Source organism: Fibrobacter sp. UWB1 (assembly GCF_002210325.1).
Lineage (GTDB): Bacteria > Fibrobacterota > Fibrobacteria > Fibrobacterales > Fibrobacteraceae > Fibrobacter.
In genome coordinates this window covers 1-46,675 of the sequence record NZ_MWQL01000021.1, presented here as the reverse complement: position 1 = coordinate 46,675, position 46,675 = coordinate 1, and the positions used below count along the sequence as shown (strand labels likewise).

Annotated in this window: 42 protein-coding genes; 14 read left to right on the top strand and 28 right to left on the bottom strand. The window is 49.5% G+C overall.

Features of this window, described 5'->3' with window-relative positions; all coding sequences use genetic code 11:
• The 4 genes from B7988_RS13205 to B7988_RS13190 all read left to right on the top strand — a co-directional run.
• A partial coding sequence (locus B7988_RS13205) for a DUF2971 domain-containing protein (RefSeq protein WP_212668324.1) occupies positions 1-654 on the top strand: 654 nt, incomplete at its 5' end.
• A gap of 86 nt (positions 655-740) precedes the next feature.
• The gene (locus B7988_RS15190) at positions 741-2,261 is read left to right on the top strand and encodes a PIN domain-containing protein (RefSeq protein ID WP_212668323.1); all 1,521 of its coding nucleotides are present in this window, start codon (positions 741-743) and stop codon (positions 2,259-2,261) included.
• A gap of 2 nt (positions 2,262-2,263) precedes the next feature.
• The gene (locus B7988_RS13195; RefSeq protein ID WP_088658284.1) at positions 2,264-2,638 is read left to right on the top strand and encodes an ASCH domain-containing protein; all 375 of its coding nucleotides are present in this window, start codon (positions 2,264-2,266) and stop codon (positions 2,636-2,638) included.
• Between the two features lie 59 nt (positions 2,639-2,697).
• Entirely contained in the window at positions 2,698-3,810 is a 1,113-nt protein-coding gene (locus B7988_RS13190) for a DeoR family transcriptional regulator (RefSeq protein WP_088658286.1), read from the top strand.
• A gap of 371 nt (positions 3,811-4,181) precedes the next feature.
• On the opposite strand, the gene B7988_RS15330 is transcribed toward B7988_RS13190, so the two are convergent.
• Positions 4,182-4,919: an AgmX/PglI C-terminal domain-containing protein gene (locus B7988_RS15330; protein WP_249269003.1), complete on the bottom strand. Its 738-nt coding sequence runs from the start codon at positions 4,917-4,919 to the stop codon at positions 4,182-4,184.
• Positions 4,920-5,163: 244 nt separating this feature from the next.
• Between B7988_RS15330 and B7988_RS15100 the strand changes: the two genes are divergently transcribed.
• The 3 genes from B7988_RS15100 to bioB all read left to right on the top strand — a co-directional run bounded on the left by B7988_RS15100 (position 5,164) and on the right by bioB (position 7,479).
• Positions 5,164-5,358 (top strand): hypothetical protein, encoded by a 195-nt coding sequence (locus B7988_RS15100; RefSeq protein WP_170930662.1) that lies wholly within the window; start codon positions 5,164-5,166, stop codon positions 5,356-5,358.
• A gap of 156 nt (positions 5,359-5,514) precedes the next feature.
• Positions 5,515-6,522: a DsrE/DsrF/DrsH-like family protein gene (locus tag B7988_RS13180; RefSeq protein ID WP_088658283.1), complete on the top strand. Its 1,008-nt coding sequence runs from the start codon at positions 5,515-5,517 to the stop codon at positions 6,520-6,522.
• Between the two features lie 9 nt (positions 6,523-6,531).
• Positions 6,532-7,479 carry a biotin synthase BioB gene (bioB, locus tag B7988_RS13175; protein ID WP_088658282.1) on the top strand — a complete coding sequence of 316 codons (948 nt, stop codon included), beginning with the start codon at positions 6,532-6,534 and terminating at the stop codon, positions 7,477-7,479.
• On the opposite strand, the gene pdxT is transcribed toward bioB, so the two are convergent.
• A complete protein-coding gene (gene pdxT, locus B7988_RS13170) occupies positions 7,468-8,070 on the bottom strand; it encodes a pyridoxal 5'-phosphate synthase glutaminase subunit PdxT (RefSeq protein ID WP_088658281.1) in 603 nt (200 codons plus the stop codon). The two genes, bioB and pdxT, sit on opposite strands and share 12 nt — an antisense overlap.
• Positions 8,070-8,948, bottom strand: a complete 879-nt coding sequence (gene pdxS, locus B7988_RS13165; protein WP_073321625.1) for a pyridoxal 5'-phosphate synthase lyase subunit PdxS — start codon at positions 8,946-8,948, stop codon at positions 8,070-8,072. The genes pdxT and pdxS overlap by 1 nt, the downstream gene beginning before the upstream one ends.
• 140 nt (positions 8,949-9,088) lie before the next feature.
• On the opposite strand from pdxS, the gene B7988_RS13160 reads away from it, so the two are divergent.
• Positions 9,089-10,513 (top strand): PLP-dependent aminotransferase family protein, encoded by a 1,425-nt coding sequence (locus tag B7988_RS13160; RefSeq protein ID WP_088658280.1) that lies wholly within the window; start codon positions 9,089-9,091, stop codon positions 10,511-10,513.
• Positions 10,514-10,518: 5 nt separating this feature from the next.
• Here the strand turns inward: B7988_RS13160 and thiF are convergent, their stop codons facing one another.
• From thiF to B7988_RS13145, 3 genes are read right to left on the bottom strand one after another with little or no spacing between them, the layout of a single operon-like run.
• Complete coding sequence (gene thiF / locus B7988_RS13155) at positions 10,519-11,328, bottom strand: thiazole biosynthesis adenylyltransferase ThiF (protein ID WP_088658279.1); 810 nt, start codon at positions 11,326-11,328, stop codon at positions 10,519-10,521.
• A 24-nt stretch (positions 11,329-11,352) separates the two neighbouring features.
• Positions 11,353-11,955: a dimethylsulfonioproprionate lyase family protein gene (locus B7988_RS13150; RefSeq protein ID WP_088658278.1), complete on the bottom strand. Its 603-nt coding sequence runs from the start codon at positions 11,953-11,955 to the stop codon at positions 11,353-11,355.
• A gap of 15 nt (positions 11,956-11,970) precedes the next feature.
• Positions 11,971-12,930, bottom strand: a complete 960-nt coding sequence (locus B7988_RS13145) for a 50S ribosomal protein L11 methyltransferase (protein WP_088658277.1) — start codon at positions 12,928-12,930, stop codon at positions 11,971-11,973.
• A gap of 244 nt (positions 12,931-13,174) precedes the next feature.
• Between B7988_RS13145 and metK the strand changes: the two genes are divergently transcribed.
• The gene (gene metK / locus B7988_RS13140) at positions 13,175-14,365 is read left to right on the top strand and encodes a methionine adenosyltransferase (RefSeq protein WP_088658276.1); all 1,191 of its coding nucleotides are present in this window, start codon (positions 13,175-13,177) and stop codon (positions 14,363-14,365) included.
• 141 nt (positions 14,366-14,506) lie between these two features.
• Here metK and B7988_RS13135 read toward each other — a convergent pair whose 3' ends face one another.
• From B7988_RS13135 to B7988_RS13115, 5 genes are all read right to left on the bottom strand, one after another.
• A complete protein-coding gene (locus B7988_RS13135; RefSeq protein ID WP_088658275.1) occupies positions 14,507-15,535 on the bottom strand; it encodes an ABC transporter substrate-binding protein in 1,029 nt (342 codons plus the stop codon).
• 67 nt (positions 15,536-15,602) lie between these two features.
• Positions 15,603-16,946 (bottom strand): O-acetylhomoserine aminocarboxypropyltransferase/cysteine synthase family protein, encoded by a 1,344-nt coding sequence (locus B7988_RS13130; protein ID WP_088658274.1) that lies wholly within the window; start codon positions 16,944-16,946, stop codon positions 15,603-15,605.
• Positions 16,947-17,098: 152 nt separating this feature from the next.
• Positions 17,099-17,812 (bottom strand): ABC transporter ATP-binding protein, encoded by a 714-nt coding sequence (locus B7988_RS13125; protein WP_088658273.1) that lies wholly within the window; start codon positions 17,810-17,812, stop codon positions 17,099-17,101.
• Positions 17,809-19,029 (bottom strand): ABC transporter permease, encoded by a 1,221-nt coding sequence (locus tag B7988_RS13120; RefSeq protein ID WP_088658272.1) that lies wholly within the window; start codon positions 19,027-19,029, stop codon positions 17,809-17,811. The genes B7988_RS13125 and B7988_RS13120 overlap by 4 nt, the downstream gene beginning before the upstream one ends.
• Complete coding sequence (locus B7988_RS13115; protein WP_088658271.1) at positions 19,016-19,426, bottom strand: DUF4418 family protein; 411 nt, start codon at positions 19,424-19,426, stop codon at positions 19,016-19,018. The genes B7988_RS13120 and B7988_RS13115 overlap by 14 nt, the downstream gene beginning before the upstream one ends.
• A 221-nt stretch (positions 19,427-19,647) precedes the next feature.
• Here B7988_RS13115 and B7988_RS13110 point away from each other — a divergent pair, with 221 nt between their 5' ends.
• On the top strand, positions 19,648-20,952 hold the full coding sequence (locus tag B7988_RS13110) for an aminotransferase class I/II-fold pyridoxal phosphate-dependent enzyme (protein ID WP_088658270.1): 1,305 nt from the start codon (positions 19,648-19,650) through the stop codon (positions 20,950-20,952).
• A gap of 122 nt (positions 20,953-21,074) precedes the next feature.
• Here B7988_RS13110 and B7988_RS13105 read toward each other — a convergent pair whose 3' ends face one another.
• The 11 genes from B7988_RS13105 to B7988_RS13055 form a co-directional block, all read right to left on the bottom strand.
• Positions 21,075-22,439 carry an aminotransferase class III-fold pyridoxal phosphate-dependent enzyme gene (locus B7988_RS13105; protein ID WP_088658269.1) on the bottom strand — a complete coding sequence of 455 codons (1,365 nt, stop codon included), beginning with the start codon at positions 22,437-22,439 and terminating at the stop codon, positions 21,075-21,077.
• A 108-nt stretch (positions 22,440-22,547) separates the two neighbouring features.
• Positions 22,548-23,348 (bottom strand): ABC transporter ATP-binding protein, encoded by an 801-nt coding sequence (locus B7988_RS13100; protein WP_088658268.1) that lies wholly within the window; start codon positions 23,346-23,348, stop codon positions 22,548-22,550.
• Positions 23,349-23,357: 9 nt separating this feature from the next.
• The gene (locus B7988_RS13095) at positions 23,358-24,335 is read right to left on the bottom strand and encodes an ABC transporter permease (protein ID WP_088658267.1); all 978 of its coding nucleotides are present in this window, start codon (positions 24,333-24,335) and stop codon (positions 23,358-23,360) included.
• A gap of 63 nt (positions 24,336-24,398) precedes the next feature.
• Complete coding sequence (locus tag B7988_RS13090) at positions 24,399-25,445, bottom strand: ABC transporter substrate-binding protein (protein WP_073056536.1); 1,047 nt, start codon at positions 25,443-25,445, stop codon at positions 24,399-24,401.
• An 84-nt stretch (positions 25,446-25,529) separates the two neighbouring features.
• Entirely contained in the window at positions 25,530-26,084 is a 555-nt protein-coding gene (locus tag B7988_RS13085; RefSeq protein ID WP_072801392.1) for a hypothetical protein, read from the bottom strand.
• Positions 26,085-26,339: 255 nt separating this feature from the next.
• A complete protein-coding gene (locus tag B7988_RS13080; RefSeq protein ID WP_088658266.1) occupies positions 26,340-27,251 on the bottom strand; it encodes a cysteine synthase family protein in 912 nt (303 codons plus the stop codon).
• 1 nt (position 27,252) lies between these two features.
• Positions 27,253-28,413 (bottom strand): PLP-dependent aspartate aminotransferase family protein, encoded by a 1,161-nt coding sequence (locus B7988_RS13075; protein ID WP_088658265.1) that lies wholly within the window; start codon positions 28,411-28,413, stop codon positions 27,253-27,255.
• 282 nt (positions 28,414-28,695) lie between these two features.
• Positions 28,696-29,364 carry a phosphoglycerate mutase family protein gene (locus tag B7988_RS13070; RefSeq protein WP_088658264.1) on the bottom strand — a complete coding sequence of 223 codons (669 nt, stop codon included), beginning with the start codon at positions 29,362-29,364 and terminating at the stop codon, positions 28,696-28,698.
• A 45-nt stretch (positions 29,365-29,409) separates the two neighbouring features.
• Positions 29,410-29,952, bottom strand: a complete 543-nt coding sequence (locus B7988_RS13065; RefSeq protein ID WP_088658263.1) for a phosphatase PAP2 family protein — start codon at positions 29,950-29,952, stop codon at positions 29,410-29,412.
• 72 nt (positions 29,953-30,024) lie between these two features.
• Positions 30,025-30,357: an FISUMP domain-containing protein gene (locus B7988_RS13060; protein ID WP_141225678.1), complete on the bottom strand. Its 333-nt coding sequence runs from the start codon at positions 30,355-30,357 to the stop codon at positions 30,025-30,027.
• Entirely contained in the window at positions 30,358-31,488 is a 1,131-nt protein-coding gene (locus B7988_RS13055) for an ATP-binding protein (protein WP_088658261.1), read from the bottom strand.
• Positions 31,489-31,652: 164 nt separating this feature from the next.
• Here B7988_RS13055 and B7988_RS13050 point away from each other — a divergent pair, with 164 nt between their 5' ends.
• Positions 31,653-32,825 (top strand): acetate kinase, encoded by a 1,173-nt coding sequence (locus B7988_RS13050; RefSeq protein ID WP_088658260.1) that lies wholly within the window; start codon positions 31,653-31,655, stop codon positions 32,823-32,825.
• A gap of 178 nt (positions 32,826-33,003) precedes the next feature.
• Here B7988_RS13050 and B7988_RS13045 read toward each other — a convergent pair whose 3' ends face one another.
• Both B7988_RS13045 and B7988_RS13040 read right to left on the bottom strand, forming a co-directional pair.
• Positions 33,004-35,685, bottom strand: a complete 2,682-nt coding sequence (locus B7988_RS13045) for an Ig-like domain-containing protein (RefSeq protein WP_088658259.1) — start codon at positions 35,683-35,685, stop codon at positions 33,004-33,006.
• Positions 35,686-35,842: 157 nt separating this feature from the next.
• Positions 35,843-37,672 carry an ATP-binding cassette domain-containing protein gene (locus B7988_RS13040; RefSeq protein ID WP_088658258.1) on the bottom strand — a complete coding sequence of 610 codons (1,830 nt, stop codon included), beginning with the start codon at positions 37,670-37,672 and terminating at the stop codon, positions 35,843-35,845.
• Between the two features lie 61 nt (positions 37,673-37,733).
• Between B7988_RS13040 and B7988_RS13035 the strand changes: the two genes are divergently transcribed.
• Both B7988_RS13035 and B7988_RS13030 read left to right on the top strand, forming a co-directional pair.
• Positions 37,734-38,783 (top strand): outer membrane beta-barrel protein, encoded by a 1,050-nt coding sequence (locus B7988_RS13035; protein ID WP_088658257.1) that lies wholly within the window; start codon positions 37,734-37,736, stop codon positions 38,781-38,783.
• 115 nt (positions 38,784-38,898) lie between these two features.
• Positions 38,899-39,711 (top strand): outer membrane beta-barrel protein, encoded by an 813-nt coding sequence (locus tag B7988_RS13030; RefSeq protein ID WP_139261088.1) that lies wholly within the window; start codon positions 38,899-38,901, stop codon positions 39,709-39,711.
• Positions 39,712-39,760: 49 nt separating this feature from the next.
• On the opposite strand, the gene B7988_RS13025 is transcribed toward B7988_RS13030, so the two are convergent.
• From B7988_RS13025 to B7988_RS13010, 4 genes are all read right to left on the bottom strand, one after another.
• Positions 39,761-42,757: a fused MFS/spermidine synthase gene (locus B7988_RS13025; RefSeq protein WP_088658256.1), complete on the bottom strand. Its 2,997-nt coding sequence runs from the start codon at positions 42,755-42,757 to the stop codon at positions 39,761-39,763.
• A gap of 95 nt (positions 42,758-42,852) precedes the next feature.
• Positions 42,853-43,254 (bottom strand): P-II family nitrogen regulator, encoded by a 402-nt coding sequence (locus tag B7988_RS13020; RefSeq protein ID WP_212668322.1) that lies wholly within the window; start codon positions 43,252-43,254, stop codon positions 42,853-42,855.
• The gene (locus tag B7988_RS13015; RefSeq protein WP_073321709.1) at positions 43,251-43,604 is read right to left on the bottom strand and encodes a hypothetical protein; all 354 of its coding nucleotides are present in this window, start codon (positions 43,602-43,604) and stop codon (positions 43,251-43,253) included. Before B7988_RS13015 ends, B7988_RS13020 begins: the two co-directional genes overlap by 4 nt.
• A 68-nt stretch (positions 43,605-43,672) precedes the next feature.
• Positions 43,673-45,205, bottom strand: a complete 1,533-nt coding sequence (locus B7988_RS13010; RefSeq protein WP_073321712.1) for a DUF1538 domain-containing protein — start codon at positions 45,203-45,205, stop codon at positions 43,673-43,675.
• A 281-nt stretch (positions 45,206-45,486) separates the two neighbouring features.
• Here B7988_RS13010 and B7988_RS13005 point away from each other — a divergent pair, with 281 nt between their 5' ends.
• Positions 45,487-46,437 (top strand): Rpn family recombination-promoting nuclease/putative transposase, encoded by a 951-nt coding sequence (locus B7988_RS13005; protein WP_088658255.1) that lies wholly within the window; start codon positions 45,487-45,489, stop codon positions 46,435-46,437.
• Positions 46,438-46,675 lie beyond the last annotated feature (238 nt).

Below are 46,675 nucleotides of genomic sequence, written 5' to 3'. Positions count from 1 at the left end.
CGGAAGCCCAGTAGGGCAAAAAACAGGTGGCTCCGTCAGGCCGGACTAGTGGCTCACACTTCTCCGGACTGGCGGCTCCGCCGCTCCGGAATAATCACTTGGATTTGCAGCCTCTCTAAAGTCTATGACTCCTTGCTTATGTGGTGCTTTTACAGCAGTTACAGCGGTGTTTGTATCGGTATAGATATGGAAAAAGCAGAGAAGTATCTTTCTCGAGTAATGAACGGAGTCTATTTGGGCGCACAGCAATTAGAAGTGCAGTACAAGGACATTATCGAAAAACCAGATTTCTATCACAAAATCGACATGATTGACTACACCCGTTACCAACTTTCAACAAAAGCCAAGGAATGGGAGCATGAAAAAGAAGTTCGCCTGTTGTTAACAGACCCGTTAACTGGGGAAATTCCTTCGGAATTCTCAGAGAAAGATAAAAAGAAAGACGGTTCGGTTGATTACGAAGATGTCCGCTTTTATCCGCCCATAGGCAGAGAATGTTTTTGCGAACTCTATCTCGGTGTCAATGTGGAAAAAGACAAACAGGATGAAATCCTGAAAGTCGCGCGATGGCTAAATCCTGAAATGAAAATCTACAAGATGACCGTTGATCCCGATGCGTTTCGTTTAAAACCACAAACTTTTGATTTTATTTAATTTTTTACAACAAATAATCAATATGTCATAATATGTCATCGTAAAATTATATATTTAGTGGGATAGGTTTTTACTAGGAGAATACAATGAAAGTCCTTTTAGATACAAATATCGTGATTCATCGCGAAAATGTGAAGGTGACGAATCCGTCAATCGGGCTTTTATTTTATTGGCTTGATAAACTGCATTACGAAAAGTGCATTCATCCGTGGTCTCTTGAAGAGTTAAAGAGCTATAAGGACAAAAATATGCAGGAACTTTACGAAACGAAGTTGCCTGCGTATACAATCTTGAAATCGGTCTCTGTTCCCCAAGAAGTTTTTTTGGCGAAAATGCCGAAAGAAGAATCGGACAATGACCGAATAGACCACCAACTGCTTTGCGAGGTCTTCAATAATCGCGTAGATTTGCTGATTACGGAAGACAAAAAACTTCGAGAAAAGGCCCGCAAACTCGGCATTGGGCAGAAAATCTATTCAATTAATGAATTCGTTTCAGAAAAAACCGAAGAATATCCCGAATTAATCAGCTACAAGATGCTCTCCGTCAAAAAAGAGCTGTTTGGTGACGTTGATTTGAATGACGTATTCTTTGACAGCCTTAAAGGTGCTTATCCTGATTTTGTTCCTTGGTTCAACAAGAAAAGTGAAGAAGAAGCCTACGTTTGCCGTACCGATGAGGGGGTTATAAAGGGGTTTCTGTACATCAAAACGGAAGACCAGTCCGAAAACTACTCTTCCATTGAGCCGAAGTTTTTGCCAAAGAAAAGACTGAAGGTCGGAACATTCAAAGTTGATGTTTCCGGATTCAGACTTGGAGAACGCTTCATAAAGATTATTTTCGACAATGCTCTTTACCGAAAAGTAGATGAGATTTACGTTACTTTTTTTGAGGATAGTCCGAATTTGGAGGCTCTGAAGGGTTTGTTGGAAACATGGGGCTTTGTGCGGCATGGCATAAAACACTCCTATGGGAAAGAAGAAGCTGTATTCGTCAAGAAATTAAACGCGTTTAATCCTGAATTGTCGGCAAAGAATAATTTTCCAAACATTCTGTTCGACAAGCAGAAATTTATTCTTCCGATAATGGCGAAATACCATACTTCATTGTTGCCGGATTCTATCCTGAAAACAGAAAAGCAAATTGACTTTATGGGCAAAGACGCCCAGAAATACGCTTTGCAGAAAGTCTATATTTCGTGGTCGCCGGAGCGGAATATCAATCCCGGTGATTTGGTTCTGTTCTACAGAATGGGTGAAGATGGTTCCAATAAGAAATACACGTCGGTCTTGACAACTTTAGGGATGGTCGACCGAATTCATTATGGATTCAATAGTAAAGAAGACTTCTTGAAGCAATGCCAAAATAGAAGTGTATTTTCAAAAGATGATCTTGATTATTTCTGGAACCGGCATCGGGGCAATTTAATGGTTTTGAAATTTGTTTTTGTAAAAAGCCTGAAGAAACGCCTGACTTTGGATTATTTGCATCAACTTGGCGTGGTCGAACCTCCTAATGGACCGCGTCCATTTATGCGAATATCTGACGAGGTTTTCAAACAGATTCTCTCAGATTCGAATACAAATGTTAAATTTGTGGATGGTTAAACATGTGTACGATTCTTCTTTCCATTAAACCCGAATACACCAACCGGATTCTCGAAGGTTCAAAAAAATTTGAGTTCCGCAGAAGCGTCGCCAAAAGAAAGGTGGACCGCATTCTGATTTATTCAACCGCTCCAGAAATGAAAGTGGTTGCGATGGTCGAAGTTATTGGTGTCATGAAGGATTCCCCAAAGAAACTTTGGGAGAAGACTCGTACTCATGCAGGAATTTCTCGCCCGAAATTCATGGATTACTACGCCAACCGGTCGGTGGCATATGCTTACCAATTGGGCGAACTGCAGAAATTTGATACGCCTAAGACGCTTGCAGAATACGGCATTTCTGCAGCCCCGCAGTCGTTCGTGTATATTGAAGGGTAAACTTTCCTCTCTCAAAAGTAAGATTATGTTTGGCCTTGATTGCTGCACAAGGATCTCCGATGCGAAAGAAACCGTCAGAACTGGATTTTGAAGAATACATTCGCCATGTCGAGCCCGCCAAGCGGGAAAAGTCCTACGCGTGGTCTACGGCTATTGGCTTGCAGCAGGTTGATGGTCTGACGCCTTCGGATTATCTGCTCGAAGTCGCCAAGAAGAACATCGAAGGGAAAATTTCCCTGAACAAGGCGCAGGCACTTATCGATTCTTATTACGAATCGAAGACGGAGCGTTCCGACGACAAAGACGATACTGAAGAAGCTGACAAAGTTTCTGCCCGCATTGCGCAAATATTGAGTGAAAAGTCGTTCAATTTCTCACCCTCTTTTTTGATTGCTATTCACAAGCGGCTTTTCGAGGGGGTGTTCAAACATGCTGGAGAAATTCGCAAGTACGATATTTCCAAAAAAGAATGGGTACTGAACGGAGATTCCGTAATGTACGGGGCATCGTTTGAATTGCGGATGGCTCTGGATTATGATTTTGAGCGCGAACGTGAATTTAGCTATAGCAATTTAAGCATGAATGAAATTGTCCGTCATCTGGCTTTTTTCGTGTCGCGTCTCTGGCAGATTCATGCCTTCGGTGAGGGCAATACGCGTACCACGGCGGTTTTTACCATCAAGTATCTGCGTTCCATGGGCTTTAAAGTCGGGAACGACATTTTCGCCAAAAATTCGTGGTATTTCAGGAATGCCCTTGTCCGTGCGAACTACAAAAATGTGCGAAAAGGAATCCAGCAGGAGCCGGAATATCTTGAGAAATTCTTCCGCAACTTGCTGATGGGCGAACACAATGAACTGAAAAACCGCTATCTGCATGTTGACTACAAGAAAGTCAAAGACAAAGCTGTGATTGAAAAATCGAAACCAAATGTGGCAAAAAAACGCAGTGAAAATGTCCCTATAAATGTCCTGATAAATGTCCCTATAAAAGATAGACAGAAAAAAATTATTGCCGCCATCTCCAAGGACGCTTATGCATCGGCACAAAAGCTCGCCGAAAAATTTGGCGTTACGGAAAAAACAATCCGAAGAGATTTGCAGCTGCTGAAACAGCAAAATATCATTACCCGCGTTGGCGCCAACAAAAACGGCTATTGGAAAGTAAATTAGTTTTTTTGCTTTTTTTGCGGACGAAAATTTTGTCCACAAATTATTCGGCTAAATGTAGGTCTTTGCCTTGAACGTTTTCCCGAAAAATTTAGTATCCTCTTGAATTCGTGAAGTCGCAAATTGCGACTTCACGGGGAACAGGGTTCTTTGCCGGGCAAAATGGAGGGGGACGTGAAATACATCACTTTGGAGCGTCTCTAAAGGACTTGGGGAAGAAAACGTTCTTTTGCAGCAAGGAGGACTTCACCTTGGAAGAGGTGTTGAAAGAAACACAAAAAGACTAGATTTTGTCTGTGGGGCAAGGCGGAAAACAACTTTACAGATGTACAAAACTACTACAAATATGAAAATTTGCAGTAGTTGAATTAAGCCTATTCCGAGAATGTAAACGGTATCGTCACAGTTGTATTACCCGCATTCACTTTGCTAAATTTCCAGCGACTTACTGCGCTTTTTATCTCGTTATCAAATTCGCTGTAGCCTGTCGTGGAAGCAGCGATGGAAATACTGATTATTACGCCGCTCGGATCAATTGTGAACTTCAAAGCCACCTTACCTTGAAAACCAGGCTTTTTCTTTAAAAACTTGTTGTAGACATGACGTAAACCAGGCGTTCGCTGACGCACAACCTTCATGATGTCTGCTGCGGAACGGGAACTTCCTGCACCTATCTCTATATCGCGTTCAGACGGAGTCCTAATGGATCCCTTTGCTTTTGTGGCTATTCCTCCGCCGCCACCGCCAAGCAATCCGGCCAAACCATCACCGCTACCACCATAACTCCCTTCAGCGTATTCCGCGTCGCATTGTTCAACAGACTCTGTCAAGTAGGAAATGTATTCTGGATGATCCACTTTTCTTCTCAGATCATTCTCAAGTCGCCAATAATCGGTCTCACTATACTGTTGTTTTATCTTGCCGAAGACACAACGACATACTCTTTGGTTCGCGCCTTGCGTACATTCATTCATAAAGATTTCTTCCGTTTCATAGGAATACAAGAATCCCTTTGTCTTGCTCTTTTGCGCAACAACGGAAGCCGCTCCGCCCGCATACGTGAAGGCGACGAATCCGAGTAATCCGAATGCGATTTTTTCCATAAAGCTCATGTCGGCCCCTATAATTAAAGAAAGACTTTCTGTCACGTTAAATATAAGCATAAAGGAGTGTCAAAAATTGCCAAAAGAGAAAATTCAAAAAAATTGCAAAAAAAACTCTTGACAACCCACACATATTTTATACACTTGTGCAGTAGCATTTTGTTTTTTCAGCATGTAAGCAGATGAGGCCGATATGAAAACAATAATGGCAAATGCACTAAATATGCAAGATTTCGCAAGCAAATGCTTGTAAATGCAATCAAAAAGCGGTATATTTACGAACATGAGTACCGCAGCCAAAAACCTCCGCATCTATTCCGAATTGAAGTACCCGGAACATTCCGGCGAACTGTTCGAAGCCGTCGAAGAGGCGAAACGGCTCGAAGCCAACCCGAAGACCAAGCGTTATACGGATATGGACGAGATGTGGGCGGACTTGGACAAATAATGTACGAAATTATTTGGAATAGTCTTACGCTATAAAAAGCTATAAAAAAATTGTATATCCCGAAATATTGCGCCGCTTAGGTGCAATTTGTATTTTTGCTTGTCACACTTTTAACTCTGTGAGTCACCACCACTAAACACTTTTCTACACGACAAAATGTCCGAAGTCAAAAAGTTCCTTGCAAAAGATTTCTACAAGATTGATTCCAAAAACTCAACCTTGTTGGATGTTCGCGAACCGAGCGAGTCCATTGTACGTCCCGTAAGTGGGGCTATTCTAATTCCATTTTTTGAGTTGTCCAAGAAGATTGATAGCATCCCGAAAGACAAGCCTGTTTACGTGTTCTGTTCTACGGGAGATCGTTCCGAAGAGGTTGCCGAAATTCTCGCCGATCGCGATTACGATGTGTACAATGTGGAAGGCGGGCTTGACGCCGTCCCGAAAATTCACTTCGTTGACGCCAAGGGCCTCAAATGCCCGGGGCCCATCGTGAAGGTGGACGAAGCGGTCAAAAGCGTGTCCGTCGGCGAAGAAGTCCTGGTGGAAGCGACTGAGAAAGCGTTTTTCTCGGATGTGGATGTCTGGTGCCAGCGTACCGGCAACGAGTTGAAATCGCTCTCCGAAAAAGACGGCGTAATCTATGCGACCATCGTAAAGCGCGATGCACCCAAACCTCTTGAAAATCGTGAATTTGAACACGGCAAGACTTTTGTCGTATTCAGCGGCGATTTGGACAAGGCAATAGCCTCGTTCATCATGGCGAATGGCGCTGCCGCGATGGGCCGCCCGGTTACCATGTTCTTCACCTTCTGGGGTGTAAGCATTTTGCGCAGGCCCGATAAGGTGCGCGTCAAGAAGTCGCTCATTGGGAAAATGTTCGGCTTCATGATGCCCCGCGGCTCCAAGAAACTCGGACTTTCGCGCATGAACTTCGGCGGAATCGGGGCGAAAATGATTCGTGCTGTTATGAAGAAAAACGGAATTTCTTCGCTAGAAGAACTGATTGAAAATGCTCGGCAAAAAGGCGTAAAATTCGTTGCCTGTCAGATGTCGATGGAATTGATGGGAATTACGCCCGAAGAACTCATCGACGGCGTAGAACTCAGCGGAGTTGCGACGATGCTCGGCTCCACCGAAAAATCTGATTTGACGTATTTTATTTAAGGTCCCGTTATGATAAACAGACAAACCGCTCTTGATATTTTGAATGCGAACGCAGATTCGTTACCGAACTTGATTGAACAGGCATATCAGCTGCGTACCAAGTACAAAGGCAACCGCGTAAGCATTCAGTTGCTCACCAATGTCCGCAGCGGAAACTGCACGCAGAACTGCGCCTATTGCGCCCAGTCGCGCGATTCCGAAGCACCGATCGAAAAGTACCGCTATGTAGAAGACAAGAAACTTTACGGTGACAACGACCTCGTTGACGAAATGCATTTGGCGAGGCACTGTATCGGGCTCAGCGGCATCCGTTTTGCAGACGACGATATCGAAAAACTTGCCGAGCGCATCCGCAAGATGAAAAAGAACGACACGCAAATTTGTTGCTCCATCGGGTTCCTGACCGAAAAGCAGGCGTTGATTCTTAAGGATGCGGGCCTCAATCGCATCAATCACAACCTGAACAGCAGCCGTCGTTTTTATCCGAGCATCTGCACCACGCACACTTACCAGGAACGAATTGACAACCTGAAAATGCTGAAGGGCCTCGGCTTCGAAATCTGCTCCGGCGGCATCATCGGCATGGGCGAAACGCCCGAAGATGTCGTCGATATGCTATTCGAATTGCTTGAAATCAATCCGGATTCGGTGCCCATCAACTTCTTGCTGCCAGTAGAAGGCACGCGCCTTGCGAAGCGAGATATTTCGACGCTGACGCCCGAATACTGCATCAAGGTGCTTTGCCTTGCGCGCCTGATGCTCCCGAAATCGGACATCCGCTGCGCCGCCGGCCGCGAGGTGTATTTCAAGGGTCACGAGAAGACACTCTTCAAGGTAGCCGACTCTATTTTTGCGTCGGGCTACCTCACCGAAGGCGGCCAGAGTCTCGAAGAAACATTCCGCACCATCGAGGCGGCTGGCTTCACCTGGCAAGTGGAAAGTGAATCATCCCACTAGCTTCAAAAAATACCGGTGAATGCTTGTGTCGCTATTGAGTTCCGGATGGAACGAAAGCGCAATTTGGTTCTTGTAGCGAACGGCAACGATTTGCTCGGGAGCATCTGCAGTATTCGAACTTGCCGTACGCGAAAGGACTTCGACGCCTTTGCCGACCGATTCAAAGAAGGGCGCGCGAATAAAAGTCTGCGGCACTTTTCCGACGTGCGCGACTTCGTTTTCGGTGAAGAAACTGCCGAGCTGCCTTCCGTAAGCATTCCTGCGGATAATGACGGGGAGTGTCGCGAAATGCGCCTTGTTTTCGCCTGCAATTTTTTCGGCAAGGAGGATTGCACCGGCACATGTTGCGAGTACGGGCAGGCCTTCGACAATCTTTTTACGAAGAGGCTCGAAAAGCCCTAAGTCGTGGAGCAGTTTTCCTTGCACGGTGCTTTCGCCACCGGGGAGCACAAGACCGTCTAAATGGCGGTCAAGGTCGCGCAACTGCCTGATTTCAAAGACTTCGGCGCCCAGCGATTTGAGGATACGTTCATGTTCGATGAACGCCCCCTGCACCGCGAGTACGCCAATTTGCGGTTTGTTAATTCCCATTACTTTCCCCTTTCGGCCATCAGCAGCGCGATTTCCTGTTCGTTGATACCGACCATGGCTTCGCCCAAGTCTTCAGAAAGTTTGGCGATAAGCTTTGCATCGGTGTAATTGGTAACTGCCTGTACAATGGCGGCGGCACGCTTGGCGGGGTTGCCCGACTTGAAGATTCCAGAACCTACGAAAACGCCTTCGGCGCCGAGCTGCATCATGAGGGCGGCATCGGCGGGGGTGGCAACACCACCGGCAGCGAAGTTCACCACGGGGAGTTTCTTGTTGTCGTGAACGAAGCGCACCAGGTCGTACGACACCTGGAGTTCTTTGGCACGGTTAAAGAGTTCGTCTTCGCGCATGCTCGAAATGCGGGCGATTTCCTGGTTCATCAGGCGCATGTGTCGTACGGCCTGGACGATGTCGCCCGTACCCGGCTCGCCCTTGGTACGGATCATCGACGCGCCTTCTTCGATACGGCGCAGCGCTTCGCCCAAATCCTTCGCGCCGCAAACGAACGGCACATCAAATTCTCGCTTATTGATGTGGAAAATGTCGTCGGCAGGAGAGAGCACTTCGCTTTCGTCGATGTAGTCGATCTCGATTGCCTGCAAAATCTGCGCTTCGGCAAAGTGGCCAATACGGCATTTGGCCATGACCGGGATAGAGACGGCGTCCTGAATACCCTTGATCATCTTGGGGTCGCTCATGCGCGATACGCCACCCGCGGCACGGATATCGGCAGGGATGCGTTCCAATGCCATCACGGCGGCAGCGCCTGCGGCTTCGGCAATTTTGGCTTGTTCGGGGGTTGTCACATCCATAATGACACCGCCTTTGAGCATCTGGGCAAGGTTCTTGTTGAGTTCGTAACGATTCTGGTCAGACATGTAAATCTCCTTGGTTATGGAATGGTTTAATTTCAGGCTGTAATTTAAAACATTCGCTTGACCTGCACAATATTCAGTTTTTTACTATTTTTATAATATCAGTTAAATATCAGATTAGCAATACTAATAAGGTCAGTTTCATGTTCACTTACGATATGTCCAAAGCGGGAGCAAACAGCCTCTACCATTACCTTTACCAATGCATCAAAAAAGATATCGTAAGCGGAAACGTCCTTGCCGAAGAACAACTCCCTTCCAAACGAAACCTCGCGCAGAATCTCGGCATTAGCGTCGTGACGGTTGAAAATGCTTACGCCCAGCTCCTCGCCGAAGGCTACATCTACTCGCTCCCTAAAAAAGGCTTCTTTGTCGCAGACATAAATGCCGCGGCTAATGCGCAAGTCCATCGGAACCGCAAGAAACCCCGCACGCGCAGAATCCACGCAGAACTCACCGACGAGTCAGAACATGTCAACCCGAAATATATCGCCGATTTCGCAAGCAACGGTTCCGATATCGAGGCGTTCCCCTTTACCACTTGGGCAAAAATCACTCGCGAGGTCCTTTGCGAAAGGCAGAACGATTTGTTGCAAGTTTCTCCGGGAATGGGCTCACTGGAACTTCGCCGAGCCATCGCTCGTATGCTTCGCGAATTCAGAAATATCCAAGTGTCGCCAGAACAGATTGTCATTGGTGCCGGGACCGATTACCTTTATGGCTTGCTAGTACAATTGCTCGGATTTGACAAGTGCTATGGCGTAGAAGACCCTGGCTGGGGCAAAATTTCAAAACTGTATAGCCAATACGGCGTCAAGGTGAGTCACATTCCCATTGTAGAGGAAAGTTTCGTAGACTCCGTCAAGAAATCTGACGTCGATGTCGTACATATTTCGCCAGCGCACCATTTTCCGACCGGGATGGTGATGCCTGTCGGCGAACGCTATCGTCTGCTCAGTTGGGCTGCCGAATCCCCAAATCGCTACATCGTTGAAGATGACTATGACAGCGAATTCCGCATGACCGGAAAACCCATTCCCGCATTACAGAACATCGATGTCACCGAAAAGGTGATTTACCTGAATACCTTTTCCAAAACGATGACTTCAGCGATTCGCCTCAGTTATATGGTGCTCCCGCCGCACCTTGCCGAGAAGTTTCATAATAAGCTTTCGTTCTATTCGTGTACGGTTTCGAACCTTGATCAGTATGTGATGGCAAAATTCATCGATCTCGGTTACTACGAGACGCACATCAACCGCATGCGCAACCTGTACCGAGCCAAGCGCGACATGCTCCTTTCGGCTATCCGCAAGAGCAAGCTTTCGAACGTTGCCCGAATTTACGAAGAAGATGCCGGGCTCCACTTTATCTTGGAAGTGAATACGAAATGTTCTGATATAGAATTCTGCAACCGCGCCCGATTTCGCGGGGTAAACATCCGCGCCCTTTCGGAGTATTATTTTGAGGCGAAGCCATCGCAGCACAAATTTGTCGTGAACTACTCGTCGGTAGATAAAGCGAACATGCAAAAAGCAGTGCAGATACTCGCGAGCCTTTGCAACTAAAAAGTTTAATGTTTCAAATCACAAACAGCCTGTTCGTAGTCAATGAGCTGCGTAATGGTCGGGTGTGTTCCGCAAACGGCGCAGTCGTCGTTATGACTCGGGAGCTTCACCTTGCGGAATTCTGCTGTGAGTGCGTTGTAGGTGAGTAAGTGGCCTGTAAGTAAATTACCCACTCCAAGAATATACTTGATTGCTTCCATTGCCTGCAAACTTCCGATTACGCCTGCGATTGCCCCAATCACGCCTGCCTCTTTGCAAGTCGGCACGGACCCTTTCGGGGGCGGTTCCTCGAAAATGCAGCGGTAGCAAGGTCCCTGCTCCGGTACGAATGTCATCAGCTGCCCCTGGAATCCGACAATACCCGCATGCGAGAAGGGTTTCTTCGCCATGACGCAGGCGTCATTAATCAAGAACTTCGTCGGAAAATTGTCGGTGCCGTCAACGATAAAATCGTAATCCTTGACGAGGTCGAGAATGTTTTCGCTCGTTACGAAAGTATGGTAAGCAATTACATTCACGTCAGGATTCATCGCTTCCATGGTTTCTTTCGCGGATCGCACCTTGGGCTTACCCACATCTTGCGTGGCGTGTATTATCTGACGTTGTAAATTTGAAAGGTCAACCACATCGGCATCGGCAATGCCAATCGTGCCCACACCGGCGGCGGCAAGATACATAGCCACTGGAGCGCCAAGGCCACCCGCACCAATGACGAGCACCTTCGCGTTCAAGAGCTTCTTTTGGCCTTTTACGCCGACATCTTTAAGAATAATGTGGCGCGAATACCGTTCCAGTTGTTCGTTGGTAAAAACCATTTTTCTATTGGATTTTCGACCTCATCACACGTACTTCGAGAGCGTCACGACATCTTCGCCGCTCCATGTGTAAAGCGCGAGCAAAGGCTCATCCCTTGTTTGCATGGAATGTACGTGGTTCGAGGGGTGCAGAATAAATTCTCCGGGACCGCGGACTTTTGAAACGCCGTCTAAAGTCCACTCGGCATGTCCCGAAAGCACCACGTAAAGTTCCGTGGCAGGGTGATAATGCGCCGGGTACAAGGTATTCTTTCCGAGAAGCGTAAACCCGAAACAAAAATGTTCGTCGTGATACGGCGCTTCGGGCCCGAGGATTTCTCCCCAGCCCATACGGTTTCCTAAATCAGGCATATCGGCGCGCAGTTCGTAATTATACTTCCACGGCAAAAAAGGGAGTGCGGGCTTTAGCGCTTTCAGCAAATTTGCAGTCTCTGAACTTCCGTGTTTTGCGGAATCTTCAATCCAGCGAATCAGCGGAGAATCGCTTTTTTCGAAAGTCCCGCTTGGGGCAGGAATTTCGCGCGCTACAAACTTGGCCGCCTCTTGACCGATATCATCGTCAATTTGGGCGCGTTCATTCAGAAATCGCTTCGATTCTTCAATTAAACGGGCGATAAAATCTTGCATTAAAATACACTCGTTTTACTTCACGCTTGATTTCAGTACGGCAACCGTATGGCCGATCACTTCGCCCTTTAGGAATGCTTCGTAAGCTTCTTTAGCAGTAAGCTTCGAAGATTCCAGCGACTTCTCGATTTCGAAAGCGTTCTTGCCGGATTCCTTCACCGAGATGTTGGCGAATGCTTTTTGCAAGTCGCTTGCGCGGTAGAATCGGAACGGCCCGAGCCCCGCCTTTTCTTGTGCGGCATAACCCGAAATCACGTCTTCGGGTTCCGCCTGCACCTTCCAGGAATACGTGAAAATTTCAGAAGAAAGGCCAGCCAATTCGCCGAGCTTGATAAACGCACTGAGCGGCACGCGGCCACCGAGTGTAGAATAGACGGCACCCTTGTCGGCCAGGTAATCGCGGGCCTGCTTAAGCGCCAGATAATGCAAATCCAGCATTTGCTCATGCACAAATTCAGGAATCACTTCGACGCGCTTTTCCAGGTAATGGCCGCTGTTTCGTTTGTCTTCAATCTTGGTGTTATCTGTTAGCGGAACATTGGGCAGGTTCTCGTAAATCACGTCGTAACGGCGCTTGCCATTTTCAAGAGGTTGTAGAAGATCGCCTGCACCGAATTCCAATTCAATTGAATCTGCATTCTTCAAATTTTTCTTGATATTTTCGGCTGCCGCGTCCACCACGCTTTTCTGCAAGTCGGTAAAACCTACGCGCTTGGCTCCCAAAAGTTCAATACCCGTCAAGACATCGATGCCGGAACCCGTTCCGATCGAAGCGAATGCTTCTACATCGTGTCCTAGATTTTCACGGATCAGCTTGAATGCAGGTGTTGCAATGTATGCCACCCAATCGCTAGTAATATCTTCGGTCTTTGGCAAATAGGCGTGATCCGTTACAGCCACGGAAAGATAATCTTGAACCTGTTTCGGTGCTTCTTCTAAAGCCAGATACTTTTTAACATCAACTAAAATACTCATTATAGGTTGCCTCACTTTTTTTTGAGTGCAAATATAGATGTGGACTATAGCCGCGTCCAATACAAAATTTCTAGCGCTTGCTATCAATTTTTTGTATAAGTAAAAAGCCCGTTTTTCCTTGACAAAGTTTATGCATTTATGTAGATTTATGCATAGAAATTCAAACCACGTTTTTTTCAGCGCTTGGGAATGCTCAAAAATGCGACGTTCTTTTCGGTGCTGTTAACAAAAGGAGCCTTATACAATGGCACATTATCTCTTTACTTCTGAATCCGTGTCCAAGGGACACCCCGACAAAGTTTGCGACCAGATCTCGGATGCAATTCTCGACGCCTGCCTCGCCCAAGACCCGAACAGCCGTGTGGCTTGCGAAACACTTGCCAACACCGGTCTGGTCGTTATCTCTGGCGAAATTACCACCAAGGCCGTAATTGACTACCAGCAGATTGCACGCAAGACGATCAAGAGCATCGGTTATGTGAACCCGGAACTTGCTTTTGATTACAAGGGCTGCTCCGTGCTCGTTGCAGTGGACAAGCAGTCTCCCGATATCGCTCAGGGTGTTGACGCCAAGGCTGCCGAAGGTAAGGAAGACGACAAGCAAGGTGCGGGCGATCAAGGCATGATGTTTGGCTACGCCGTGAATGAAACCAAGGAACTGATGCCGCTTCCGATTAGCCTTGCTCACAAGCTCATGGAAGAAATTCAGAATCTCCGCGAATCCGGCAAAATCAAGTGGCTCCACCCTGATGCAAAATCGCAGGTGACCGTCGAATACGACGAAAATGACAAGCCTGTGCGTGTCGATACGGTGGTGGTCAGCACTCAGCACGACGAATTCGTGAACGGCAAGGAACTCAAGCATTCTACCATCGAAAAGGAAATCATCGAAAAACTCATCAAGAAGGTGATTCCCGCAAAACTTTTGGACAAGAAGACTCGATTCCTCATCAATCCGACGGGCAAGTTCGTGATTGGTGGCCCGCACGGTGACTGCGGCCTGACCGGTCGTAAGATTATCGTGGACACCTACGGCGGCATGGGCCGTCACGGTGGTGGCGCATTCAGCGGCAAGGACCCGAGCAAGGTTGACCGCAGCGCTGCTTACGCCGCACGCTATGTAGCAAAGAATATTGTCGCCGCAGGCCTTGCAGACCGTTGCGAAGTGCAGCTCGCTTACGCCATCGGTTATTCCAAGCCGGTGTCTGTACTGGTGAATACGTTCAAGACCGGCAAGATTGATGACCGCAAGATTGAAGAAATCGTGAAGAAGACCTTCGACCTTTCTCCGGCCGGCATCGTGAAGATGCTCGACTTGAAGAAGCCCGGCTATCAAGCAACTGCCGCGCTCGGCCACTTCGGCCGCACCGGCGCCCGCTTCACCTGGGAAAAGACGGACAAGGCTGCAACTTTGAAGAAACTCGCCAAAGCATAAGCGAATTCTCTCTAACAAAAAGATTAAGGCTCGTCAAACGACGAGCCTTTTTTTTGTATATAAAAAACACCCTCGGCAACTAATGCTGCCGAGGGGTACCTGCGCGGAGAGTAGTGCACAGGAATTTAGGAGTACAAATTATTACTTATGCCAGTCGACTTCGCGGTAGATTTTTTCGGTGAATTCGTCGGCATTCAGCTGCAGGTATCCGACTTTATGCAGCAGGTCTGCAAAGTAGTGCAAGTCGGCTTTCAGGTTGCGGCCACTCTTTGCCTTTTGTTCAGGGGACTGGTATTCATACGACTTGATGAGTGCGGTTGCGAATTCCTTGTCTTCGATAGCGGAGTGTTTGCCTGCCTGCATGAGTTCCACGGTTTCTTCCGGGTGTTCGCTGATCCAGGTGTGAGCCTGTTCGAGAGCGCGGAGGAGAGCCTTGATCTTTTCCGGTTCCTTTTCCAGAAGAACTCCCGAAACATAATAGAAACAGCAATAGCGACCGGCAAAAACGGGGTCCGTTGCCAAATCCATCAGCACATCGGCGCGGCCGTCAACAGCGGCAAGGCTTCCCAGCGGGTCCCAAAGTGAAACCGCTTCGACCTGCCCACGTTCCAAGGCTTCAAGCGCCAAGTTGCCATCGGCATAGGGCAAGAATTGAACATCGTTTATAGCAGAAACGCCGTTTGCTTCTAGCCAAAGTGTTGCGGCTTGGTGGGGTGTTGCGCCAATGGCGTTCACGGCAATCTTTTTGCCCTTCAAATCCTGCGCAGAGCGAATCGGCGAGCCCTTCTTGACGAGCAGATGGATGCAACCGACGTGGAATCCTTCGACCACCTTGATGTTCACTCCGTTTTCGACGGACTGGAAAAAGGCGAAGTCGGAGTTTGTAATCGGATATGTTCCGTTGTTGAGCCCGATTTTGCGGGTTTCCGCATTCGCCGACACGAATTTTACATCGACGCCTTCTTTAGCAAAGAATCCTTTTTCTTTAGCGACAAAGAACGGCGCAATGCAAAGGGTTCCATCGGAAACGGGGATTTCGACAGTACCGTATTTAAAAGCGGATTCATTGGTAACGGCAGCCTTCTCGGATTTTTCTTCTTCGCAGGCGATGAGTGCAAATCCCAAAGTAAAAGCGGCTGCGAACGATAGTAACGTTTGGATGAATTTCATTTAAAATCTCCTATGATTAATTTTTTTTAGATCCTTCACTGCGTTCAGGATGACACGATGAGGATGTTTAATGCTTTGTTGTACTTGCCTTAATGGCCTGTTCGAAATCGGCGATAATGTCGCGCGGGTCTTCGATTCCGACGGACACGCGAATCATGTCGTCAGGAATTCCTGCAGCAAGCCTATCCTTCGGCGAAAGCTGGGAATGTGTACTCGTTGCCGGGTGTAGCACACTCGTACGGGCGTCGCCCACGTGCACCACCAATGCCGCGACCTTCAGCGCTTTCACGAACGAGCGAATAGCAGCCTTGCCTCCCTTGAGGCCAAAGGTCAGCACGCCGCTTCCGCCCTGATAATCGAAATACTTGCGAATGCGCTTGCTGTTCGGGCTAGATTTGAGCGCCGGATAGTTGACCCAGTTTACCGCCGGATGCTTGGATAGGTATTCCGCCAAGGCCAAGGCGTTAGAACTGTGTTGCGGCATGCGCAAATGGAGCGTTTCAAGACCCAAATTCAAAAGGAATGCGTTGAACGGACTCTGGGCGGCACCGAAATCGCGCAAAAACTGGGCGCGGGCTTTGACAATGTAGGCAGCGCGGCCAAATTTTTCAGTGTAAGAAGTATTCGCGTACTGCGCATCAGGATTGACAAGATCCGGGAACTTTCCGTTATTCCAGTTGTAATTGCCGCCGTCAATCACGACACCGCCCAAGGCAACGGCATGACCGTCAATGTACTTGGTTGCAGAATGAATGACGACATTCGCCCCATGCTTCAAGGGCTTCACCAAGAACGGCGTTGCAAGCGTGTTGTCCACAAGGAACGGCACGTCGAATTCCTTGGCAAGCTTCGAGAACTTTTCGAAATCCAGAACGCCAAGCGCCGGGTTACCAATGGTTTCGCCGAAGACCAATTTTGTATTCGGGCGGAATGCCTTGCGAAGTTCTGCAATAGGCGCTTCCGGGTCAATGAAAGTCGTTTCGACACCGAGCTTTGAAAGTCGAACATCAAGCAATGTATAGGTCCCGCCATATACCGCCTTAGAGGCTATGATATGATCGCCTGCCTTGACCAAATTCGAAATAGCGAGCAATACGGCCGACTGTCCCGAAGCTGTTGCGACAGCGCCCACACCGCCTTCCAACTCGGTAATCTTTGCTTCAAAAGCCGCTACCGTCGGGTTGCCCGTACGCGTGTACTTGTTGCCCGACTGCTTGAGGGCGAAAAGACGTTCTACTTCGTCAACATCTTCGTACTTGTAAGTGGTTGACTGGAAAATCGGCAATACGCGAGGTTCGCCCACTTTCGGCTTCCAGCCCGCCTGTAAGCACTTGGTTCCAAAATTCCAGTTGGACGGATTCGAAACGTCTGCTGAAATTTTACTTGTTTTTTTTGATGCATTAATTGACATGTGAATCACTCTCCTTATAAATTTCAATACGAAAAATAGAAAGGGACTTACAGTTTTTCTAATACTTTGTTTTTATGCGGAATTATCAAAAATTTTTATAACGAAAATGCCCCCGACCGAGTCGAGGGCAATATCACTTAATATTGATTTATTTATAATCCGCCGTAATCAGATTCACCGTTCGGCAAGAGTCTCCCCTTGTGCATGGTGTAAATGCGGTCGCCATACTTGAAGCCGCGAGGATCATGGGTAGCCACAAGTACCGACGTTCCCGACTGCGCAAGTTCCGCCAAAAGGTCAAAGACAATTTTGGCATTAGTTTCGTCAAGGTTGCTGGTCGGTTCGTCAGCAATCACGATATCGGGATTGTTGACAAGAGCGCGCACAATCGAGGCTCGCTTGAGTTCGCCTCCCGAAAGTTCTGCCGGCATTTCATTCACCAAATGGGCAATGCCGAGAGTTTCGAGTTTTGAATGAATATCAATATCGACCAATTCCGAAATATCCCTCACCTCAACCTTATTGCCCTCGCGAATCGCCCGCGGCAAGAAGATATTTTCAAGCACGGTAAATTGCGGCAAGAAAACGGATTCTTGTGGAATGTAGCCGATTTTATCGTTACGAATCGCGGAAAGTTCGGCATCTGTCAAACTTGCAAAATCAACACCATTAAAAATGATAGATCCCTGCGAGGGGCGATTGATTCCCGAAAGGAGCGACAAAAGCGTACTTTTTCCGCTTCCCGATTCGCCATAGATTACCGAAAAATCACCGGACCAGGCAAAAAATTCAACATCTTCGACGGCATTGAATTCTTCGCCGCGGCGGGTATAAGTTTTATATAAATTAGAGACGTTTAAAATCAATGTTCTACCTCCCTCAAAGCGGCGTAGGCATCAATACTGCTCACCTTATTTGCCACGCCGAAAACCGCCACCGGCCCCACCGAATGCAAAAGCAAAACCACCACAGCGTAAACAGCAGCGATTTCGGCATTTCCAGGAACAATAAAGGGCACATTCACATGTTCGCCAATCCAAATTTTAAAAGTGAAAAAAAACACGCTCGAAAGCAGCAATCCAATGTACGTTCCTACCGCCGACACCAGCAGCGATTCGCCCAGCACAAGAGTCCTTAAACGTTTGCGGGCATAGCCCACAATTCGCAAAAGCGCATATTCACGCCTGCGTTCGCGAGTCGACAGTGAAAACGAAATCACAATCGCGGCAACCGCAATCACCAAGAAAAGGGCCACGATTGACCACACCACAATCTGCAAGAAATTCGCCGACTTTTCAAGACCCGAGAACAAATCTTTGCGAGTGCGAATCTGCACGCCGTCAAAGCGGGTATGAATTTCTCGAGAGAGGCGCTCGATATCAGCCCCTGCGCGCAATTTAATTAAAACACTGGAGTAAATCGGCGAATCCGAGCCCTCGGACTTGACATCCTGATGCAAGAAAACCACGCCCTTGGCCTTAGCCGCCTCGCGGATATCGGCAAGTGTTGCCACATCTACAAAAACGGCCTGGTCCAACTTGTTGCCAACCGGTTCAAGAGAGGCCGCCACAGGGTATTCATGGTCAAAGAACCTGACAGTCCTTTTCTCGCCCACGCTAATTTCACTGCCCACCACGATAGCACCCTTAGGGAGTTTATCCGTAAGGACCTCGTGAATCCAAGGCTGAATCACAAAATCAGAAGCCGGCTCGAAACCGATAATTATGACTTTCTGTTCGCAGCAGCTAGAATTCAAGGTGGTCAAAAAATACTGCGGCGTCGCAATTTCTACGCCGTCAAGGCCACGAATAAATTCCAGCGAGCCCTGCGGCAAATAGGTGTACTTGGAATCGCCCTGCAAAAGTACAGTCTGGTCGTTAATTTCGCTCCCCTGGGGAATCACGATGACGTCGGCACCCAAGCGAGACGAAAGGCGATTCAGGCCCTTTGAAAGCGAAAACGACAAAAGTCCGCCCACCAAAAGCACCGAGGCGAGCAAAGCAATCAAAAGTGAAAGCCCAAAACTACGGAAAGGGTTTCGCAAGTAATTTTCAATAATCAAATTCAAATCAGTCTTGTTCATTTCGCCTCCTCAGTTTTAAGTAAATCAAATTCAGCGCCGCAAAAAGTGCAATCAGCACACCAAAAACAGCAAGTACCGGACCCGTTATCACGTGACATGCCATTTGAGCGTGTTGGCATGTTCCGACAATTACCGTTGGCACAAGCGAAACAAAAACACCGAGCACAAGCGTTACTGCAGAAAGAATGACATGTACTTTCTTTTTAAGGAGCCCCGCAGCAACGACGGCATTTGCAAGCAAAGCAAGTCCTAAAAAAGCATCTACCGTCGTCGAAATTTCACAGCTCATGGTTCCGCCATCAATCGGATGGCAAACAGGCAAAATCAACTTGGTAAGCGTAATCAGCAATACGCCGAAAACAAGATTAGCAACAACAAATACTTTGTACTGTTTCATGGCACTCTCCTTAAAAATTTTCGGTGCATAAATTAAAAAGGTATACCGAAAATGTCCAATACTATATCACTATGATTTGCTATAGGTTTTTATTATAACACAGACAAATTCAACAGCGTCGCACATATAGAAAAAATCAATAATTCAGCATAAGAATTAAGTATTGGACGCTATCAAAAACCACATCTATATTTGCCTTAAAAAAAATTAAGGAGAGTATAATGTCAAATCAATTTTCTTTTGATACGCTTAAATTGCACGCAGGCTATAATCCTGCTGAACACAACCACGCCGTTTCGGTACCCATTTACCAGACAACTGCTTTTACGCTCGACACCGTAAAGCGTAGCGACGATCTGTTTTATTTCGACAGCGCCGAAGCACTTTATACACGACTTTCTAATCCGACAACGGATGTACTTGACGCGCGCCTTACGGCACTCCACCCGGGAGCAACCGGTGCTGTCACGCTTTCTTCGGGCATGGCAGCGGTTACGTATTCGCTTTTGAACGTCACAGCAGGCAAGGGCAGAATCCTTGCAACAGCTCGTTCTTACGGCGGATCTTTCGATAGTTTCGAACAAATCTTCGGAGAGACGGGCGTCAAGTATGACATTGTAGAAAACCCTGACGATCCGGCAAATTTCGAGGCACTCGTCAAAGAAGACACCAAGGTAATCTACATCGAATCGATCACCAACCCGAACGCCACCATTCTGGATATCGAAGCGATCGCAAATATCGCCCACAAGCACGGAATTCCGCTGATTGTCGACAACACGGTGGCAACCCCCTATTTGTTGAATCCGTTTGATTTCGGCGCCGATGTAGTCGTTTATTCGGCCACCAAGGGCCTTACGGGTCACGGCAACGTGATTGCCGGTGCCATTGTAGAAAACGGCAAGTTCAACTGGAAAAACGGAAAGTTCCCGCAGTTCGACGGCCAGCCGCATTTCTTGGTGTCGCAACAGGGCGTACCCCGCAGTTTTTACGACGTGTTCCCGGATACGCCTTTCACCGGCCGTATCCGCGCCATTCACCTGAATTACTTGGGCGGCGCCATCGCCCCGTTCAATTCTTACCTGGTGCTTCTTGGAATCGAAACCCTTTCGGAACGTCTTTCGAAATCGGTAAAGTCTGCTGAAAAGATTGTAGAATTCTTGGAAACGCGCCCCGAAGTTTCTTGGGTAAACCATCCGCACGCCAAAAACAGCAAGTACAAGGCACTCGCCGCCAAGTACTTCCCCAAGGGTGCCGGCGCAATCCTGAGCTTTGGCCTTAAAAAGAACGACCGCGCAACCATTATCAAGTTCTTGGAAGCCGTAAAAGTATTCAGCTTCCAGGCAAATATCGGTGACGCCCGTTCGCTCATTATCAATCCGTCTACAACCACCCACATCGAGCTCCCGGAACGCGCTCAGGAATTGGCCGATATCCATTCCGAAACCATCCGCCTCTCAATCGGTCTCGAAGATGTGAACGACTTGATTGCCGACCTGGAACAAGCCTTCGTCGCAATCCAATAGCGCGATTATAACCATAGTAAAACCTAAAAGGTGGCTGCATTTAGCAGTCACCTTTAGTTTATGGCACAAAGAAATTTAAATGGCGGACTCAATTGAGTCCGCCATGATAGAATTGGAGATGATTATTTTATTAAACCGTCGGCGTATTCGCTAATCGCTTTGTCCAGACGATCAAAGATTTCATCCAGCTGAGTCTCGTTGATAATCAGCGGAGGTGCCACCAGAATCGTAGAGCCGCCGCCCATCGTGAGGATCCCGTAATCGTTGCGGAGTTTCGTGATAAAGTTTCCAAGGAAGGGTTCACCAGCCGCATTCTTGCGGATAACATCCTTGTGATCCTTACTGTAACTGAATTCAATCGCACCGAACAAGCCTACAGAACGCACGTCACCAACAGAAGGGTGCTTTGCCTTGAGTTCCGCAAGCTTTTTCTTCAAAAGGGGTTCCTGCTTTTTCACATTGCCCTTGACATCCAGGCGGAAATATTCTTCGATACAGGCGATCGCAGCAGCAACGCCGAGCGGATGCGCATTATAGGTAAGCCCTGCGGTAAAGGCGTTTTCCTCATAATAATTCGCAATACGCTCGCTAATGAGCACGCCGCCGAGCGGAGCGTAAGCGCTGTTCACACCCTTTGCAAAAGTAATCAAGTCCGGTTCCACGCCATCGGCCTGGCAGGCGAACCATTCACCCGTGCGCAAGAAGCCACTCATGACTTCGTCGCACACCATGAGGATTCCATACTTGTCGCAGATTTCGCGGACACCCTTCAGGTATCCCTTGGGGTAAAGGTACACGCCATTAGAACCCGTGACCGATTCAATGAACACGGCCGCCACCGATTCCGGGCATTCCTGCTGAATCTGATATTCCAGGCGAGAAAGGAAATGCTTGGTCGCTTCTTCCTCACTTGCAAATTTAATGTCGTAACCGTAAAGGTGCGGAGCCGGGTACTTGATGAATCCGGGAATCGTCGGGAACAGCGAAGCGCGTTCGCTTTCGCCCGTCAAACTCGACGCACCATAAGTACTTCCGTGGTAAGATTCATACTTCGAAAAAATCTTGTCGCGGCCCGTAAACGCCTTCACAAAACGGATGGCGAATTCGTTTGCCTCGGAGCCACCCAACGTAAACAGCACCTTTTTCATGTTCTTCGGCGCAATCTTTTCAATCAAGAGTTCGCTGAGTTCGCCCGCTTCAGCAAAGGCATGACGCGGAGCGATGTAAGCCAAACGTTCCACCTGCTTTTGCACCGCTTCAATAATGTGGCGGTTATTAAAGCCGATATTCACGTTCACCAGTTCCGACGCGATATCGATGTATTCCTTGCCTGCACCATCGTAAACGTAGATACCGTCGGCATGGTCTACAAAGAACGGCTTGTAATCTTTATGGGGGGCATTCGCGAAAGAAAACAGGTTATACTTTCGGGCCTTTTCATAAGAGGCGGCATTTTCTCCCGCCACATAACTAACGTTATTTGACATAGTACTCTCCTTAATTTTTGGAACAAATATAGGTGCAATTTTAGTCGCTGTCCAATACTTTGTTTTTAGCGCTCGTTATCAATTTTTCCGATAACAAATCCATCTAGACTAAATGACGTATTCCGGCGCCGTATTGGAACGTGCAAGATTAAAGCGTTCCAAAATATTGCGGCGTTTTTCCAGGAACTGCGCCGAGCCTCTTTCACGCGGGAAGCTGTCGCGAATTTCAAGCACCTCGCTAATGCGCCCCGGACGCGGCGTCATAATCACGATACGATCAGACAAATAAAGCGCTTCGTCAATATCGTGGGTCACCAAAATCATCGTGGTATTGCGCTCCTTGCGAAGTTCCAAAAGCAAGTTCTGGATGTCTGCACGGGTAAACGAATCCAGCGCCCCCATGGGTTCATCGAGCAACAAGATTTCAGGATCATTAATCAACGCGCGCGCAATCGCCACACGCTGCGCCATACCGCCACTAATCTGGTGCGGGAAATTCTTTTCGAATCCGCCAAGACCGATTTTCTCAATAAATTCGTGAACCTTACCCTTATTCTGCTTATAAACGCCGCGAATCTTGAGGCCCATCGCAATGTTGTCTTCTACCGTAAGCCACGGAAAAAGGCACCCTTGTTGGAACACATAACCGCGCTTGGAATCGGGACCGTGCACCGGTTCGCCATCAAGAATAATCTTGCCCTCTTGAACCGGGTCGAGCCCAGCAATCAAGCGCAAAAGCGTCGTTTTACCGCAACCCGATGCACCCAGAATCGAAATGAATTCGCCCTCAAAAACAGAAAGATTGATATCTTTCAAAATCTGCCGCGGTTCGCCCGTGCGTTCATCGATAAAGGAGCGGTTTACTTCGCGAATCTTCAAGATTTTTTCTTTATCTAAAATATCCGTCATCGTCGCCTCCTATCGCACAACACCTTTTTGCCAGCGAAGCACATAACGCTGTACTGCGCCAACCACCTTCAAAATCGCCGAGAACAGCACTGCCATCAAGACAATCGCAGCGAATACCTTGTAATAAGCGCTCCAGACCTTCGAAGTGTTAATGTAGTAGCCAAGGCCACCCGGCTGCCCCATCATTTCGGCCATCACGAGCGTAGTAAAGCCAAACGCAGCCGCCGTCATAATGCCCGTAAAAATCTGCGGCATTGCATGGGGAATCGCAATATGGAAAATCTGGTACAGCTGCCCCGCGCCAAAAGTGCGCGAAAGCTCAAACAGCGACTTCGGCGTACCCTGCACCCCGTCAGCCGTCATGGTCGCCACCGGGAACCAGGAGCAAATCGCAATCAAGAAAGTCGCCGCCGCAAACGAAGTCGGGAAAAGCGTCAAGGCAAAAGGCATCCACGCCACCGCCGGAATCACACCACAAATGTTGAGCACCGGCAAAATCCAGTAACGAGCCTTCGGATACCAACCAATCAGCACACCCGTCAACACACCCGTCACCACGCCCACCGAAAATCCGGCTACAAAAAGACGCAACGAGTAAAGCGTATTCTGCCAAATGAATTTGGTATCGCCAATAAAGGCGTCCATAATAATCGCAGGCCCCGGAAAGAACGGCTGCGGCAAAAACAGCAACTTGGTTCCGAGAATATCCCATGCCGCAAGAGCCAAGCCAACCGCGAAACGGAACTTCGCGCCCGCAAAAAATTTTGCCACCTTATCTGCACTCGCCTTGCGGACAAACAGCACCACCGTATAGACCGCGTAATAGGCAATAATGGCAAGCAAAACTAAGCGGTATGCCAAATTGTCATCAACCGTAAACCCGCCAAAAACATATTCCTTGATTCGCACATTTTCGGCCACCTGCGGAAAAAGCAAGTTTACCAAGAAGGCGACCAGGAAACCTGAAATCGTCAAAACAATGTTCATTCAACTCTCCGTAAAATTTTTAAAAATGCGCCCTTGCGGGCGCTAAGCAACAAGGAATTTCGATTACTTGTTCAAATCGACTTCTTCGTACAGGTTCGCGACAAACTGGTCTGGGTCCTGCGTGAGGTAGCCAATCTTCTTGAGCTGTTCGCTAAAGTAACGCAAGTCGCCCTTCACGTCGCGGCCAAGAGTCTTGCGCTGTTCCAGCGAAGTGTACACGTAACTCTTAATCAGTTCAACAGCCAGCGGCTTGTCTTCAATTTCGGAATACTTGCCTTCGGCAATAATGTCAACCGTTTCTTCAGGGTGTTCGGCAATCCAGGCTTCGGCCTTGTGAATCGCACGCAGGAGTGCTGCAATCTTTGCCGGTTCTTCCTTCAAAATCTTGGCAGACACATAAATGAAGCAGCAATAGCGACCGTCAAATACCGGGTCCTTCGCCACATCCATAATCACGTCGGCCTTGCCCGACTTTTCGTAAGCAGAAGCGAGCGGATCCCAAATGGCAGCGGCATCAATCTGGCCCTGTTCCAAAGCTTCAAGAGCCAAGTTGCCATCGGCATAAGGCAAGAACTGCACCTGATTATCTTCGGGCTTCGTCGAAACGCCTCCCAGCGAGAGCCAAAGGCTTGCAGCCTGATGCGGCGTGCCACCGATTTCATCGACAGCAATCTTCTTGCCCTTCAAATCAGCAGCAGTCTTGTAGGGCGAACCCTTCTTTACAAGCACCTTGATGCAACCGATGTGAATACCATCGACAATCTTGATATCGACGCCGTTTTCAATCGCCTGGAAAAACTGGAAATCAGAATTCGTGAGCGCATAAGTGCCCTTGCTAAGGCCCAGCTTACGCGTTTCGCCATCAGCGGCGATCAACTTGGCATCAATTCCTTCTTCGGCAAAGAATCCCTTTTCCTTAGCCACGTAAAAAGGCGCTCCACACAAGGAACCGTCCAGAATCGGGAGTTCCAAAGTACCGAACTTGAACTGGGATTTTTCTGCCTGCGGGGCTTCCTGTTTTTCCGCTTTTTCGTTACCGCATGCTCCGGCCAACAGGGCAAAGCCAAAAGCGAGCAAAGCGGTCAGATAAATTTTGAGATTGTTTACCATCGTGAATTCCTCTTTCAAAAAAGGCGCCCCTGAAAATGGACTTCGAATATTTCCAGGAGCGCCAGGTTGTACGGAGAGTACAAATTACTTGATATTTTCTCTCCAAGTAGCGGGCTTGAACAGCTCCTTCAAAGGCAACAGACGCTTGTCAACGTCGACGCCCAAGACAGAATTGAAGTTGTTCGTTGCCTGCATCTGAGCGCCAAAGCCCACGATAATGATGATCTGTTCGTCGGTATAGAACTTGCGGAGACCTTCGAAAAGTTCGTCCGGAACCTTTGTCGGATCCTTCACAATCTGCTGACCCAGCTGTTGCAAAAGCTTCTCGTTTTCCGAAGTTTCGAAGTTGTTCGGATCAAGCCCCAGAGCCTTCAAATCGCTAATGAAGAACAGCGAGCAAAGAAGGCAGCCGTTCGTCGTAGAAACCGAGTGTGCAAAAATCGTTGCAGCACGCAGACCCACCGTCTTTTCGAGACTTTCCCAAGCATCGTACCAGCCCATGAAAGCCTTGTAGATGCCGTAATCCTGGAGCATCACCAACTTCATGTTAGTCACCTTGCCTGCAGCTTCCAGCTTTTCGTAAGCAGCCTTTGCTTCGCCAGTCAATTCATTCGGTTGTTTTAAATGTACTCTAGCCATTGTTTATACTCTCCTTGTGGTGCGTAAGCACCGTTTTTTGTTATTGATTTTGATGAAGTCTTTTTTGGTTAAGTTTAATTCCCTACCATTTTTGTAGGCTTTAAGATAGAATAAGAATTCGCCCTTTTCAAGGCATAAACACATACTATTTAACTATGGTTTGTTATAAAAGAAAGCTATTACATCCGCATCCACTAAAAAACTCCACCAACCTGGTGGAGTTTTGAAGACAGAGGTAATATCAACTAGTGACTTTTACTCATACAATCCCTTGCTAAAGTAACGGTCGCCGCGGTCGGGGGCTACGAATACGATGTTTCCGCGGGCGCCCGAGGCGATGAGTTTCTTGGCCGCGGTGAACGCGGCGCCCGAAGAGGAGCCTGCAAAGATTCCTTCTTTCTTGGCGAGTTCGCGAGCGCCGCCAAAGGCGTCGTCGTCATTGATCTTGATGACTTGATCCACGAGCGACATGTCCATGGTGTCGGCGATAAAGTCGTTGCCGATTCCTTCGATGTTGTAGTCGCCATGTTCGCCGCCGCCCATAGTAGAGCCGATGGGGTCTGCGAGCACGCCCTTGATGTTCGAGTTGCGTTCCTTGAGCGCCTTGAGAATGCCGCTGAAGGTGCCGCCACTGCCTGCGCCTGCGACCACGTAGTCAATTTGTCCGTCCAAATCTTCGTAGATTTCGGGGCCGGTGGTTTCGTAATGGGCCAGCGGGTTTGCCATGTTACGGAACTGCCTGAGCGAAACAGAGCCCGGAATTTGCGTCAGGAGTTCTTCGGCCTTCTTTTCGGCGCCGAGCATGCCGTCTTCACGCGGGGTGTTGATGAGTTCTGCACCGAGAGCACGCATAAGCGTCTGCTTTTCTTGCGAGAACTTGGTGGGCACCACGAATATCACGCGGATGCCGCGGTTGAGCGCTGCGAAAGCGATGCCGAGGCCTGTATTGCCTGCGGTGGCTTCGACAATGGTTCCACCCGGTTTCAAGAGCCCCTTTTCAATCGCGTCGTTCACCATGTAAAGGCCGGTGCGGTCCTTCACGCTGCCCGAGGGGTTCCAGAGTTCGAGTTTAGCAAACAGGTTTACGCCTTCGGGGAGTCCGACATGGTTAAGCTTTACAAGCGGAGTCTTCCCGATTAAAGATTGCATCGATTCATAGTAATGCATATTATGCTTCCTTTGCGGCGTTAATGCCGGCGTTCAAATCCAAGATAATGTCATCCACTTTTTCGATACCTACAGACAAACGAATGAGTCCGTCGGTAATGCCCACCTTCTCACGAATTTCCTTCGGAATAGAGGCATGGGTCATGGTAGCCGGATGGCATACGAGGCTTTCGACGCCGCCCAGACTTTCGGCCAGCGAAATCAGCTGCAGGGCCTTGAAGAATTTCTTGATGTCGTAGTTTTCGTAAAGTTCGAACGAAATCATGGCGCCACCGTTCTTGGCCTGCTTCTTGTTGATTTCGTAACCCTGAGCAGTCGGAAGTCCCGGATAATACACGTGCTTTACAGCTTCATGCTGTTCCAGGTAGCGGGCAATGCGTTCCGCATTTTCGGTATGGCGATCAAGGCGCACGCCAAGCGTCTTGATACCGCGAATCAAAAGGAAGGAATCGAAGGGGCCAAGCACCGCGCCCACGGCATTCTGATTGAACGCCAGCTTTTCCGCGATTTCCTTGTTATTCGTTACGGCGAGACCTGCCACCACGTCGCTGTGGCCGCCCAAGTACTTGGTCGCGGAATGCACCACGATGTCGGCGCCAAGTTCCAGCGGGCGTTGCAAATAAGGAGTCATGAAGGTGTTGTCGACAATGGTCAGAATTCCATGCTTCTTCGCAATCGCGGCCACCCCAGCCAAGTCCGTTACGGTCAGGAGCGGGTTCGCCGGGCTTTCGATAAAGAAGGCCTTCACGTCGGGCGTCACTTTGGTATCGAGCGTTGCCAAGTCGGTGGTATCTTCGATAGAATAGGTAACGCCGAGATTCTTAAATACTTTGTCCAGAACGCGGAAGGTGCCGCCATAAACATTGCTAGAGATAATGATGCGGTCGCCCTGCTTGAAAAGCGAAAGTACCGTCGAGGTTGCTGCCATGCCGCTGCCAAAAGCAAAGCCTGCGACACCGCCTTCAAGGTCGGCAATCAGCGCTTCGAGTGCTGCGCGCGTGGGGTTACCCGTGCGGGAATATTCCCAGCCGGTATTTTCGCCGAGACCCGCCTGCTTATAGGTAGAAGTCTGGTAGATGGGCACGTTAACGGCTCCGGTGACCTTGTCGCCATCGATGCCGCCGTGGATGAGTTTCGTTTCGATATACTTGGAAGTTGACATTTTTTGAAGTCCTTTAGCGCCATGCGCCATTTATTGTTAAAATTCGAATAAAAAAATCCCGCTCCGGAGACATAGCCGAGCGGGAATCTGTTTTAGATAAAAGCCTAAAAACTAGTCGCCCGTTCGACATCGACTCCAACAGAAACAACACATGTTCATCAAGTAATGAGCCATTCTTTTATTTCCTATCATTTACGTAGGAATAATATAGACAAAAACAATAACGCTGTCAACTGAAAACGGGCTATCCAGTTATACTATTTTTCTTTGGTTTGTTATAGCTTAAAACGATAACCAGCCGGTATCAAGGCCAGTCACGGGCACAATACGCTTTACATTCTTCTGCGCATCAGTAACCACGGCCATTCCCGTCAGGTAATTCATCCAGCGCTTCGGTGAAAACTGCATCTTACAAAAGTGCGTGAGGCACGGCACCACCCAGGCATCGTGCGTTGCGAAAATGTTGAAGCGGCTATTTCCCTTTTCAAGCATCATCGCAAGCATTTCTTCGGAACGCGCGGCCAGAGGCGCAAACGCTTCTTTATCGCCGCGTGGCTTACCTGCAGCCTCATTCTTCAGCCATTCGCAAATGCCTTCGTAAAATCCTGCGCGCAGCACCTTGGTGTATTCATCGTAATCTTGAACAAAGTATTCCGCCAGGCAATCCATCTTTTGTATCGACGGATTTTGGATGCCGCGTCCAAGGCCAATATTCAAAGCCGTCTCCATGCAGCGGCCTACCGGGCTCGAAAAGAAACTCATATCGCCCTCGGCAGGAATGCACTTGCCAAGCGACAAAGCCTGTTCGCGCCCACGCTCCGTAAGGCCCACATGCGCACCGAAGTCAGGATCTTCGGGAGTAATGTGCCTGCGTTCCCCGTGACGAACCAACAAGAACACGCGTTCGTCAGACGCAAGCGAATTGAAGAAGGTTGACGCGGGAATGAACATATAAGCCTTATTTGTCTTCCCGGCCTTGAGCCGGGATCTCCTATTCTAAGCAATCATTCCCGAAACCGGAATCCAAATGGCATGCGCAATCGCAAAACTCAAGACTCCCAGCAAGAAACCGCAAATAATATCCGTGAGCCAATGCACGCCAAAATACACGCGTAAAAGCCCCCATGTGAGCGGCAAGAGCATCATGATCCAGCCGTACTGCGGCACCGCATAAAATACCGCCGAGGCCACCGCCAAGTTGTTCATCGTGTGGCCAGAAGGAAAACTGTACTTGTCGAGAGGCGGAACTTCCGCCTTGATTTGCGGATTCACCGCAAATGGCCTCGGCCGCTTGGTAGAAAGTTTAACGCCCTCGTACAAGGCGAGCGCCACTCCCACCGCTACCAAAGCCTGCGCCAAAATCGGCCAGAACGCAGACCAGCCAATATGCAAAAAAAGAACCAGTGCAAAAACACCCCAAATGTAGCCGTCTCCCAGACGCACATAAAACTTGAGAAACTTCGTCGTCTTCGCGGAAAAATGCCGGTTCGTCCAATAGACCGACACGCGATTATCAAATTCAGCGATTTTCTTGAACATCAACGGGGAATTTAGTAAATAAGGCGCCGCTAGGCCAAGCCTTTGATAAATTCCAGAGCGAAATTCTCACGCCTAATCTTTAACGCACCGCACAGAATAAGCCCATGTTTTATGGTTACCACTTATCAATGCATCATCGCTTGCAGCGGGTTCAAGTACACGATAATCTAGTTCCAATGCGAATGCGTGATAAATATTCTGTTCACTGGAATTCAAATTTTCACCCATCCATGTTTGCGAGCCAATAGTTACCGTTTTGTAGGTTTTTCCATCTCGAGAGTCCGTCATAGTTCCGTGGATAACAGTACTTGGGTCTACCCAAACGTACTCTGGACCGCTACTACTTTCATCACCACAAGCAACCAAACAGATGGAAATACTTAATAAAAACGTCAATTTTTTCATCTAAAACTCCCGTTCCAGCCAGCGAGACAGGAATACATCATAAACTTGGTATTCCTGTTTTTCTTTGGATTCAAGCGTCAACAGCAATTCCTTTTCTTGCAAGGATTCTGCCGCACGGCGAGCGTTCGTGGAGCTACCAATGTTGTATTTCTTCAAAAACACGGTTGATGTCAGCTTACTCACGCAACCTTCTTTTGCAACGGCCACCAAAAGCAACCATTGCTGACGAGTAAGGAGTTCTCGGTACTGCAAAAAGTAATCGGATTCTCTTTCTAGAATCCTGTTTGCGGCATTTTTCACCACATCAATAGTCACGTTGCCACCGACAGCAAACACTTCGTTGCAAAGGGTCTGGGTATAAAATGTGTGGCGACGCGTCCACTCCAAAATCCAATCAACAGCACCGGCATCAATCGTTCTTCCCACCTCGGAAAAATGGCCCCGAATAAATTCAGCATACTTATCGGAATCGATTTTTCCAAGTGTCAGCAGTTTGGTGCTAGAAAAGAACGGACGACCCGCACTTGTAAACATTTCGGCCATCAACTTCTTCTTACTGCCACAGAATATAAAACGAATGTTTTGCATAGACTGCGTATAAGTTCTAAGCAAGGCTTCGGCTGTCTTTTCGGGATACTCCGTAATTTGTTGGAATTCGTCAAACGCCAACACAACCGGCTTTTCGCGGGTATTCAAAAATTCAAGCAGACTTTTGAGAGTCCATTCCTTTTCCGAAACGGTTCCGTAGTTAAACTGCAACTGCGGCGAACCCGAAATGGAATCATAAGTAAGCGTGGGGCGAAGCGTCTTCAAAAAAGTTACGAACCCTTTGCCAATAGATGTCTTTTCAGGAAATTTGATCAGGATGGCTTCTGCCAGGGTCTTGGTAAAATCTTCCAAGGTCAACGTCGCGAATATGTCAACATAGAGAGTTTCGTAATTCAGGCGCCGACGCTTCATTTCAGCAAAGGTATGCAAAATCAATCCCGTCTTTCCGTACTTACGCGGAGAGACCAGTGTCGTATCGGCACCGTTCTGAATATTCAATATAATAGCGGCAGTTTCGTCATCTCTGTCGCAGAAATAGGCCGGCGATTTATACCCTTTGACAATGAACGGATTTTCTTGCATAAAGACCTCTCTATACTAATATACAAAAATTGCCTAAAATAGGCAACCTATTTTAGGCAATTTTTCAAAGTCGGCCCAAAACGGCCATTTTTCCCGCCCCCAAAGCCAGCGGCCCCCTAAAATGCTATTTTTTCTCCCATAATCAATTACCAAGGTTTTTTAATATGCGCGTACTCGTTCTTAATTGCGGCAGCTCCTCGGTCAAGTTCGCCGTTATCGACACCCAGACCAAACAGTCCATCTCCAGCGGCCTCGTCGAAAACATCGGCGTGAATGGCCACGTAAAGGCCAAGGGCCCGAACGGCAACATCGATTTCAATTTCGACTGCCCGACTCATGCCGAAGCCGTTGCCGAAGTGCAGAAGTTCCTCGCCGAACAGAAGCTCACCGACACCATCGAAGCCATCGGCCACCGCGTGGTGCACGGCGGCAAGTACGTCAAGAGCGAGAAGGTGACGCAGGAAGTCATCGACTACATCCGCAGCATCACGCTGTTCGCCCCGCTCCACGAACCCGCACACGCCACCGGCATGGAATGCGCCACCAAGTTCTTCCCGGGCCTCCCGCAGGTCGCCGTGTTCGACACCGCCTTCCACCAGACCATGCCGCGCAAGGCCTACCTCTACGGCATCCCCTACAAGTTCTACGAAGAAGACAAAATCCGCCGCTACGGCGCACACGGCACAAGCCACCGCTTTGTGACCGGCGAAGCCGCCAAGATTTTGGGCAAGAAGCCCGAAGAAGTCTGCCTCATCACGGCTCACCTCGGTAACGGTTCCAGCTGCTCCGCCATTCTGAACGGCCAGTGCGTTGATACCACCATGGGCTTCACCCCGCTCGAGGGCCTCATCATGGGCACGCGCTCCGGCTCCCTTGACCCGGCCATCCTCTTCTTCATCAGCAAGAAGTACGGTTACGATATCGACCGTCTCGACAAGCTCGTGAACAAGGAATCGGGCCTCCTCGGCCTCTCCGGACTCTCCAACGACATGCGCACCCTGACGCAGGCCGCAAGCGAAGGCCATGTGGGCGCACAGATCGCCCTCGAAACGTTCGCCTACAGGCTCACCCGCGAAATCGGCGGCATCGCCATGGCACTCCCGCGCATCGACGCCCTGGTGTTCACCGGCGGTATCGGCGAGAACAGCAAGCTTGTCCGCAAGATGGCCATGGACAACCTCAAAATTCTCGGCTACCAGATCGACGAAGCCCGCAACGAAAAGAACGGCAAGGAATCCGGCCACATCATTAGCAAGGACGGCACCCCGACCGCGATGGTTGTTGCGACGAACGAGGAACTTCTCATCGCCCTCGACACCGAAGCGCTGGTGAAATAGGCGCGAGGTCGGATGCCTGCAGCATCCTTTGAGGTATGAGGTCGCTCCACCTTATAGGTGTCGCTTTGAGGTTTCCTCTCCAAAAAAAATACAAAAGAGGCTCCTAGACGGAGCCTCTTCTTAATCTCAAAGCGAAGCGAGCTCAAAGGCGCTCTGCGCCGAGCCCATACCTCACAACCTATTTAATCGTCCAAGTCTGCTTGTTCACTTGCAGTATCTTTCTGCCCTGCACCTGAGCGGCTGCATTACGCACGTCAGCTTCGCTGACCGGGAGTTTAGCCTTCCACATTACGCGGCCCTGCATATCGAACAGCGCCACGGCACCGCGGTTTGCAAGGATTGCGCTCTGCCAGTTCATCTTCGGGGCAGCGGCAATCGCCGGCTTGATAGAGGCCTTCGGAGCTTCGTCGGCAATCAGCACCAGCGTGTACTTCACATAAGTGGTAGAATCAGCAGCCTTCACGTCGAACCTGATTACCGTACCCTTGGCAAGGCTATCCTTGCTTTCGGCGATGAAGAGATTGTCTTTCTGTTCCCAGGTCAGGTTTTCCGCCAGAGTCTTGGATTCCGTAATCGTGAAGACCAAGGTATCACCATCCGGATCAGTCACGAAGTCATTCAAGTCGATTGTATCTTTCCAGACGCCAGCGCCAATGTACAAGGTATCCAGCAGTTTGTCAAGCAAAGGCTTGTCATTCACGCATTCGATCGAAACCGGAATAGCAACGTCAACGGATCCGCCGCGAGAGTTCTTGGCCGTCAAGATAAAGTTCGTTTCACCACAGGCGTTCTTCACGGAACCCAGCACAAAGTACTTTGTCGTCGTATTCATCACCGGGTTCAGCAGGCTATCTTCGGAACGAACCGCAAAGGTCAGCTTGCCCTTATCCTTTTCATCCGTGAACCAGTCCTGCAGATCGAGAATTCGAATCTGTCTGGTCGAAAATTCTTCCTTCAGGTTTGCAAAACGCTTGGTAATCGACGGCAGCGAATCTTCGATAAATACAGGCGGCTGTACAATCGTGAGAATCACTGCTGCCAATTCAGAGGTATCGCCTTCTGCATTGACAGTGACATACGTAAACATGTCTTCTTCGGCAGCGTCAACCGATTCGTAAGTGAACGAACCGTCTGCAGCAAGCGTAACCTTGCCAGCACCCGCATTGTCCTTCAGGACAGCCGTAAGCTTGGACTTCGCGTTATCGGGGTTCTTGTCGTTCTTGAGAACGCCTTCGGCAGCAGAAATCTTTGCCACGGCACCTGCACTTACATTATAGGCATCATCTACAGCAATCGGCGGGTCTGCCACCGGAGTCACCTTCACATAGAACGAGACCGAAGCCGTATCCTTGCCGTCGACAGCAAACATCGTCACCTTGGCAATGCCTTCCGCATTGTCAACCGGGAACAAGTCGATCAAATGGTTCGAACCCTTCCTGAGGTAAGTCGCCTTAACAACTCCACTGGTCTTCACATTGACTGTCGCTTCGGCATCGCCCACAAAGTCGGGATCAACAAAAGCAATACTTGCAACCGGGATAACGACCGTTGTCGGATCGAAATCTTCGGTCAATACAAGGGTATCGCCAAGTTTATACGTATCATCACCGAGCGTCATGGTAGAATCACCAACGACTACGGTGAGCGGGTCATTCACATTAGTCACATTAATAACCGCCACGCCAACATCACTTGTCAAGGGGTCCGTTTCCTTTATTTCGACAAGCTGGTAGGTAAAGGTATCTGCACCAAAGAAGTCCTTATCCGGGACATAGGTGAACCCACCCGTTTTTTCGTTGAATTCCAGCACACCATGCGATGTAGTAGAAACAAGCACCGGAACAAAGTCATCGTCGTCCGGGTCATAGTCATTAAGCATGACTCCGGTAGAAAGCGTCGACTTCACAAGTTTGGTTTCTTCCTTAGTCGTGTATGAGTCGTTCACGGCAACCGGCGGATTTTCGCGGTCGACCGGCGTCACGGTCAGTACATAGCCGGCAGACTTTTTAGTTGCATCAACAGCAACAACAGTCACAGAGGCTGTACCAGAGGGGTTCGCTCCCGCAACCAGGTTCACGACACCCGTTTTATTGTAAAGCGAATCGGCAAGTTTAACGGCGCCCGCTTTTTCAGAAACGACCGACACGGAATAAGAAACAATGTCTTCATCTTCGTCAGCAAACACCTTGGAGAGGTCAAGTTTCAAGGTGTCGCCTTCGTTCAAGTCCATTTCTGTCTCCGTGGCGATTAATTCAGGAGCGTGACCGCCGCAAGAGTTACCGAGGGACACTGCCGAAATAGCAATGGTATTCGTTGTCGAGTTACCGGTTTCTGCAGCGAGAGACTGCTTGTATGCGAACTGGAGAGCCTGCTGTGCAGTCAAATCAAAATCAACCGCATCGCCCCAACCTTCCTGTGTCAAGTCAGCAAAGTCAATAAAGACGGACTTCTGGGCGGTAGACTTGTTCAGTACAACACCGTAATAGTCATAGTCAGAAATAGTCGACTGCTTGAATTCGAGCCTGAACTGAGACGTTGCAGAATAGGTCAGGCAAACACCTTTATAAGCAGCGAGCGAAATTTCGCCCTCGTTCTTGGCCCAAGCAAAGCCCATGCCGGCAGCACTGCTTTCGTTCGTTGCGCTGACAGAAGCCTTTAACGTCTTGTAACCGTGTACGGAATCCGTCACGAACGAGGCTGTAGCCCCGTTTGTAGTCTTAGTCGGATATTTGTACCAGGCTCCTACAGGAGGGACCGTACCATTGCCATCTTCAGCGGACCAAACAGTCGCCGACGCTGCGTAGGCAGAACTTATCAAGGCGCCCATCACGCCCATCCACGAAATCATTTTTTTCATCATATTTGACCTCTTATGATTTCCCAAATTACCATCATTCCAAATCTATATTCTGTAGGCATATAATGCAACTTGGAATAGCGCGATTGTAATGCTTTTTTGTCCACATACGTAAACTTTTTGAAACAGACTAGGGTCGCAAGTCCGCCCCTGGCCCCCGTCAACCTAGCGAATCTAGTTCTTCGTAGCGTTCGTAAGCCTTTTCGAGCTCGGCCTCGCGGTCCGCGATTTCCTTTTGGAGTTCCACAATACGGGCCGCGTTGGTGAACACCTCGGGCTTGGAAAGTTCCGTCTGGCGTTCGGAAATTTCGGCTTCCAGTTTCTCGATTTTTTCGGGCAAGGCGGCGTATTCGCGCTCTTCGTTGTAACTGCGCTTTTTCTTTTTCGCGGCCGCAGCCCCGGTACTCTGAGGTAGCGCCGCACCGGAATTCTGCGCGGCCCTCGCCTGCTTTTCAGCTTCTTTTTCGGCAGCGATACGGGCTGCGTTTGCGGCTTCCTTGTCGCGGACTTTTTTCTTGGCTTCGTAGTCGCTGTAACCGCCCACCGATTCAAAAACGTTTCCGCCGTCTTCGATCGCCAAGATGCTTGTCGCAACGGAATCCAGGAAGGCGCGGTCGTGGCTTACGGTAAGCACGGTTCCCTTGTAGTCGGCCAGGAGTTCTGCGAGCAGGTCGAGCGTTTCCATATCCAAGTCGTTGGTGGGTTCGTCAAGCACGAGCACATTACTCGGGTGACTGAATAGGCACGCGAGCAGCAGGCGGTTACGTTCTCCGCCACTCAGGGCACTGATCGGGCCACGGGCGCGATCTGCCGAGAAAAGGAAGTCTTGCAGATAACTTAATACATGGCGTTTGGCGCCATTCAACATCACGTACTGCTGGCCATCGGCAATGTTTTCTACAAGCGACTTGTCTTCGCGGAGGCGGGTACGCATTTGGTCGAAATAGGCTATTTGCAAGTTCGTGCCGAGGCGTACTTCGCCGGTATCGGGAGTGAGTTCGCCCAAAATCAGGCGTAAAAGCGTCGTCTTGCCCGAGCCATTCGGGCCCACGATTCCAATGCGGTCTCCGCGGGAAACCTCCGTCGAAAAACTGCTAATGAGGGGTGCTCCGTCGTAAGAATAACTCACGTCGGTGAGTCTTGCCACCAGGCGCCCCGAACGGTCCGCCTCGGTAATCTGCATGTTCACGTTGCCCGTTCGGGTGCGGCGCGCTGCACGTTCTTCGCGCATTTTGATGAGCGCGCGCACGCGGCCCTCGTTCCGGGTCCGCCTCGCCTGGATTCCCTTGCGAATCCAGACTTCTTCTTCGGCCAGGCGCTTGTCGAAAAGTGCATTCGCCTTGTCTTCTTCGGCCAAAGCCTGGTCGCGGAACTGCACAAACTTGTCATACGGAAAGTCCCAGCTGCGAACACGCCCGCGGTCCAAGTCGAAAATACGGGTAGCCACACGGCGCACAAAAGTGCGGTCATGGCTTACAAAAAGCAAGGCACAATTCAGGCGGGTCACGATTCCTTCGAGCCACTGGATAGCCGGAATGTCCAAGTGGTTCGTGGGTTCGTCTAGCAGCAACAAGTCCGGGTCCTGGGCCAGCGCCTGGGCAAAAAGAACCCGGCGTTTTTGGCCTCCGCTCAGGCTATCGTACAAAGCCTCGGCGTCTATCCCCGTCTTGCCCAAAATCGCCTCGGCATGGGTATCGTGGGTGCCATCGGCAAGCACCCCCTGCATTACCACGTCGCGGACCGTCCCCTCGATATGGGCGGGAATTTCCTGGATCATGCGCGAAATCTTGAGGCCGGACTTCTTGACGATATCGCCCGACTGCACCTCGGCCTCGCCCGAGAGCACTTTCAACAAAGTGCTCTTGCCGCAACCATTGCGGCCGACCAGACAAATCCGGTCGCCGGCCTCGATGTCAAAGCTCACGTTATCGAGCAAGGGCGCATTCGCCCCGATGCGTAAAAGAAGGTTTTGGGCAGAAAGAATCGGCATACATTCCCAAAAATAAAAAGTTTTACGCTTTCTCAAAAAAAATTTTTGTATAATTAAAAGCATGAAAACATTTTCGCTGTCTAACCGCTTCGCTATTGCAATTCTCGCAGGATCCCTGGCAGTCGCTAACGCTTTTGCGCAAGGTGATTTTGAAGGCTCCGGCGAGGTTCCCGACCCCAACTGCGTAGGCGACGGATGCGGGTACGTATCTGCCGATCAGGCCGCCCCGAACGAAGACGAAGACAACGCGAACTATTCTTACAGCGACAACGGCGCCACTACCGAAGAAGAGCCCTGGCCCACCTCCACAGAAGAACCCCAAGCCGACACAACCGCAAACACAACAGCCAGCGCCACCGCAACCGACACCGACAGCGAAGAAGAAGACGAAGCTCCGGAAGTTGCAACCACGAACATCGACGAAGAAGACGACGTCACTCCGCACTACATCGAAGAAAACGCGGCCGACTACCGCGCCCGCAAAGAAGGCTTCTCCAAAGGCATGCAGTTCGGTGTCCGCGCCCAGGTCGGCATCAACAAGAACCTCGGCAGCAAGGCCAGTGACTGGAACATCGGCCCCGAACTCGGCGCAGGCATCATGGCCAAGCTTCCGCTCGCCCGTTCCTTTGCCGTATCTACCGAACTCAACTTCAGCTTCCGCCATTACGGCTACGAAGGCAAATCCGAATACAAGCAAATTGACACCGACAGCGACGAAAAGACCTACAGCAAGAACGACGCTACTATCAATGAAATGCTTTTTGAAATCCCGGTCATCGCCCAGTTCGTTTTCGACGAAGACGGATTCTTTATCGGCGTAGGCGCCAACCTCGGCCTAAAGATGAGCGGCGATTCCGAAAACGAGCAGACAATCAACTTTGCCGGCACCAGGATGAAGGAAACCCGTTCCAACACCATACCGACCGTGGGCGTGGAAATTGGCGCCCTTCTTGACGTAGGCTGCGCAATCAACCGCTGGCTTGTCTTGGACCTCCGAGTTATCCAAAACTTTACAAACCTGTTGGATCTTGACCTGATCGCAGAATCCTCCCTGATGCATTCCAAGCTCTACACCATGCACGTGGGCTTCGGCGCAACGTTCCTGCTCTAAAACCGGGGCATTTCGTTACGTCCCTTTATAAGTAAACAAAAATTTCGGCACTATTTTGGGTCCTAGAATTTATTTTATAGACGGACCTTACGTGCCCTTTTATTATAATTAGACTATGGATTTTAAGAGATTGAGTGTTGCATTCGCCATGGCTTTGGCATTTTCGATGCCTGCCATGGCTCAAGATGATGATGATGAAGGTTGGGCTACAGCCCCCTCTGCCCAAAGTTCTGGCGACGACCAGTCGTACGACGGCTCTACCGACAGCGAATTTGCGAACGACGAAGAATACGCCAGCGCATATGCTCGTTACAAGGCCGAAACGACCAAGAAATCCGAAATCAACCGCATGCGTAACGAAGGTTTCCAGCGTGCCGTTTTGCTCGGTATTCGCGCCCAGGGCGGTATCAACACTTTCTTTGGCGAAAACTCTGACGGTTGGAAGATCGGCTACCAGGGCGGTGGCGGTCTCTTGCTCAAGATGAACTTCATGGTCAAGAACCTGAGCCTCGTGCCGGAACTGACCTTCAACTATAGGCATTACACCTACGAACAGGACATGGATGCCTACACCAACGAAGCGAGCATCGATCTCTTCATGTTCGAAATCCCGATCATCTTCCGCTACACCTTCGAAGATTACGACTTCTACGTGGGCCTGGGTATCAACATGGGCCTCAAGCTGAACGGTTCGTCTGAATTCAAGACCAGCGGTGGCAAGCGTGACAATACGGTCGCTACCTCCGGTATGGAAGTGGGCGGCGCCTTCGATATCGGTTACATGCTCACCCGCTGGGTCAGCGTGGATATCCGCGTGGTACAGTGCTTCACGAGCCTCCTGAACAAGACGCTCGTTGCCGAAGAAGCCTTCTATGATTCTTCGCTCAACACGTTCTATACCACTCTCGGTATAAACTTCATGTTTTAATGAAGTTCAACAAGTTTAAAAAAAAGGAGCCGCAAGGCTCCTTTTTTGTTTATTTCTTGGCGTTGAGTTTTCTTCTGAGTTGTTGGATTTCGCGTTCGATGAGCCGCTTTTCGACGGCGAAGAAGTCTTCGTTCTTCTGGATGACATTCTTGTAGATTGCATCGGCAAGTTCCGGTTCACCCGCAAGGAGCGAAAGCACGATGCAGTTACGCAGGAATATGTCGCCCATGTCGTTCATCTCGTAGCGGTCAAAGAAGTTCGCAATCAAAAGGGCAGCCTGCTTGTAAACACCCTGACGAGCAGCCTCGAGAATTCCGAATTCGTCGGCGAAGGCCCGCGGGAAAGCATTCATGGAAACAAGATCCATCGCCTTCATGTAAACCTCGTCAGAATCGCGGCATTCAATCGGAACCTTGCGAATCCATTCCACAAAGTTTTCGCGGAACGTCTGGTAGCCCACAGACGATTCAAGTTCACCCAGGCGCGGATTTTCGGACACGACGCTATCCAAGATAGCGCTGTCACCCTGAGCAATCGTATCAACCTTAACCAGCACGCGAGAGAATGAATCCTTTGCGGCCGCCGCTTCAAGTTCTTGCATGTAAGAAAGCAAGGCAGTCTTCTTAAATTCATCCTTCGGCTCTTCGAGCATCGCCTTTACGCGGGCGCCACGACGCAACTTGTAGTCCTCGGGATCCAAGTACTGTTGCCAGCAGACTTCGCAGCTGTCAAAAACATCCACGATGTGCGCTTCGGAGTGAACGAAGCGGGCTTCTTCGGCCTTGTTGTCGACCATCGGAATAAACAGGCTGTTCGGCTTCACTCCTTCGAGCAGAGATTTAAGCATCTTGTTCGTGAACAGGAAGTTCCTTTCGCCAAAGAATTCCGGATCGCGATGAATGCGGTTGAATTCTGCCACCAGCGCCGTATCCGTGGAGAATCGCCCGATGCCTTTCTGTATCACCGGTTCATCGCTCGCGATCATGATGATGTCCGGTTCGTCGGTAGACTTATACAAACTAACGTACGGGAACACCGTATCAAGTGCTTTTAAAATGTTCAGGAACATCAGGTCGTTAAATTCATAAGTCTGAATCCACTGCACCCAAAGCGCACCCGGTTTCATATAGCGTCGCATCTTGGCGTAGAATTCGTGAGCAAAAAGCCCTGCCACACCGCTCACCCACGGGTTAGAGGGCACGCTGATAATCATGTCGTACTGGCGACGGTTCGTATGGAAGAACGTCGTCGCATCGTCAATGAAAATGTGAATGCGCGGGTCATCGTAGCCGCGGTAATTCCACGGATAAAAGCCCTTCGCCAAATCCATCATGGCCTGCTCAATTTCAACGCAGTCAAAGTCCTTGAGCAAGGGGTCTGCAAGCAAGTAATGTGCGCCCATGCCGCTACCGAAGCCAACCATGGCGGCATCGTACGGTTCCGTCTTTACGGCCATCGGCATGAAGGCTGTGGCAGCCTGCGTGAGTTCATCACTAGAAATCGGAGCCTCGCGGTTTTTGCTCATACTCGCATCGGCCTTGCCGTTCGTCTTCACATAGTAATGCACCGGCGATTCGTGGAAGCTGATGGTCGCAGTCTTACCGTCGATTACCTGAATCTTTTCGTTGGGGTGCATGTTCTTGTAGCTGCGGAACACGCCCGAAGTAATGAGCGACGGATCGAACTTTATAAAGATAGCCGGCATGATCATCACGCACACCATGATGTAGAACATCACGCTGTAACGGAAGCGCTTGCGGTAAATCACCAGCAGCACAAAACCAATCGCAAAGTCAAGCAGTGCAGCTGTCACGAGTGTGCCCTTGAGTTGCAACAGGGGCAACAGCAAAAGTCCACCACCTGCAGAACCGACAATGGAACCGAGTGTATTCCAGCCGTAGACCTTGCCAATCGGGGCTTCGCTCTTGAACGCGCGCGTCAAAATCAACGTAATCAGCGGGAGCGTCATCCCCGCAAAGAAACTCGTGGGAATCATCCACAGCATCGAAAGTGCATACTTGAACAGGCTCCAGCAAACGTAACCGTCAGACGTCGGATTGAAAATCTGGTTCGCCTCGTTCATCATGCCCCAGAAGGGCTGGTGGAAATACAGCGTGCATAGCGCAAAGAACGCCATAAAGATCTGCGCCATCGAAAGCACAATCAAGCTGTCCTTTTTCAGGAGCTTGCCGCTCACCGCAGAACCCAGCGCAAGGCCCAAGATAAAGGCCGAAAGCATCTGGTCAAAGCTATGGCTCGAAGACCCAAGCAACAGCGACAGCAAGCGAATCCAGACAATTTCATAGACAAACGAAGTAAGGCCCGTAATTGCCGCAATCCAGAACCAAGTGTTCTTAGGTGGCATGGGCAACTTATGTTCGGCCACGTAATCTTCATCATGAAATTCGGGAGCGTCTTCATCTTTGGCCGGCACAGGAGACGTCGCAATACCGATAAAGCTGAACACCGCCGCCAGCAAGAAGTTGATGGACGCTGCCACACACAAGGTCGCATGGTTACCAATCTCTGGAATCAAAAGATAGCTGGTCGCCAAGATACCGATGGCAGAACCCAGGCTGTTCGTAAAGTAAAGCATCGGGAGCGAAACTTCAGCACCACTCTTGCGCATAAGACCCGCGGCAATGAAGGGGAACGTCATGCCCACCGCAATCGCAATCGGGAGAGTCGAACCTGTCGCAAGGGCGACCTTCGCCAATTCAGCCCCACGAGGCGTAAGGGAGGCTGTCCACGCAGAATCGTAGAATATCCCGGTCAGCCAAATGTACAGCGGGTGGTACGCGACACCGCCAATACCGATAGCCAGTTCCACCAAGCCATACCCAAGGAGCGGGCGCTTGGTTTTCTCGACCATCTTGCCTGCAATAAAGCTGCCTATGGCAAGGCCGCCCATATAAATGCAGAGCGTGAGCACCTGGCCGTAGCTAGAATGCCCCAAGAAGAGTTTAAGGTATCGTGCCCAAGAGCCTTCGTAAATGAGGCCCGCGAACCCGGACAGGGCAAACAGGAAATAGACTAGGATATTCATATCCTAATTATAGTAAGAAGGAATGAGCAATGGGGTCGGGCCTAACGGCCCTTTGAGCAATGAGCTGTTAAGTTGTAAAAAACGGCTTACAACTACTATTTCTTTTCGGCGTTTTCGACGGCGACTTCGGCTTTTTCAGCCGCTTTTTCGGCAGCAACCTCGGCAGCCTTGATTTCGGCCTTCCACGGGGTAAGGCCTACCACGTTGTCGACCGGGAGCGAAAACGCGATTCCCTGACCCATGGTGTCAAGTCCCGCCTTCTGGTAAAGAGCATGCAAAACGGCATCCTTGATCTTGGCGTCGACCAGAATCATGACGATTTCTTTTTCAGGCTGAATCGCGATATGGAAAAACGACTCGGCTTCCTTGTTCGCCGTACCGCGGGCATTCAGAATCGTACCGCCACGGGCACCGGCATCCTTCGCCGCTTCCATCACGGTTTCAGAGAATCCGGTATTCACAATACAAAAGATGACTTCGTGATTGAATCCGCTCATTTTTCGTTTCTCCGTACCGCATCGCGGTTGTCGCTTAAAAAGTTAAAGATGGACTTGCCGATAATGCTTGCCATCGGAATCGTATAGGCAATGCCCTTGCCGCCCACAATCGTATTGAATTTTTCGGCCAGACTTTCAAGAGCAGCCTGCAGCTGGTTTTCGCCAATCACGCTAATGATCACAGCGCGGTCCGAATCGGCAAGGCCCATGGCGGTCGCAATTTCACGCGGAGCGGTCCCTTGCCCGAACAACACCATCTGCATGTTCACGCCAAAAGACTGGATGTGGTCCATGTAAAAGTCCGCCTTGGCACGGCCCACCACCGTAATCAAAATCTTGAGGCGATTCATTGAGACTTTAGCCCGGGTGCCACGCACGATTCTGTTTCGAATTCTTTTTTCGATTTCCACAGCGTCCCCTACATAAAGTCAATAATCTGTTCATCGTCGGCATCTTGAATGCGACGCATCATCATGCGGTTACGGAGCGCCGTCGAAACGGTCGCCCTGAAACCGAGCACCTGTATCGTAATCAAGGGCGTCATCGCGACCATCGCGACAATACCGAAAGCATAATTCAAAATCGAATCGCCACCGTCACGCAGGCCCGCGCATGCACCAATCGCAAGCGGCAGAATAAAGCTAGAAGTCAACGGACCGCTCGCCACGCCACCAGAGTCAAACGCAATTGCGGTATAAAGCTTAGGCACAAAGAACGAAAGTCCGAGCGAAATAAAGTAACCCGGAATCAGGTAATAAATAATCGGGAACCCGACAATAATGCGGATCATCGAAAGACCGATCGAAATTCCCACACCCACCGAAAGCGCAATCAGCATCGAGCGCTTGGTCACCAGGCCGCCAGTGACTTCTTCGACCTGCTTGTTCAGCACGTGCACCGCAGGTTCTGCAAGCACCACCACCAGGCCAAGCACAAAGCCCGCCACCACAAGCGCACGTGGCATGGCACCCAGTTGCTTGCCCAATTCAAAACCGATCGGCATGAACCCGACCGCCACCGCCGTCAAGAACACCACCAGACCCACGAACGTGTACACAATGCCGAACGCCATCGGAGTCAATTTGGACCAAGAAAGGCGAAGCACCGTAATCTGGAGCAGCATAAAGAATATCACAATCAAGCCAAGCGCCACAAGCACTTCTTTCGCAACGCCCAAAATGACCGGCAAGAAGTTCATGCCGAGACTTGCATCAATCGAATAGGCCGATTCCGAAAGCTGATACGTCAAATCACCCTTCGAAAAAATCACGAGCCCCATGAGCGCAATAATCGGGCCCACCGAACAAAGCGCAATCAGGCCGAAGCTGTTTTCGTTTGCGTTTTTACCGCCAATGGCTCCCGCCACACCCACACCGAGGGCCATTATAAAAGGAACCGTAATCGGGCCCGTGGTCACGCCACCCGAATCAAAAGCCAGCGGAACAAAGACATCTTTTCCGAAGGTGACCATGACCATGCCAAGCATGAACAACACGAGGTAGAAAAAGATGATGATAGTCGAAAGATCTTTCTTGAACACGATCTTGATAATCGAAAGCGCCAAGAAGCAACCCACGCCAACACCAATCGTCGCGATCAAGAGAGTAGGCTCCACCGCCGCACGCACCTGCTCGGCAAGCACCGACAAGTCAGGCTCTGCAACCGTAATGAGCACACCCATCACAAAGCACACCGAAACAAGCAACTGCAGGCGCCTGGATTTGGCAAGGCCCGACCCCACATGTTCGCCCATCGGGGTCATGGCAAGGTCGGCGCCCAGGTTAAAAAGCCCGATGCCCACAATCAAGAAAATCGCACAAATAGAGAAAACAACAAGCTGTTTAAAGGACAATGACACCAGCGGCGTGCACGACACCGCAAGCACAATCAGCGTGACCGGCAAAACCGAGCCAAACGCCTCCTTCAACTTGTCCAGCAAAATCTTAAACATTTGCGGGAAATATAGAAATTAGCCAAAAAATTGTTTTGCGTAGCGGCTTGTTTTTCTAAAGCGAATTTATTAGATTAAGCCCATTCAGTCATTGCCGAACATTAAATGTTTTGCAACCTGATGGTTTTTATATGGCTTTTTAGATGGACTGCAAAATCGGTCCCTTCCCTTTAAATTAAACGCACTGAAGTGCTGCAACCGGGCTGAGTTTTTTAGAAAACTCGGTCTTAAACCGTTTTTCTCTTTGGAGAAATTACGCCCAAAAAGGCAAAGGACAACTCATGACGCAAGAAAGCAGCGTACCGGAATTCGTAATCACCAACTCCCGCGAATTTTGGGAACAGAAAACCTACGAAGAAATCAAGAAGCGTACCTATCTTGACCCCCTCTACGACGCCGCATTCAAGGCTTTCCTGAACGACGAACAGGCGTTGATTAGTTTCTTAAACGGAGTCTTCCAATTCGAAGGAGAAAATCGCATTACCTCTGTTACCATCAAGAATACGGAAATCAACATCATCTTCCCGCAAGTCAAAACTTGCAGACTTGACATCCGCGCAACGACTTCGAACGGTTACAGTATCAATGTTGAAATGCAGAAGGCAAAGCACAGCCGTTTTATTGAGCGCATCCTGTTGCAACACAGCGCATTCATGCTCCAAAGCAAGTACGAATGGGACCAGGAATTTCTCAAACAACCAACAAAGGACCTTACAGATGAAGAACGCTCCCGGCGCGAAGCATCCCGCTACGAAATCCCGCCTACGTTCGCCATCTGGGTCTGCGATTTTCCACTAGAAAAACAGGACGAATATCGTGGCACATGGGCAATCCGCAGCGAAAAGGGCTTGACAATCACCGAAAAAGTGAAGTATATTTTATATGACCTGACGCGGTTCAACAAGACGCTTGACGACGTTCAAACCGACGAAGATCGCTGGCTTTACTTGCTCAAGAACGCAGGATCGTCCAACGAGCTCCCCGATTTCGACGATAACGTCATTGCGCAAGCGATAAAACGCCTTCTTGTAAAAACCGCCTCGGAAAAACTTCTCAAGGAACAGGCAAAGAATATGGTGTTGACAGAAGAAGAACTCGATTATCTGGCCTCGCTAAAGGTCCGCGCCCGCGATGAAGGTCGCGCTGACGTCATCAGCGTCATGCAAGATGTAGGACTTCCGCCAGAAAAGATAGCCGAAGTAAAAGCTAGGCTTGACGCCCTCAAGAAATAGCATCCTTATTTAAAATTTAATGCCCGCGGAAATTAAATCCGCGGGCTTTTTATAGAATTGATTTCTTTTATTTTTTCAATTTTTCCAAGAAAGCTTTGGTTTTATTTAGTTCATCACCAGAAATTCGCGACATCAAATCTTCTATAGCAGCCAACAATTCGGTCTTAATGGGTCTACTTATTGGGTAGTGTCAAGGGTTTTTCGCAAAAATAGTTTGTTCCAACATCAGATCTAGGCT

Coding starts and splice junctions, on each gene's coding strand:
- B7988_RS13130 (WP_088658274.1), bottom strand. CDS start 16,946: ATGTCAATTAATGCATCAAAAAAAACAAGTAAAATTTCAGCAGACGTT.
- B7988_RS13195 (WP_088658284.1), top strand. CDS start 2,264: ATGTGTACGATTCTTCTTTCCATTAAACCCGAATACACCAACCGGATT.
- B7988_RS13105 (WP_088658269.1), bottom strand. CDS start 22,439: ATGTCAAATAACGTTAGTTATGTGGCGGGAGAAAATGCCGCCTCTTAT.
- B7988_RS13035 (WP_088658257.1), top strand. CDS start 37,734: ATGAAAACATTTTCGCTGTCTAACCGCTTCGCTATTGCAATTCTCGCA.
- B7988_RS13110 (WP_088658270.1), top strand. CDS start 19,648: ATGTCAAATCAATTTTCTTTTGATACGCTTAAATTGCACGCAGGCTAT.
- B7988_RS13100 (WP_088658268.1), bottom strand. CDS start 23,348: ATGACGGATATTTTAGATAAAGAAAAAATCTTGAAGATTCGCGAAGTA.
- B7988_RS13095 (WP_088658267.1), bottom strand. CDS start 24,335: ATGAACATTGTTTTGACGATTTCAGGTTTCCTGGTCGCCTTCTTGGTA.
- B7988_RS13090 (WP_073056536.1), bottom strand. CDS start 25,445: ATGGTAAACAATCTCAAAATTTATCTGACCGCTTTGCTCGCTTTTGGC.
- bioB (WP_088658282.1), top strand. CDS start 6,532: ATGATAAACAGACAAACCGCTCTTGATATTTTGAATGCGAACGCAGAT.
- B7988_RS13115 (WP_088658271.1), bottom strand. CDS start 19,426: ATGAAACAGTACAAAGTATTTGTTGTTGCTAATCTTGTTTTCGGCGTA.
- B7988_RS13180 (WP_088658283.1), top strand. CDS start 5,515: ATGTCCGAAGTCAAAAAGTTCCTTGCAAAAGATTTCTACAAGATTGAT.
- pdxT (WP_088658281.1), bottom strand. CDS start 8,070: ATGGGAATTAACAAACCGCAAATTGGCGTACTCGCGGTGCAGGGGGCG.
- B7988_RS13085 (WP_072801392.1), bottom strand. CDS start 26,084: ATGGCTAGAGTACATTTAAAACAACCGAATGAATTGACTGGCGAAGCA.
- B7988_RS13055 (WP_088658261.1), bottom strand. CDS start 31,488: ATGCAAGAAAATCCGTTCATTGTCAAAGGGTATAAATCGCCGGCCTAT.
- B7988_RS13145 (WP_088658277.1), bottom strand. CDS start 12,930: ATGAGTATTTTAGTTGATGTTAAAAAGTATCTGGCTTTAGAAGAAGCA.
- B7988_RS13190 (WP_088658286.1), top strand. CDS start 2,698: ATGCGAAAGAAACCGTCAGAACTGGATTTTGAAGAATACATTCGCCAT.
- B7988_RS13135 (WP_088658275.1), bottom strand. CDS start 15,535: ATGAAATTCATCCAAACGTTACTATCGTTCGCAGCCGCTTTTACTTTG.
- pdxS (WP_073321625.1), bottom strand. CDS start 8,948: ATGTCTGACCAGAATCGTTACGAACTCAACAAGAACCTTGCCCAGATG.
- B7988_RS13020 (WP_212668322.1), bottom strand. CDS start 43,254: ATGAGCGGATTCAATCACGAAGTCATCTTTTGTATTGTGAATACCGGA.
- B7988_RS13070 (WP_088658264.1), bottom strand. CDS start 29,364: ATGTTCATTCCCGCGTCAACCTTCTTCAATTCGCTTGCGTCTGACGAA.
- B7988_RS15190 (WP_212668323.1), top strand. CDS start 741: ATGAAAGTCCTTTTAGATACAAATATCGTGATTCATCGCGAAAATGTG.
- metK (WP_088658276.1), top strand. CDS start 13,175: ATGGCACATTATCTCTTTACTTCTGAATCCGTGTCCAAGGGACACCCC.
- B7988_RS13015 (WP_073321709.1), bottom strand. CDS start 43,604: ATGAATCGCCTCAAGATTTTGATTACGGTGGTGGGCCGTGCCAAGGCG.
- B7988_RS13045 (WP_088658259.1), bottom strand. CDS start 35,685: ATGATGAAAAAAATGATTTCGTGGATGGGCGTGATGGGCGCCTTGATA.
- B7988_RS13005 (WP_088658255.1), top strand. CDS start 45,487: ATGACGCAAGAAAGCAGCGTACCGGAATTCGTAATCACCAACTCCCGC.
- B7988_RS13050 (WP_088658260.1), top strand. CDS start 31,653: ATGCGCGTACTCGTTCTTAATTGCGGCAGCTCCTCGGTCAAGTTCGCC.
- B7988_RS15330 (WP_249269003.1), bottom strand. CDS start 4,919: ATGAGCTTTATGGAAAAAATCGCATTCGGATTACTCGGATTCGTCGCC.
- thiF (WP_088658279.1), bottom strand. CDS start 11,328: ATGGTTTTTACCAACGAACAACTGGAACGGTATTCGCGCCACATTATT.
- B7988_RS13060 (WP_141225678.1), bottom strand. CDS start 30,357: ATGAAAAAATTGACGTTTTTATTAAGTATTTCCATCTGTTTGGTTGCT.
- B7988_RS13080 (WP_088658266.1), bottom strand. CDS start 27,251: ATGCATTACTATGAATCGATGCAATCTTTAATCGGGAAGACTCCGCTT.
- B7988_RS13120 (WP_088658272.1), bottom strand. CDS start 19,029: ATGAACAAGACTGATTTGAATTTGATTATTGAAAATTACTTGCGAAAC.
- B7988_RS13150 (WP_088658278.1), bottom strand. CDS start 11,955: ATGCAAGATTTTATCGCCCGTTTAATTGAAGAATCGAAGCGATTTCTG.
- B7988_RS13065 (WP_088658263.1), bottom strand. CDS start 29,952: ATGTTCAAGAAAATCGCTGAATTTGATAATCGCGTGTCGGTCTATTGG.
- B7988_RS13010 (WP_073321712.1), bottom strand. CDS start 45,205: ATGTTTAAGATTTTGCTGGACAAGTTGAAGGAGGCGTTTGGCTCGGTT.
- B7988_RS13160 (WP_088658280.1), top strand. CDS start 9,089: ATGTTCACTTACGATATGTCCAAAGCGGGAGCAAACAGCCTCTACCAT.
- B7988_RS13040 (WP_088658258.1), bottom strand. CDS start 37,672: ATGCCGATTCTTTCTGCCCAAAACCTTCTTTTACGCATCGGGGCGAAT.
- B7988_RS13075 (WP_088658265.1), bottom strand. CDS start 28,413: ATGTCAACTTCCAAGTATATCGAAACGAAACTCATCCACGGCGGCATC.
- B7988_RS13025 (WP_088658256.1), bottom strand. CDS start 42,757: ATGAATATCCTAGTCTATTTCCTGTTTGCCCTGTCCGGGTTCGCGGGC.
- B7988_RS13030 (WP_139261088.1), top strand. CDS start 38,899: ATGGATTTTAAGAGATTGAGTGTTGCATTCGCCATGGCTTTGGCATTT.
- B7988_RS15100 (WP_170930662.1), top strand. CDS start 5,164: ATGCAATCAAAAAGCGGTATATTTACGAACATGAGTACCGCAGCCAAA.